This window comes from Streptomyces sp. NPDC048521, from assembly GCF_043199855.1.
Taxonomy (GTDB): domain Bacteria; phylum Actinomycetota; class Actinomycetes; order Streptomycetales; family Streptomycetaceae; genus Streptomyces.
The window spans coordinates 113,775-156,638 of the sequence record NZ_JBICWR010000001.1 but is presented as its reverse complement, the minus strand read 5'-3'; the positions used below and the strand labels follow the sequence as shown (position 1 = coordinate 156,638).

The 42,864-nt window shown below is 72.6% G+C and carries 38 protein-coding genes and 1 pseudogene (1 of these 39 cut by a window edge); 14 read left to right on the top strand and 25 right to left on the bottom strand.

Annotation, left to right across the window (positions count from 1 at the left end):
- Positions 1-147: 147 nt before the first annotated feature.
- Positions 148-1,329, bottom strand: coding sequence for a PP2C family protein-serine/threonine phosphatase (locus tag ACGFRF_RS00725; RefSeq protein ID WP_393735769.1), 1,182 nt, complete (start codon positions 1,327-1,329; stop codon positions 148-150).
- A gap of 98 nt (positions 1,330-1,427) precedes the next feature.
- The gene (locus ACGFRF_RS00720; protein WP_393735767.1) at positions 1,428-2,186 is read right to left on the bottom strand and encodes an IclR family transcriptional regulator; all 759 of its coding nucleotides are present in this window, start codon (positions 2,184-2,186) and stop codon (positions 1,428-1,430) included.
- A gap of 200 nt (positions 2,187-2,386) precedes the next feature.
- Between ACGFRF_RS00720 and ACGFRF_RS00715 the strand changes: the two are divergent.
- The 3 genes and pseudogenes from ACGFRF_RS00715 to ACGFRF_RS00705 all read left to right on the top strand — a co-directional run bounded on the left by ACGFRF_RS00715 (position 2,387) and on the right by ACGFRF_RS00705 (position 5,685).
- A pseudogene (locus ACGFRF_RS00715) lies at positions 2,387-2,768 on the top strand (hypothetical protein).
- Positions 2,765-3,232, top strand: coding sequence for a peroxiredoxin (locus ACGFRF_RS00710; protein ID WP_393735765.1), 468 nt, complete (start codon positions 2,765-2,767; stop codon positions 3,230-3,232). The pseudogene ACGFRF_RS00715 and the gene ACGFRF_RS00710 overlap by 4 nt, the downstream one beginning before the upstream one ends.
- A 113-nt stretch (positions 3,233-3,345) precedes the next feature.
- Positions 3,346-5,685, top strand: coding sequence for a SpoIIE family protein phosphatase (locus ACGFRF_RS00705; RefSeq protein WP_393735763.1), 2,340 nt, complete (start codon positions 3,346-3,348; stop codon positions 5,683-5,685).
- A gap of 304 nt (positions 5,686-5,989) precedes the next feature.
- Here the strand turns inward: ACGFRF_RS00705 and ACGFRF_RS00700 are convergent, their stop codons facing one another.
- Positions 5,990-6,601, bottom strand: coding sequence for a DNA polymerase ligase N-terminal domain-containing protein (locus tag ACGFRF_RS00700; RefSeq protein ID WP_393735761.1), 612 nt, complete (start codon positions 6,599-6,601; stop codon positions 5,990-5,992).
- 57 nt (positions 6,602-6,658) lie between these two features.
- Positions 6,659-7,522: an oxidoreductase gene (locus tag ACGFRF_RS00695; RefSeq protein ID WP_393735759.1), complete on the bottom strand. Its 864-nt coding sequence runs from the start codon at positions 7,520-7,522 to the stop codon at positions 6,659-6,661.
- 150 nt (positions 7,523-7,672) lie between these two features.
- Between ACGFRF_RS00695 and ACGFRF_RS00690 the strand changes: the two genes are divergently transcribed.
- Together ACGFRF_RS00690 and ACGFRF_RS00685 are read left to right on the top strand one after the other, a co-directional pair.
- Positions 7,673-8,533, top strand: coding sequence for a helix-turn-helix domain-containing protein (locus tag ACGFRF_RS00690; protein ID WP_393735757.1), 861 nt, complete (start codon positions 7,673-7,675; stop codon positions 8,531-8,533).
- Between the two features lie 406 nt (positions 8,534-8,939).
- Positions 8,940-10,022 (top strand): LacI family DNA-binding transcriptional regulator, encoded by a 1,083-nt coding sequence (locus ACGFRF_RS00685; protein WP_393735755.1) that lies wholly within the window; start codon positions 8,940-8,942, stop codon positions 10,020-10,022.
- Here ACGFRF_RS00685 and ACGFRF_RS00680 read toward each other — a convergent pair.
- The 4 genes from ACGFRF_RS00680 to ACGFRF_RS00665 are packed head-to-tail and all read right to left on the bottom strand — an operon-like array spanning position 9,985 to position 14,607.
- Positions 9,985-11,385, bottom strand: a complete 1,401-nt coding sequence (locus ACGFRF_RS00680; protein WP_393735753.1) for a glycoside hydrolase family 32 protein — start codon at positions 11,383-11,385, stop codon at positions 9,985-9,987. The genes ACGFRF_RS00685 and ACGFRF_RS00680 overlap by 38 nt on opposite strands.
- Positions 11,382-12,236, bottom strand: coding sequence for a carbohydrate ABC transporter permease (locus ACGFRF_RS00675; protein ID WP_393735751.1), 855 nt, complete (start codon positions 12,234-12,236; stop codon positions 11,382-11,384). The genes ACGFRF_RS00680 and ACGFRF_RS00675 overlap by 4 nt, the downstream gene beginning before the upstream one ends.
- A gap of 14 nt (positions 12,237-12,250) precedes the next feature.
- Complete coding sequence (locus ACGFRF_RS00670; RefSeq protein WP_393735749.1) at positions 12,251-13,201, bottom strand: carbohydrate ABC transporter permease; 951 nt, start codon at positions 13,199-13,201, stop codon at positions 12,251-12,253.
- The gene (locus tag ACGFRF_RS00665; protein WP_393735747.1) at positions 13,198-14,607 is read right to left on the bottom strand and encodes an extracellular solute-binding protein; all 1,410 of its coding nucleotides are present in this window, start codon (positions 14,605-14,607) and stop codon (positions 13,198-13,200) included. Before ACGFRF_RS00665 ends, ACGFRF_RS00670 begins: the two co-directional genes overlap by 4 nt.
- Before the next feature lie 149 nt (positions 14,608-14,756).
- On the opposite strand from ACGFRF_RS00665, the gene ACGFRF_RS00660 reads away from it, so the two are divergent.
- Together ACGFRF_RS00660 and ACGFRF_RS00655 are read left to right on the top strand one after the other, a co-directional pair.
- Complete coding sequence (locus ACGFRF_RS00660; protein ID WP_393735745.1) at positions 14,757-16,301, top strand: glycoside hydrolase family 32 protein; 1,545 nt, start codon at positions 14,757-14,759, stop codon at positions 16,299-16,301.
- Between the two features lie 56 nt (positions 16,302-16,357).
- Positions 16,358-17,356 carry a TauD/TfdA dioxygenase family protein gene (locus tag ACGFRF_RS00655; RefSeq protein ID WP_393735743.1) on the top strand — a complete coding sequence of 333 codons (999 nt, stop codon included), beginning with the start codon at positions 16,358-16,360 and terminating at the stop codon, positions 17,354-17,356.
- A gap of 30 nt (positions 17,357-17,386) precedes the next feature.
- On the opposite strand, the gene ACGFRF_RS00650 is transcribed toward ACGFRF_RS00655, so the two are convergent.
- The gene (locus ACGFRF_RS00650; RefSeq protein WP_393735741.1) at positions 17,387-18,442 is read right to left on the bottom strand and encodes an LLM class flavin-dependent oxidoreductase; all 1,056 of its coding nucleotides are present in this window, start codon (positions 18,440-18,442) and stop codon (positions 17,387-17,389) included.
- 92 nt (positions 18,443-18,534) lie between these two features.
- Positions 18,535-20,037 carry a metallophosphoesterase family protein gene (locus ACGFRF_RS00645; protein ID WP_393735739.1) on the bottom strand — a complete coding sequence of 501 codons (1,503 nt, stop codon included), beginning with the start codon at positions 20,035-20,037 and terminating at the stop codon, positions 18,535-18,537.
- A gap of 149 nt (positions 20,038-20,186) precedes the next feature.
- Here ACGFRF_RS00645 and ACGFRF_RS00640 point away from each other — a divergent pair, with 149 nt between their 5' ends.
- Together ACGFRF_RS00640 and ACGFRF_RS00635 are read left to right on the top strand one after the other, a co-directional pair.
- Positions 20,187-20,399: a DUF1905 domain-containing protein gene (locus ACGFRF_RS00640; protein ID WP_393735737.1), complete on the top strand. Its 213-nt coding sequence runs from the start codon at positions 20,187-20,189 to the stop codon at positions 20,397-20,399.
- A 286-nt stretch (positions 20,400-20,685) separates the two neighbouring features.
- The gene (locus ACGFRF_RS00635) at positions 20,686-23,004 is read left to right on the top strand and encodes a M4 family metallopeptidase (protein WP_393737079.1); all 2,319 of its coding nucleotides are present in this window, start codon (positions 20,686-20,688) and stop codon (positions 23,002-23,004) included.
- Positions 23,005-23,057: 53 nt separating this feature from the next.
- Here the strand turns inward: ACGFRF_RS00635 and ACGFRF_RS00630 are convergent, their stop codons facing one another.
- From ACGFRF_RS00630 to ACGFRF_RS00610, 5 genes are all read right to left on the bottom strand, one after another.
- On the bottom strand, positions 23,058-24,257 hold the full coding sequence (locus tag ACGFRF_RS00630; protein ID WP_393735735.1) for a glycoside hydrolase family 64 protein: 1,200 nt from the start codon (positions 24,255-24,257) through the stop codon (positions 23,058-23,060).
- A gap of 174 nt (positions 24,258-24,431) precedes the next feature.
- Positions 24,432-25,187, bottom strand: a complete 756-nt coding sequence (locus tag ACGFRF_RS00625; protein ID WP_393735733.1) for a dienelactone hydrolase family protein — start codon at positions 25,185-25,187, stop codon at positions 24,432-24,434.
- Between the two features lie 130 nt (positions 25,188-25,317).
- Positions 25,318-25,938 (bottom strand): L-threonylcarbamoyladenylate synthase, encoded by a 621-nt coding sequence (locus ACGFRF_RS00620; protein ID WP_393735731.1) that lies wholly within the window; start codon positions 25,936-25,938, stop codon positions 25,318-25,320.
- 619 nt (positions 25,939-26,557) lie between these two features.
- The gene (locus tag ACGFRF_RS00615; protein ID WP_393735729.1) at positions 26,558-27,799 is read right to left on the bottom strand and encodes a serine hydrolase domain-containing protein; all 1,242 of its coding nucleotides are present in this window, start codon (positions 27,797-27,799) and stop codon (positions 26,558-26,560) included.
- 401 nt (positions 27,800-28,200) lie between these two features.
- Positions 28,201-28,668, bottom strand: coding sequence for a hypothetical protein (locus tag ACGFRF_RS00610; RefSeq protein ID WP_393735727.1), 468 nt, complete (start codon positions 28,666-28,668; stop codon positions 28,201-28,203).
- A gap of 341 nt (positions 28,669-29,009) precedes the next feature.
- Between ACGFRF_RS00610 and ACGFRF_RS00605 the strand changes: the two genes are divergently transcribed.
- Together ACGFRF_RS00605 and ACGFRF_RS00600 are read left to right on the top strand one after the other, a co-directional pair.
- Positions 29,010-30,359, top strand: coding sequence for a transaminase (locus ACGFRF_RS00605; protein ID WP_393735725.1), 1,350 nt, complete (start codon positions 29,010-29,012; stop codon positions 30,357-30,359).
- A 39-nt stretch (positions 30,360-30,398) separates the two neighbouring features.
- Entirely contained in the window at positions 30,399-30,839 is a 441-nt protein-coding gene (locus ACGFRF_RS00600) for an Lrp/AsnC family transcriptional regulator (protein ID WP_393735723.1), read from the top strand.
- A gap of 61 nt (positions 30,840-30,900) precedes the next feature.
- Here ACGFRF_RS00600 and ACGFRF_RS00595 read toward each other — a convergent pair whose 3' ends face one another.
- The gene (locus ACGFRF_RS00595) at positions 30,901-32,007 is read right to left on the bottom strand and encodes a PP2C family protein-serine/threonine phosphatase (RefSeq protein WP_393735721.1); all 1,107 of its coding nucleotides are present in this window, start codon (positions 32,005-32,007) and stop codon (positions 30,901-30,903) included.
- A gap of 243 nt (positions 32,008-32,250) precedes the next feature.
- Here ACGFRF_RS00595 and ACGFRF_RS00590 point away from each other — a divergent pair, with 243 nt between their 5' ends.
- Entirely contained in the window at positions 32,251-33,168 is a 918-nt protein-coding gene (locus ACGFRF_RS00590) for a GNAT family N-acetyltransferase (RefSeq protein ID WP_393735719.1), read from the top strand.
- A gap of 131 nt (positions 33,169-33,299) precedes the next feature.
- On the opposite strand, the gene ACGFRF_RS00585 is transcribed toward ACGFRF_RS00590, so the two are convergent.
- The 7 genes from ACGFRF_RS00585 to ACGFRF_RS00555 all read right to left on the bottom strand — a co-directional run bounded on the left by ACGFRF_RS00585 (position 33,300) and on the right by ACGFRF_RS00555 (position 39,881).
- Positions 33,300-34,187 carry a Gfo/Idh/MocA family protein gene (locus ACGFRF_RS00585; protein WP_393735717.1) on the bottom strand — a complete coding sequence of 296 codons (888 nt, stop codon included), beginning with the start codon at positions 34,185-34,187 and terminating at the stop codon, positions 33,300-33,302.
- Positions 34,188-34,221: 34 nt separating this feature from the next.
- Positions 34,222-35,205 (bottom strand): ATP-grasp ribosomal peptide maturase, encoded by a 984-nt coding sequence (gene tgmB, locus ACGFRF_RS00580; protein ID WP_393735715.1) that lies wholly within the window; start codon positions 35,203-35,205, stop codon positions 34,222-34,224.
- A 17-nt stretch (positions 35,206-35,222) separates the two neighbouring features.
- Positions 35,223-35,414 carry a putative ATP-grasp-modified RiPP gene (tgmA, locus tag ACGFRF_RS00575; RefSeq protein ID WP_020938095.1) on the bottom strand — a complete coding sequence of 64 codons (192 nt, stop codon included), beginning with the start codon at positions 35,412-35,414 and terminating at the stop codon, positions 35,223-35,225.
- Positions 35,415-35,572: 158 nt separating this feature from the next.
- Positions 35,573-36,409, bottom strand: a complete 837-nt coding sequence (locus tag ACGFRF_RS00570) for a fructosamine kinase family protein (protein WP_393737078.1) — start codon at positions 36,407-36,409, stop codon at positions 35,573-35,575.
- Between the two features lie 214 nt (positions 36,410-36,623).
- Complete coding sequence (locus tag ACGFRF_RS00565) at positions 36,624-37,502, bottom strand: hypothetical protein (RefSeq protein ID WP_393735713.1); 879 nt, start codon at positions 37,500-37,502, stop codon at positions 36,624-36,626.
- A 104-nt stretch (positions 37,503-37,606) separates the two neighbouring features.
- Positions 37,607-38,605, bottom strand: a complete 999-nt coding sequence (locus ACGFRF_RS00560) for a hypothetical protein (RefSeq protein WP_393735711.1) — start codon at positions 38,603-38,605, stop codon at positions 37,607-37,609.
- A gap of 139 nt (positions 38,606-38,744) precedes the next feature.
- Positions 38,745-39,881, bottom strand: coding sequence for an MFS transporter (locus tag ACGFRF_RS00555; RefSeq protein WP_393735709.1), 1,137 nt, complete (start codon positions 39,879-39,881; stop codon positions 38,745-38,747).
- Between the two features lie 185 nt (positions 39,882-40,066).
- Between ACGFRF_RS00555 and ACGFRF_RS00550 the strand changes: the two genes are divergently transcribed.
- Both ACGFRF_RS00550 and ACGFRF_RS00545 read left to right on the top strand, forming a co-directional pair.
- Positions 40,067-40,648, top strand: coding sequence for a hypothetical protein (locus tag ACGFRF_RS00550; protein WP_393735707.1), 582 nt, complete (start codon positions 40,067-40,069; stop codon positions 40,646-40,648).
- A gap of 151 nt (positions 40,649-40,799) precedes the next feature.
- A complete protein-coding gene (locus tag ACGFRF_RS00545) occupies positions 40,800-41,471 on the top strand; it encodes a class F sortase (protein WP_393735705.1) in 672 nt (223 codons plus the stop codon).
- A gap of 186 nt (positions 41,472-41,657) precedes the next feature.
- On the opposite strand, the gene ACGFRF_RS00540 is transcribed toward ACGFRF_RS00545, so the two are convergent.
- Together ACGFRF_RS00540 and ACGFRF_RS00535 are read right to left on the bottom strand one after the other, a co-directional pair.
- Entirely contained in the window at positions 41,658-42,245 is a 588-nt protein-coding gene (locus ACGFRF_RS00540; protein WP_393735703.1) for a TetR/AcrR family transcriptional regulator, read from the bottom strand.
- A 59-nt stretch (positions 42,246-42,304) separates the two neighbouring features.
- A protein-coding gene (locus tag ACGFRF_RS00535; RefSeq protein WP_393735701.1) for a substrate-binding domain-containing protein crosses the window boundary here: on the bottom strand, positions 42,305-42,864 show its end. 1,150 nt of this gene lie beyond the right edge of the window; the window shows 560 of its 1,710 coding nt (coding positions 1,151-1,710); its start codon lies off the right edge, out of view — the gene reads right to left on this strand; its stop codon occupies positions 42,305-42,307.

The following is a 42,864-nucleotide window of genomic DNA, read 5'->3' as shown; positions in this document are numbered from 1 at the left end:
CCTGCAGTGCGGCCTTGGATCGGGAGGGCGCGCGGAATGCGTCCCGGTCCTGCAGTGCGGCCTTGGATCGGGAGGGCGCGCGGAATGCGTCCCGGTCCTGCAGTGCGGCCTTGGGCCGGGAGGGCGCGCGGAGTGGTGCGTTCCGGTCTAGCGCGCGGCCTCCGACCCGGACAGCGCGCAGAGCGGTGCGTCCGCGGTGTTCTTCCGGAGCAGGAGCAGGGCGGCGTCGTCGTGCAGCCGGCCGCCCACATGGGCGAGCAGTTCGTCGTGGAGCGCGGTGAGCGTGCGGGCCGGCTCGTCGGACACATGGCGGGCCACTCCGTCGGCCAGCGGATAGAACGCGCGCGTGTGATCGCGCGCCTCGGTGACCCCGTCGGTGTAGAGCAGCAACTGGTCCCCCACCGCGAAGGGCAGCCGCTGGAGGCGCGGGACCTGCCCCGAGAGGGCGCGCAGCCCGAGGGGTGGAGCGGGATGGGTGGGCTCCACCGCACCGACGTCTCCGGACGCGGATACCAGCAGCGGCGGCGCGTGCCCGCAGTTGACGACCTCCAGGTGTCCCGACCGGGCGTGTCCGGCGACCACTGCGGTGACGAAGTCGTCGGGGCCGAGGTTACGCGCCAGACTCCGCTCGATACGGCCGACGACGGCGAGCAGGTCGGGCTCGTCGTAGGCGGCCTCGCGGAACACCCCGAGCACGAGTGCGGCCGTCCCCACGGCGGGCAGCCCCTTGCCGCGCACGTCGCCCACGATCAGCCTGACTCCGTGCGGGGTGGGCACGAGGGCGTAGAGGTCCCCGCCGATCCGGGCCTCCGCCGCCGCGGCGCTGTAGCGGACGGCCACCTGGAACGGGCCGACGGTCTCCGGGACGGGCTGGAGCAGGGCGTGCTGTGCCGCCTCGGCGACCGAGCGGACCGCCGCGAGGACCCGTTCACGGCGGCCACGCAGCGCGCCGGCCAGGCAGCTCGCCGCGGTGACGGCCAGCAGGGCCGACAGGACGGCCGCCAGCTCGCGTACGGGAACGCCGTGGGCGGTGCCGAGGGCCGCGCCCAGCGCCGCGGCGAGGAGACCGACGCAGAGCACACCGCACGGCCGGTTGGTGGCGGCCGCCAGCGCGGGCCCGGCCGCCAGCAGCGGCAGCCAGATCATCCCCGCCCCTCCGGCGACGTCGGCGAGCGCCACGGCGACGACGAGCAGAACCGGCAGCACGGGCGTGCCCGCGGCCGGCCGCCCGGCGGCGCGCCGGTGGACCGATCGCCGGGCACGGGCCACACGGTCCCTGAGGAGCCGCGTCGGCGCATGGTCGCCACCATGGTGTCGGTCCTCGCTCATGTCTCGTCCGCACTCCTTGCCTGTAGGGGGTGCACGCCCGGAATAGCCGTTTCATCCAGCAAACCGGCCCGGCGTGGGCGACCACAAGGAGCGGATTTTCAGATAGTGAGCAACAGGCTCCTGGTCACACGGCTCGCGATCGGGAGCAGTCGTGCCCCGATCTCCTGGAGCTGGTCCCGCCGCTCCACCGGCACGGAGACGCCGAGCGAGCCGAGCGTGTCCCCGCGGTAGACGGGCACGGCGACGCACACCGTGCCCAGCGCGTACTCCTCCAGATCCGTGACGGCCGGTGCCAACGGGGGCGACTCGATCCGGCGGAGCAGCTCCGGAAGACTGGTGATCGTCCGGGGCGTGAGATCGGCGAGGTCGTGCCTGGACAGATAGTCCCGGCGGGCTTCCTCGTCCAGCTCCCGCAGCACGGACTTGCCCAGTGCCGTGGCGTGTCCGGCGTCCTCGAACCCCACCCAGAGATCCACCCGAGGCGTACGGGGGCCGTCGACGATCTCGGCCACCCTGATCTCGCCCTCCTCGTAGAACGTGAGGTACGTGGCGCTGGACAGCTCGTCCCGCAGGGCGGCCAGCGCCGGGCGCACGCGGCTGAGCTGGGTCTGCGTGCGGCCCACCGTGTGCAGGGACTCCAGTTTGTCGCCGAGGACGAAACCGCCGTCGTCCAGTTTCCGCACGTATCCGTCATGGACCAGGGTGCGCAGCAGGTGATAGGCGGTGGCCAGGGGCAGCCCCGTCTCGCGTGCCAGCTGTTTCGCCGGCGCGCCGTTCTCGTGCGCACTCACCGCTTCCAGCAGACGGAAGGCCCGCTGCACGGACGTGATGAGCGTGGGGCCGTCCTGAGTGCCCATAGGACCAGGGTGCGCCGGGCCCCCGGCACGGGCAAGGCCGCAATCACCGCGCCGGGGGCGAGGGCCGTGCGGCACTCCGGCCGGGGAGCGGGCATGTGCGGGCCCGTACCCGGCGGGGCGGCCCGAGGATCTGCGGCAGACCGCCACCTCGGTGCCTACCGTCCAGTAATATCCGGCGGCAGGTCACCAGAGGAGGAACCGTGCCCCGGTCCGAACGCTCACCCCTGCTGCTCGCCGGCCTCCTGGCCGGCGCCGGGGTCGCCCACTTCGCCGCCCCTCGGCAGTTCGACGCCACCGTCCCCCGCGGGCTGCCGGGCTCGCCCCGGGCGTGGACGTACGGCAGCGGGGTGGCAGAACTCGCTCTGGCGGCCGGGATCGCCGCGCCCCGCACCCGCGCCGTGGCGGCGCGAGCGGCGGCCGCGTTCTTCGTCGGGGTGTTCCCGGCCAACGTGCAGATGGCCGTGGACTGGCGGCACCGCCCCGCGCCGCAGCGGACGGCCGCCTTGGCGCGGCTGCCGCTGCAGGTGCCGTTGGTGCTGTGGGGCCCGCGGGGTCGCCCGGAACGGGGAGGGACGGCCGTGACGGAACGCATCGAGGTCGGGGACAAGGTCGAGGACTTCGCCCTGCCCGACGAGACGGGCACCAGCCGCCGGCTCACCGAGCTGCTGGCCGAGGGACCGGTGGTGCTCTTCTTCTATCCGGCCGCCCTCACCGTCGGCTGCACCGCCGAGGCCTGCCACTTCCGCGACCTCGCCGCCGAATTAGCCGCGGTGGGCGCCCACCCCGTGGGGATCAGCGGGGACAGCGTGGACAAGCAGCAGGAGTTCGCCGGGCGCCACACCCTCGGCATGCCGCTGCTCTCGGACGCCGACGGCGCGGTCCGCGAGCGGTTCGGCGTCAAGCGGGGCTTCTCCCTCGCCCCCACCAAGCGGGTCACCTTCGTCATCGGCGAGGACCGCACGGTGCTGGAGATCGTCCGCAGCGAACTGCGCATGAACACCCACGCCGACCGGGCCCTCGCCGCCCTGCGGGCCCACCGGGGCTGATGGGGGGCGGCCAGCTCGAAGCGAGCCGGTTCCGCGCTAGATGCGAGTCGGCGCGTCCATGCGAGCCGGTTCCGCGCTTGATGCGCCGGGACAATCGGATCATCCTTGGTCATATGGAGCATGTCCCCGCTGTGGCGGTCATCGACGCCCAGGGCAGGGTGACCGGATGGAGCGAGGGCGCGCGACTCCTCACAGGTCACCCGGCCGGGGACATCGTGGGCCGGCCGGCGACCGAACTGCTCGCCGAGGACGTCCCCGGCCGGACCCTCGGCGCGCGGTCCGGCACGGTCCGCCTGCGCCACCGCGACGGCCACCGCGTCGAGTTGGCCCTCACCGCCTGTCCGGTGCTCGGCCCGGACGGTGCGGACACCGGATACGTGGTCACCGCCCAACCGCCCGCCCCCGACGGCAGAGCCCTGGCCGCCCAGGCCTTCCAGCAGGCGTCCATGTCCATGTCGGTCTTCGACCTCCAGCAGCGCTACCTGCGCGTCAACGACGTCACGTGCCAGGTCATGGGCGTTTCCGAGGAGGCGCTGCTCGGCCGGTTCTACCCGGACACCGTCGGGGACTCCGAGCACAGCCGCGGCTTCCTCGACCATCTGCGCGAGGTCACCGAGACCGGCAGGCCGGTGCGGTACGAGAGCTTCACCGGCGCCCCCGCCCTCAACCGCGAGCACGCCTGGAGCATCGAGATGTGGCCGGTGCGCGACGGCACGGGCGAACCCACGGCCGTCGCGCTCGCCGCCTTCGACAGCAGCGAGCAGTACTGGGCCCGGCGTCGCCTCGCCCTGCTGAACGAGGCCGCGACCGGCATCGGCACCACCCTGGACGTGGTACGCACCGCCGAGGAACTGATCGAACTCCTGGTCCCGCGGTACGCCGACTTCGCCAGCGTCGACCTGCTCGACTGGGTGCTGGGCGCCGACGAACTGTCCGTCGGCCCCGACGACGCGATCGAACTGCGCCGCGTGGCCCACGGCTCACCCACCGTCGGCACCCCCGAAGCGGCCGTGCACCTGGGACAGACGGACACCTACCCCCCGGACTCGCCGCCCGCCCGGGCGCTGCGCGAGGGCCACGCGGTGATCAGCCAGGCGGGCGAGCCCGCGTTCATGCGGCTGGTCGCCGATCGCGACACCCGCTCGCCCGAGAGCCGCCGGTACCGCCGGGGCATCCACTCGATCATCGCCGTACCCCTGCGCGCCCGCGGCACCCGGCTGGGCGTCGTCGTCTGCGTGCGCGTGACCCACTCCGACGACTACGGCCCCGACGACGCCGTCTTCGCCGAGGAACTCGCCAGCCGCGCCGCCGTCTGCATCGACAACGCCCGCCGCTTCGCCCGCGAACGCTCCACCGCCCTCGCCCTGCAGCACAGCCTGCTCCCGCGCGGCCTGCCCGGGCAGGCCGCGGTCGACGTAGCCCACCGCTATCTGCCGAGCGGATCGCTCGCCGGCGTCGGCGGCGACTGGTTCGACGTCATCCCGCTCTCCGGCGGCCGGGTCGGCCTGGTCGTCGGCGACGTGGTCGGCCACGGCATCCAGTCCTCGGCCACCATGGGCCGGCTGCGGACCGCCGTACGCACTCTCGCCGACGTCGACCTGCCCCCGGACGAGCTGCTCACCCACCTCGACGACCTGGTCACGCATCTGTCCGGCGACGACAGCGGCGAGGAGGTCGCCGAACTCGGCGCCACCTGTCTCTACGCCGTCTACGACCCCGTCTCCCGCCGCCTCGCACTGGCCGCCGCCGGACACCCGGCCCCGGCCGTCCTCCGGCCCGGCGGCAGTGCCGAGTTCGTCCCCATGACCGCCGGGCCACCCCTCGGTGTCGGCGGCTCCCCCTTCGAGGCCACGGAACTCCGACTGCCCGAGGGCTCGGTCGTCGCCCTGTACACCGACGGCCTGCTGGAGGGCCGCGAACGGGACTTCGACGGCGCGTGTGAGGAGCTGCGGCGGTCCCTGGGCGCGCCCGCCGGCTCCCTCGACGCCCTGTGCGACAACGTCCTGAAGGCCGTCCTGCCCGACCAGCCCGGCGACGACGTCGCCCTGCTGCTCGCCCGCACCCGCGCCCTCGGCGCCGACCAGGTCGCCACCTGGGACGTCCCGCCCGACCCCGCCCAGGTCGCCGTCGTCCGGCAGGCGGCCGGCGAGCAGCTGACCGCCTGGGGCCTGGAGGACGCCGCCTTCGTCACCGAACTCGTCGTCAGCGAACTCGTCACCAACGCCATCCGCTACGGCGCACCGCCCATCCAGCTCCGCCTGATCCGCGACCGGGCGCTCATCTGCGAGGTGTCCGACGGCAGTTCCACCTCACCGCACCTGCGGCGGGCGCACGCCTACGACGAGGGCGGCCGCGGACTGCTGCTGGTCGCCCAGCTCACCCAGCGCTGGGGCAGCCGGCAGACGGGCAGCGGCAAGACCATCTGGGCGGAACAGCCGCTGCCCGACCCCTGATCACCGCCACGGGCAGCCCGGGTTCGGCGTGTCCGCGCAGACCGGCGAGCCGTGCGGCAGCCCGTACGGCACATCGAGGACGAGCCGCGTGTCGCCCGGATTCCGGCCGATGTCGGCCGTACCCGGTCGCCCTCCCGCCACCGCCGGCAGCCGACCCCGTCCGGCTTCCGCTCCAACAGCCGGCCCTCGCCGAACCCCGCCGGTCGCCGAGCATGGCCGGCATCGGCGACGCGGCCGACTCGGCACCCGGCGGGGCCGGCCGCGGTCGGGGGGCAGGGCGTCCGGCGGGCAGGGCGTCCGCCGGTCACCCCTCGTCGTCGGCCGCCGCGACCTGGGCGAGGGTGCGTCCGGTACGCACCGAGCGGGCCCGCCGCGGATCCGGGGAGCCGTGCCCGTCCGACCGGGCCGCGCCCTTGCGCACCAGCAGCCAGGCCTCCTCACCGTCCTCGCCGCCGCGGAACCGGGTCAGGGCGTACTCGCCGTGCAGCTTGGCGCCGTGCAGCCGGAAGGTGGCGTGCCCGCGCTGAAGTGACTCCGCGAAGTCCACCGGACACCCCCGCCGGTCGTGGCTCAGCGGCTCGTACGTCCCGCGGTCCCACACGATCACGGTGCCGCCGCCGTACTCGCCCTTCGGGATCACGCCCTCGAAGTCCTCGTAGTCCAGCGGATGGTCCTCCGTCGGCACGGCCAGCCGCTTGTCCCCGGGGTCGGTGGACGGGCCCTTGGGGATCGACCAGGACTTCAGGACGTCGTCGACCTGGAGCCGGAAGTCGAAGTGCATCCGGCGCGCGTCGTGGATCTGCACCACGAACCGTGGCTCGTCACCCCCGGCCCGGGCGGCCCGGCCCGACGGCTCGCGGGTCCGCTCGAAGTCACGCTTGCCGCGGTACGTCCGCAGCCGGTCCTCCGCTGCCACCTGCGGCTCCTTCCGTACGTCCGCATCAGGGGCCCCGAGTACCCCGCACCGCACCGCTCAGCCCGCGATGCCGTCCAGCTCGGCCACCGCCTCGTCCGGCAGCACCAGGCTCGCGGCGGCGATGTTCTCCCGCAGGTGCTCCGGCGACGAGGTGCCCGGGATGAGCGCGATGTTCGGCGAACGGCGCAGCAGCCAGGCCAGCGCGACCTGCTGCGGCGAGGCCTCCAGCCGGACGGCGACCTTCGCCAGCGTCTCGGACTGCAAGGGGGTGAAGCCGCCGAGCGGGAAGTACGGCACGAAGGCGATGTTCTCCGCCGCCGTGCGCTTCAGAAGAGCGTCGTCCTGCCGGTTGGCGAGGTTGTACAGGTTCTGCACGGTCACCACGGGCGCGATCGCCCGGGCCTCGTCGAGCTGTGCGGCGGACGCGGCGCTGAGCCCCAGGTGCCGGATCAGACCCCGCTCGCGCAGCTCGGCCAGGACGCCGAACTGCTCGGCGATGGAGTCCTCGTTCGGGGTGTCCATGTCGCCGAGCCGCAGATTGACCACGTCCAGGGTCTCCACGCCGAGGTTGCGCAGGTTGTCGTAGACCTGTGCCTTCAGGTCCTCGGGGTGCCGCGACATGATCCAGGCGCCGTCGGCTGCCCGGCGGGCGCCGACCTTGGTGACGATGTGCAGGCCGTCCGGATAGGGGTGCAGGGCCTCCTTGATGATCTCGTTGACGACCACGGGCCCGTAGAAGTCGGCCGTGTCGATGTGGGTGAGACCCGCCTCCACCACCGCGCGCAGCACCGCGACCGCCCGGTCCCGGTCCCTGGGCGGGCCGAAGACGTGCGTCCCGGCCAGTTGCATGGCGCCGTAGCCCATGCGGGTCAGGGTCAGACCGTCGGCCGGGGTGACCGTGCCGGCGAGCTGTGCAGTCATGTCGTACCTCTCGTCGTGTCCGGACCACCGATTTCCTGTGGTGGCCCCGGTCTCCACCCTGCGCCCACGGCGTCCGACGTGGCAGAGCCCCCACGATCCTGGGAGTGACAGGGCCAGTCACCGCCACCCGCACGGCCGTACGGTGGTGCCATGGACGCAACCAACGCGCTCGGTGAGTTCCTGCGCGCCCGCCGGGCACTGGTGCGACCCGAGGACGTGGGGCTGCCCGGCGGCGGACTGCGCCGGGTGCCCGGGCTGCGCCGCGAGGAGGTCGCGCTGCTGGCCGGCATCAGCTCCGACTACTACCTGCGGCTGGAGCAGGGCCGCGACCGCAACCCGTCCGTGCAGGTCCTCGAGGCCATCGCCCGGGTGCTGCGACTGGACGCCGACGCCACCGCCCATCTCGTCGGCCTCGCCCAGGAACGGCCCGCGTCCGGCGCGCGGGCCGGGCGCCGTCCCGCGCGGGTCCCGGCGAGCCTTCTCCAGCTCATCGACGGCTGGCCGCGCAACCCCGCCTACGTCCAGAACCGCTACACGGACTGCCTGGCCGCCAACGCCCTCGCCACCGCCCTCACCCCGACGTACACGCCCGGCGTCAACCTGCTGCGGGCCGTCTTCCTCGACCCCGCCGAGCGCGAGCTGCGCCGGGACTGGGAGGACCTCACCGCGGAGGGCGTGGCCGCGCTCCGGTCCGAGGCCGGTGCGGACGCGGACGACCCGCGGCTGCGCGACCTGGTCGGCGAGCTGTCCCTGAGCAGCGAACGTTTCCGCACCCTGTGGGCCCGGCACGAGGTACGGCCCCGGCGCGGCAGGGTGAGCCATCTGACCCATCCGCAGGTCGGGGACCTCGACCTGCACTCCACCAAGCTGTCCGTGGAGGGCACCGGCGGACTCACCCTGGTCGTCTTCCACGCCGAGCCCGGCAGCCGCAGCGCCGAACTGCTGGACATCCTCGGCAGCCTCAGCGCGCCGGAGGGCGTCACCCAGGAGCGCGTCGAGGAGGAGCGGTAGCTCAGCTCTCCCGACCGGGCTCCGCCGCGGGCGGCGGAGCCCGGTCGTGGAACAACGCGGCAGAGCGCTGCCGCGCCGGCCGACAGGTCCGCGACGCCCGTCAGAGCGGGGCCGGGACCCAGATGCGGGAGCGGCGCGCCGGTGACGCCGCCGACGACGACACCGAGGACGGTGGCCGGGCGTCGCGCCGGTGACAGCAGCGATCCGCGATCGACCGCTCGGCAGGGGCCCGGCCGGTGCCCGCGACGGCCCGTAGGAATCCGGCGCGCGCCGTCCCATCCTTGGGCGGCCCGCCGCGGCCCGCGTCCGGGAGTGATCCCCCCGGTCCGGTCCCGGCCTTCCCTCAGCCGTGTCGTCCTCCCGGCGTCCCGGATAGGGTGAACAGCGATCAACGGGACGGGTGGGGATGAGGACGGCGGACGGCATGGGCGGCGGTGCGGACAGGACCGGGGTGGGCGGCGGACGGCCCACCTCACGGGACGTCGCCCGGCTCGCCGGCGTCTCGCACACCGCCGTGTCCTTCGTCTTCAACGGCCGCGCCGAGGGCAACCTCTCGCCCGCCACCCAGGAGCGCATCCGGCAGGCCGCCGCCCAGCTCGGCTACCGGCCCGACCCGGTCGCCCGCGGCCTGCGCCGCCGCCGTACGGCCGTGATCGGACTGGTCACCGACGAGATCGCCTCGTCGCCGTTCGCCGGGCGGTTGCTGCGCGGCGCGATGGAGACCGCCTGGGACAGCGACCACCTCGTGATCACCGTGGACTCCGGCGGCGACCCGGCCAAGGAGGACGCGGCGGTCGCCGAACTGCTCGACCGGCGGGTGGACGGCATCATCTACGCGGCGATGTCCCTGCGCCGGGTCCGCGTCCCCGAGGGCCTGCACCGCATCCACTCCGTACTGGCCAACTGCCTGCCCGAGGACGACTCGCTGCCCGCCGTCATCCCGGCCGAGCGGGCCGGCGGGCGTACGGCCGCGCGGCTGCTGCTGGAGGCCGGGCACCGCAGGATCGCCCTGGTCGGCGGGCAGGGTGACATCGCCTCCACGGAACGGCTGCGCGGCTTCCGGGACGCCCTGCGCGCCGAGGGCGTCACGGTGCCCAAGGAGTGGATCGTGCGCACCGGCGGCGAGATCACCGGCGGCTACGAGGGCGCCGCCCGACTGCTCGAGGGCACCGGCCCGGAGCGCCGCCCCACCGGGATCTTCTGCTACAACGACCGGGTCGCGGCAGGCGTCCTGCACACCGCGACCCGCCTCGGCATCGCCGTACCCGACGCGCTGTCGGTGGTCGGCTACGACGACCAGGAGCACATGGCCGCCTTCCTCACCCCGGCCCTCACCACGGTCGCGCTGCCGCACCGGGCGATGGGCGAGGCGGCGGCCCGGCTGCTGCTCGACGCCATCGACACCGGACGCACCCCGCCCGCCACGGTACGGCGGCTCGCCTGCCCCGTGGTCAGCCGTGCCTCGGTGGGACCTGTTCCCACGCGCTGACCTCGGCGTCCCCTTCGACCACCAGCTCGGCCAGATCGTCCGGACGGCGGTAGACCCGCTCGGTGACCATCGCCCGGTCCTCGACGAAGAGTTCGAGGAGCGAGCCGTCGACGAGGACGCGCACGCCGAGACGCGGGCCGGGCGGCACGCTCACCGTGATCGGGGCCGATCCCCCGGCGCCCGCACGGGGCCAGCCGCTGCGGTCCAGGACGACCGAGCCCGTGTCCGGGTCCAGGCGGAGCGTGAGCGCCCGGTCCGCCGTCCGCAGCAGGGTGACGGCCGTAGGTCCGTGCGCGGTGACCGTGAGGTCGTACGACACCGGAAGCGGCACCCGGCCCGGAGCCGTCGCGAACGGCTCGGGCGCGCGGAGGAGTTCCAGCTCCGGGGCCGGCAGGACCCGCAGGCTGCCGTCGGGGTGGACATCGACGACCCGGGGTGCGGTGAGCGTGCCCGCCCAACCTGCCTCCAGGACCGCCGACGTGTCCCGTGCCTCCCACGACCAGCCCCACATGAGGGCCCGGCCGGGCTCCTGGAGGACGGCCGGCGCGTAAAAGTCACGGCCGTGGTCGAGCCGGCCGCCGGTGTGTGCGGTGAAGAGCAACCTCCCGTCCTCCTGCCCCGTGAGACGGCCCGTCAGGTAGCCGGTGGTGCAGGGCTTTCCGTCCCACAGGGACACCACCAGCACATGGTCGCCGCCGTGCGTCTCGTACAGCTGCGGGCACTCCCAGCCGACGGCCTTGTCGCCGAACGTGTCCGCGGCCACCGGGTCGCCGCCGTCCAGCAGGACGCCGGCGAACCGCCAGTTCGTCAGCTCGTCGCAGTCGTACAGCAGGACCGACGGGGTGCCGTCGGCGTGGCCGGCGCCGACGAGGGCCCAGCGCCGGCCGGCGTACCGGAAGACGAAGGGGTCGCGGAACATCGTCACGTCGAGTCCGGCGGGTGGTGCCGTGACCACGGGGGTGGCCTGCCGGCGCCACTCGATGAGCCGGTCGTCGTCGGGGTCCGCCGCGCGGGCCAGGCAGATGGTGCCCACGCCGGTGTGGGTGTGGTCGACGCCGGTGTACACGGCCGTGGGGACGCCGTCGTCGTCCACCACGCATCCGGACCAGCAGCCCGCCTCGTCGGGACCGCCGGGTGTCGGAGCGAGGGCGATCGGATGGTGCTCCCAGTGGACCAGGTCGAGGCTGGAGGCGTGACCCCAGTGGACGTCCGCGTGCACCGGAGCGGCCGGGTTGTGCTGGTAGAACAGGTGGTGGCGGCCGTGCCGGCGGAAGGGGCCGTTGGGGTCGTTGATCCAGTTGGCGGGCGGGCGGACCCGGAAGCGGGGGGCGGACGGGTCCGGGGCGGGAGCGGCGGGGCTCAACGGTTGACTCCTGCGGAGGTGATGCCCTCGCGAAGGGGGCGCTGGCCGACGACGAACACGGCGACGGCGGGAATCATCGACAGCACGACACCGGCGAGAACGACGGAGATGGAGCCGGTCCCGAGGTTGCCCTGCAGGGAGACCAGGCCCAGCGGAAGGGTGTAGTTCTGGCCGGAGGTCTCCAGGATCAGCGGACGGAAGAACTCGTTCCAGTGGTAGTTGAAGGCGAGGACGCCGACGATCGCCAGCCCCGGCCGGGCCAGCGGCGCGTACACGGACCGGAAGATCCGCCACGGCCCGGCGCCGTCCAGCATGGCCGCCTCGCCCAGGTCCTTCGGCATGCCCATGAAGTACTGGCGCATCAGGAAGGTGCCGAAGGCGGTCGGGAACGCCGGAACGATCAGACCGAGCAGGGTGTCGGTCAGGCCCATCGACTTGAGCACCAGGAACACCGGAACGATCGTGACCTGCAACGGGACCATCATGGTCGCCAGGACCAGACCGAACAGCGGCTTCTTGAAACGGAAGTCGAGCCGCGCGAACGCGTAACCGGCGAGCCCGGCGGTGATCATCTGGCCGACCGCGATCAGAGCGGTCACCAGCGTGGAGTTGAGCGCGAGCAGCCATACGTCGATCTGATCGAAGACACCGTGGTAGGCGGCGGTGCTCGGGCGGGCCGGAATGATCTGCGGCGGCAGGTCGAAGGAGTCCGCCGGGGTGCGCAACGAGGTCGAGACGGTCCAGACGACCGGTCCGAGGGTCAGCAGGGCGCACACGGTCAGCCCGGCGATGCGCGCCCACGGCCCGAGCGCGCGCCGGGCGCGGCCGATGGTCAGGGTTGCTTGGCTCAAGGGACTCACCCGGCTCACTGGTAGTGGACGAAACGCCGGCTGAGCCGGAACTGGGCGGCGGTCACCGCCATGATCAGCACGAACAGCAGGACACCCACCGCGGACGCCTCGCCGAAGCGGAGCTGCTCGAAGGCCTTCTCGTAGATGACCATCACCACCGTGCGGGTGGAGTCGCCGGGCCCGCCGTCGGTGAGCACGTACGGCTGCTCGAAGACCTGCAACGCGTTGATGATGCCGACCACCGACGCCACCAGCAGGGTGGGGGAGAGAAGCGGCAGGGTGACGGCCAGGTGCTTGCGCAGACCGGTCGCGCCGTCGAGGGCGGCGGCCTCGTGGATCTCCTTCGGGATGTTGTTCAGCCCGCCCACGAACAGCAGGAACGAGAAGCCGAACTGCTGCCACACGTAGACGGCGACCACCGTGGCCATCGCCCCGTGCTCCGAGGTCAGCCAGGGCACCGGAGCGATCCCGATCAGACCGATCAGCCAGTTGACCACTCCGAAGTCCTGATTGAACAGGTACTTCATCACGACCGAGATGGACGCGGCGGACAGCACGAGCGGGAAGAAGAACGCCGACCGGAAGACCGATCGCAGCCATGTCGGCATGCGGCCGTTCACTGTCAGAGCGAGTGCCAGCGCGATCAGCAGTTGCGCGGCGACCGCGAGGACCATGAAGAGGAGCGTGTTGCCGAAGGACACCAACACGGTCGAATCGGTGAACACCTCGCGGTAATTGGCCGTACCGGCGAAACCGGGCGCATCGATCACGTTCCAGTGGAAGAGGCTCAACACGACCGAGCCGATGATCGGTACGACCGTGAAGACCACGATCCCGACCACGGTCGGCGCCAGGAACAGTGCGGCCAGCAGGCGTGTCCCCCGCTCCCGTGCCGAGGGCCGCGCGGCTGTCACGGGCGGGGTCGCCGCCCGGGGCCGGACGGCGGTGATCCGGGTGTCCGTCATACGTCACGCTCCATGGCCTTCTCCAGATCGCCCTGCATCCGGCGCAGCGCGGGCCGGACCGAGCGCGGGCTCGCCAGGGCCGTCCCGGTGTGCTTGAGCAGCACCTGTGTCACCTCGGCGACCTGCGGCGGGGCCGGGATGGGCCCGGTGTCGGGGAACTTGTCGAGGGTGTCGTAGAAGACCCGCCAGTGCGCCGGTCCGGACTCCCGGTAGCGGGCGGCCGTCAGCATGGAACGGCGGGCGGGCGTCGTCTGGTTGGTGGTGAACAGCTCGGTCAGCGTGTCCAGGCGGGCCGAGTACTTGATGAACTCCCAGGCCGCGTCCTGCTGCTTCGACGTGCGCAGCAGCGCGTAACCGGCCGCGCCGAACTGGTGCCGCTGGGTGTGCCGGCGTGGGAAGTACTGCACGTCGAAGCCGTCGTCCCGCATCCCGGCCAGATGCAGACCGCCGGCCCAGAAACCGCCGGCGGGTGTGACGCCGACCCGGCCGGTGGAGAACACCCCGATGAGGTTCTGGCCGTTGCCGCCCTCCGGGCGGGTGCACAGCCCCTCCTGGATCAGGGCGGCGAGGTAGTCGTACGCCTCGGCCACCCGGTCGTCCGTGGCCTGCGGGGTCGTCCAGCGGAAGCCGCCGCCGCGCCCCTGCCGCTGCGCGGCCGGATAGAAGGCGTCCCACAGCCAGGAGCCGCCCGGTGCCTTGGACTCGGCGAGCAGATTGGTGCCGTTCGTGAACAGCCATGGCACCACCCCGCCCCACAGCCGGTTGGTCCAGAAGTACGGGGTGAAATGGGCGCCGCCGGTCTTCTTCATCCGGCGCAGCAGCGCGGTGAAGTCGTCCCGCGTCCAGTCGGCCGCCGGGAAGCCGGCGTCCGCCCGCTCCAGCACCCGTCTGTTGAGGTACATGTCGGCCGCGTTGAACTCCACCGGCAGCTGGTACAGGCTGCCCTCGTACATCATCGACTCCACCAGCGAGGGGTGGACGTCGGCGAAGTACTCCGTCAGCTCCGCCGCGTCCCGTTTCACCCAGCGGTCCAGCGGGACGCCCAGGTCCCGGGCGAACAGCTGAACGCCCTCGGTGGCCACATAGACCAGGTCGGGCGCGGTGCCCGCCGCGATCTGCGTGAGGATCTTCGCGAAGAAGTCCGACCAGTCCACGGCCTGCACCGCGTTGACGCGGACCTTGATGTCGGGGTGCAGCGTGCGGAAGCCCTCGACCAGGGCGCGGACGCCGGCCGGGGAGAACGCGGAGCCCAGGGTGGCCACGACCAGGGAGCCGTCGTCGCGGCCCGGAATGTCGGTCCCCGTGAGCCGGTCCCAGCTCGCGGCGGTACCGGCGAGCGCCGCGGCTCCCGCGCCGTAGGCGCCGTACCGCAGCAGGGCGCGGCGGGAGAGGTGCGAGTCGGTCATCACGTGCCTAACTCGTGTTAGTAGAGGTCTGATGCCCCAGATGATGAAAAGCGCGTCACAGCGCTGTCAAGGTGCGGGAACGCTTGACCTTTAACGAGTTAGGTCTACAGTCCTGGTGCCATGATTCGTCACGAGAGGGGCGATGCGTGATGCGTGGCCTGTCCAGAAGAGCCCTGTTCGCCACATCCGCCGCCGGAGCCGGCGCCGCGCTGCTGCCCGCGGCCCCCGCCGGCGCCAGGCCGAAGGCGCCACGGGTGTGCGCCGGTTACCGTGCCGGGTACCACTTCACGGTCCCCGACCAGTGGAAGAACGATCCCCAGCGCCCGGTCTGGATCGACGGCGAGTACCACTACTACTACCTCTACAACGCCGACTACCTCGCCGGAGAGGTGGGCACCGCCTGGCGCCTGGCCACCAGCGCCGACCTGGTCTCCTTCACGGACCGGGGCATCGCCGTACCCAAGGACACCACGGTCAACGGCGACGTCTGGTCGGGCTCGGCGGTGGTGGACACCCGGAACACGGCGGGCTTCGGCGCGGGCGCGGTGATCGCCCTCGTCACCATGTCACCCGGCGGCGGCACCGACCACCAGGAGCAGTTCCTGTACTACTCCACCGACGGCGGGCGCTCCTTCGCTCCCCACGGCACCGATCCCGTTCTCGCCAACCCGGGGGTGGCCGACTTCCGCGACCCCAAGGTGATCCGCGACGACGACCGCGACCGCTGGGTGATGGCGCTCGCCGAGCGCAACAAGATCGGCTTCTACCACTCGGCCGACCTCAAGTCCTGGACGTACACGGGCGGTTTCGTCAAGGACGGCATCGGCGTCCTGGAGTGCCCCGACCTGTTCCGCATCACCGCCGACGACGGCACCGCACGGTGGGTGCTGGGCGCGAGCGCGGACGGCACCGGCTCCGGACAGCCCGCCACCTACGCCTACTGGACCGGCTCCTTCGACGGCAGCGCGTTCACCGCCGACTCCGCGGACCCGCAGTGGCTCGACCATGGCTGGGACTGGTACGCGGCGGTCACCTTCGAGAAGCGTGGGCCGGACGGAGCGGTGGACCCCGCCACGCGGTACGCCCTCGGCTGGCTGAACAACTGGGCCTACGCCCACACCACACCCACCATCGACGCCGACGGGTTCAACGGCACCGACTCCGTGGTCCGCGAGATCACTCTGAAGAAGACTCCCTCCGGCGGCTACCACCTCGCCTCGCGTCCGATCACCGCACTCGACGCCTACGTCTCCCGCACGGTGCGCCTCGGCGACCTGACCGTCGACGGCACCCGCCTCCTCGACCACACCGGCATCTCCTACGAGCTGACCACGGAGATCACCTGGGACCGACTCACCGGCGCCGGAGTCCAGTTGCGCCGCTCACCCGACGGCGTACGGCACATCGACGCCGGGATCTACGGCGACTACGCCTTCCTCAACCGGCGGGGCACCGTCAACCCGGACGCCGGCGGGAGCCGCCAGGAGAGCCACAGCCCGTTCGACCGGTCCGCCGGCCGGGTGCGGCTGCGCATCCTCGTGGACCGCACGTCCGTCGAGATGTTCGTGGACGACGGCCGGTACGTGCACTCCACGTCGGTGTTCCCCTATCTGGTCGACAACCGGCTGGCGCTGTTCTCCGTCGACGGCACGGCCGTGTTCCGGAACACGGTCATACGGGAGTTCGCCGTCTGAGGCCGGGGAGTGCCACGATCTCTCCGGAGCCGGTACGGACGAGCATCGGAGCACGCATGACGACACACAGGGCCACCGCCGGTCACACGGAGCGGACCGAGGGCGCGGAGGCGAAGCCGGTCCCGGGCGTGGAGGTGAGGCCGGTCGCCGGGCACATCGGGGCCGAGATCACCGGTGTCGACCTCGCCGGGCCGCTCGACGACGCCGTGGTGGCCCTGATCCGGCAGGCCGTGCTGCGCTGGAAGGTGGTGTTCTTCCGCGGGCAGGAGCTGGACCACGCCGGGCATGTCGCCTTCGCCCGCCGGTTCGGGGAACCGGTCGTCCTCGGCCGGCGGGGCAGCGCCTCGCCGGCCGGCTTCCCGGAGGTGGAGACCACCGCCGACCGGCTGGAGCTGGGCGGCCGGTTCGGCATGGAGCACGAGGAGTGGTTGCAGCGGCGCCGGCACACCCTGCTGCGCGGCTGGCACTGCGACCACGGCGCCCGGATCGACCCGCCGGCCGCGACCGTCCTGCGCGCGGAGACCGTCCCGCCCTACGGCGGTGACACGACCTGGGCCAACCTGGCCGCCGCCTACGCCGGGCTGTCGGCGCCGGTCCGCGCCTTCGTGGACGGGCTGCGCGCCGAGCACCGGCTCGGCGTCGGCTACCAGCCGCGGCCCGGCGACGACGCGTACCTCCGTCACCTCCTGGACCACCAGGTCGCCTCCGTGCATCCGCTGGTGCGGGTGCACCCGGAGACGGGCGAGCGGGTGCTGTTCGTCAACGGCTACTACCTCGAGCAGATCGTGGACGTCTCCCGCCCGGAGAGCGCGGCGCTGCTGGAGATGCTGCTGGAGCAGGCGGTCCGCCCCGAGTACACGGTCCGCTTCCGCTGGGAGCCCGGCAGCGTCGCCTTCTGGGACAACCGGGCCACCATCCACCTCGCCCCCAGCGACAACGCCCACCTCGGCTTCCCCCGGATCATGCACCGGGTGATGCTCGCCGGGGACGTGCCCGTGGGCGTGGACGGGAGGCCGTCCGAACCGGTCACGGGGACTGAGGCGGGCCGCTGGTGATCGCACGCGGGCGGCCGTCCGGAATGGTGGTCAGCCCGCCGGCCGCCAGCCCAGCGCCGGGCCCAGCTTCGTGGCGATGTCGGTCAGGATCTGCACGTAGTCCTCGTGCGCGAAGGTGAACGGCAGCGCGAACGCCACCTCGTCGATCTCGCGGAAGGCGGCGTGCGCGTGCAGCCGTTCGGCGATCTCCTCCGAGGTGCCGACCAGGTCCGGCGCGAACAGCAGCCGCGCCGGTCCCTGCGGGGAGGCCGTACGGGGCAGGCGCTGCGCCGCGTAGTCCGCGTACTTGGCCCGCTGCTCCGGCGTCGCCGAGTCGGTGGGGATCACCACCAGGCCCTGGGAGACCCGGGCCGCCTCGCCGTCGGGGTGGTGGGCCCGGAACTTTCGGATGTGGGACAGCTGGATCTCGGCGAAGTCCGGCGGCGTCTCGTCGCCCTCGGCTTTGACGACACTGCTGGTCAGGAAGTTCATGCCGTGCTCGCCCGCCCAGCGTGCCGAGCGGAGGCTGCCGCCGCCGTACCACAGCCGCCGGCCGAGGCCGGGGGAGTGCGGTTGGACGATGTCCGAGGTGTATTCCATCTGCGGCTGCCGCCGCGTGGGTCCGACGCCCTCGACCCCGCCGAGGCCGGTGGCCGGCTTGCCGCGCACCAGGTCCAGCAGCCGCCGCACCCGCTCGTGACTGAAGTCCTCGGCGTCGGCGGTGTCCGGGTAGAGAGCGCCCTTGACGTGCTCGTAGTGCAGGGGCGGACCCACGCTGACGCCCGGGTTCAGCCGGCCGCCGGACAGGACGTCGACGGTCGCCAGATCCTCGGCGAGCCGCAGCGGGTTCTCCCAGCCCAGCGGTGTCACGGCGGTGCCCAGCTCGATACGGCGGGTGCGCTGCGAGGCGGCGGCGAGTACCGCGACCGGGGACGAGATGCCGTGCTGCAGATGCCGGTGGCGGACCCAGGCGCTGTCGAGACCGAGCCGCTCGCCCAGCTCGATGATCTCCAGCGTGGACTCGTGGCCCCGGGCCGGGTCCGCCGCGTCGAACAGGCCGATCGTGAGGAAGCCCAGCTTGCGCAGGGGGCGTGGGGTGGACGGCACGGACTCCTCCAGCGGTCGTACATCGGTTCTGCCGCGATTGTGGCAGGCGAGTGTGACAACCGTGTGATCGGTTACGTGCGGTCGGCAGCGGCCTAGTGGAGCGGGATGGTCACCTCGTCCTCGACCGGCGGGTCGAGTTCCTGCGGGCGGTTGCCGGTCGCGGCGAAGCAGCGCAGCCGGACCGTCTCCGCCGTCACGTCCAGACGCAGGAAGCACTTGAAGAACGGCGGGCTGTAGGTGGTGGAGGACGGCGAGAACAACTGGGTGTAGATCTTCCGTACCGGCAGCCGGAAGCGGGAGGCGCGCTCGGGGCGGCGTCCGGTGCCGAGGAGTCCGGCGACCAGGCGGGTGCGCCGGGTGACCCGGGCGTCGGGGCCCGGCGCGCGGCCCGGCTCGATGCCGAGACGTTCCATGACGACCGCGGTCGCCTCGGCCTCGGTCAGGGTGAAGAAGCGGCGCAGCCGCAGCCGGCGGCCGTAGAGGCGGCTGTAGAAGGCCAGCGAGTCGCCGCGCAGCGGATAGCAGCGGAACTCGCGCTCGGTGACACCGGCGACCGACACCCGCGGGATGGTGTGCGTGGCGTGCATGAACGCGCCGCCGCCGCCCGCGACCACGTACTGGATCGTGCGGCCGTCCACGTCCACCGGGTACCGCTGGTAGTTGTGGATGTCACCGCCGATCGCGGCCACGTAGTGGTGCTCCGGGGCCCGGACGATGTCGTCCACGGTGCCGCCGCCCTCGATGGGGCAGGGGTGGTGCTCGCCGTCCACGTACAGCGGTGCCCCGGTGATGAGGATCTTGGGCTTCGGCCCCCGGGACACCTCGCGCAGCCAGGCGCCCTGTTCGGCGTCGACCGTGCCCAGCAGGCCGGTGTCGATGCCGACGATCCGGACCGGCCCGGCGTCGATCGCCCAGTACGGTCCGGGCTGTTCCGCCTGTTGGGCCGGGGCTGATCGCAACGTCCGTGCCGCCGCGAGGCGTTGCTCGTCCGTGGGGCCCGGCCGGTGCCACAGCAGGCCCCGCCACCAGGCGCGGGTGAGCGGGCGGGGCCGAGGCTCGGGCTCGAGCGGCGGGGTGTCGGCGCAGAAGACGCGCATGAAGGCGCCGAGGTCCTCGTACCAGTCGTGGTTGCCCGGTATCGCGTATATCGGCGCCGGATAGTCCTGGTACGGCCGGAAGAACTTGTCACCGTAGTCGTCGGCTCTGCCCACCGGATAGATGACGTCGCTCGCGATCACCGCGAACTCGGTGTCCTGACCCACCCTCAGAAGGCCCGGCACGACGGCGTACTGGGAGGCGTCGCCCTCTCCGGTGTCCCCGATGACCATGAAGGAGAACCGGTCCGGGACCTCTCGCCGGACCACCTTGTCGGTGGGCGCCCCCGCCGCCTCCCGCCGCGCGACCCAACGGCTGCGGGTACGGCCGGTGGGATCACCGAACCAGGACGCCAGCACGCCGTTGCGGGCGGCCCACAGGATCCTCGGGTTCAGCCACGACAACTTCTCGACGTGGTCCGGCATCAGCTGCTGGTAGGCACCGCGTTCGGCGGCGCCCCAGCCGGCGCCCTGTGCGGTATCGCGTGAGGAGTCAGACACGCGGTGCACCGTAACAACGCGCGGGCCAGGGACGGGATGCGGGTCCCGCTCACGCCGACCCCGCTGCCCGCCGGGGCCGTTCGCAGCGGTCGGCCCGACCATCACCCGGTCGTCCCCGGACCGCTCTTCCCCGGGAACGGAGCGGATCCGTGGAACTCGCCTTCGCCGGCCGGGGGATCGAGTGGCGGTTCGGTGGAGGCCGGAGCGGCGGGACCGCCTTCACCGCCTCGCTCGTCCCCGGAAACGGCGGACACCTGCTGCCCCTCAGGGCCGCGGTACGCACCCCACAGGGCCCCTCGGCGGACCACGAGGTGACCGCGCAGATCCCGCACCGCCCAGGCGCAGAGGTGTCCGCGGCATAGGGAAAACCCTCGAATGAACCCAGCCGACTGACATGTTCGAGTCAAAGCTGTAATTCTTCCCCCGCACACCGCACCTCGATGGTGTGCGCACGCATCACGGTCCCGCACAGCTCAGCTCACCCGGGCAGCAGACCCGTCTGCCCGGTCTGTCACCGGCCGCGACCCGGCGGCCGCAGCAGGAGGAGTACGAGTGACACGCTCTCCCCACAGACCCCTTCCCCACAGAGGTCGCCGGGCCACGGTCGGAGCCGCCCTGGTCTCCGCCGCGGCCTTCCTCGCCGTCGGCATGCAGGCGGTCCCCGCGACCGCCACGCCGGCCGCCCCCCACCCCAGCCCGCTGCGCACCGGCGGCCTGGAGGCCAAGCTCAACCCGGCGCAGCACCAGGCGCTGATCAAGAGCGCCCAGCAGACGACCGCCGCGACCGCCCGCACGCTCGGGCTCGGCGCGAAGGAGAAGCTGGTCGTCAAGGATGTCGTCAAGGACAACGACGGCACCGTGCACACGCGGTACGAGCGCACGTACGCCGGCCTCCCCGTCCTCGGCGGCGACCTCGTCGTGCACACCCCGCCCGCCTCGTTGGCCGCGGGAACCGTGAGCACCACGTACAACAACAAGCACCGGATCAAGGTCGCCTCCACCACCGCGACCTTCACCAAGTCGGCCGCCGAGACCAAGGCCCTCGCAACCGCGCGGTCCCTGGACGCCGAGAAGCCCGCCACCGACAGCGCACGCAAGGTGATCTGGGCCGGCACCGGCACCCCGAAGCTCGCCTGGGAGACGGTGATCGGCGGCTTCCAGGACGACGGCACGCCCAGCCGGCTGCACGTCGTCACCGACGCCACCACCGGCAAGGAGCTGCACCGGTACCAGGCGATCCAGACCGGCACCGGCAACACCCAGTACAGCGGTGCCGTCACCCTGAACACCACGCTGTCGGGCTCGACGTACCAGCTCTACGACACCACCCGCGGCGGTCACAAGACCTACAGCCTCAACCGGGGCACCTCCGGCACCGGCACCCTGATGACCGACGCCGACGACGTCTGGGGTGACGGGACCGGCTCCAACACCCAGACGGCCGGCGCCGACGCGGCCTACGGCGCGCAGGAGACCTGGGACTTCTACAAGAACACCTTCGGGCGCAGCGGCATCCGCAACGACGGCGTCGCCGCCTACAGCCGCGTCCACTACAGCAGCGGGTACGTCAACGCCTTCTGGGACGACAGCTGCTTCTGCATGACCTACGGCGACGGCTCGGGCAACACCCACGCCCTGACCTCGCTGGACGTGGCCGGCCACGAGATGAGCCACGGCGTCACCTCCAACACCGCCGGTCTCGAGTACAGCGGTGAGTCGGGCGGGTTGAACGAGGCGACCTCCGACATCTTCGGCACGGGCGTGGAGTTCTACGCGAACAACTCCAAGGACGTCGGTGACTACCTCATCGGCGAGAAGATCGACATCAACGGCGACGGCTCGCCGCTGCGGTACATGGACAAGCCGAGCAAGGACGGCGGTTCCGCCGACAGCTGGTACTCCGGAGTCGGCAACCTCGACGTGCACTACTCCTCGGGCCCGGCGAACCACATGTTCTACCTGCTCTCCGAGGGCAGCGGCACCAAGGTCATCAACGGCGTGACCTACAACAGCCCCACCTCCGACGGCGTCGCCGTCACCGGCATCGGCCGGGCCGCCGCCCTGCAGATCTGGTACAAGGCGCTGACGACGTACATGACGTCCAGCACCAACTACGCCGGCGCCCGCACCGCCGCCCTCAACGCGGCCGCCGCCCTGTACGGCACCAACTCCACGCAGTACGCCGGGGTGGGCAACGCCTTCGCCGGCATCAACGTCGGCGGCCACATCAACCCGCCGAGCAACGGGGTGACGGTCACCAACCCGGGCAGCCAGTCCTCGACCGTCGGCACGGCCGTGAGCCTGCAGATCCGGGCGAGCAGCACCAACAGCGGCGCGCTGACGTACAGCGCCTCCGGTCTGCCGTCGGGCCTGTCGATCAACAGCTCCACCGGCCTGATCACCGGTACGCCCACCGCGGCGGGCACCTCCAGCACCACCGTCACGGTGACCGACTCGACCGGCGCGACCGGCACCGCGACCTTCACCTGGACGGTCAGTACCGGCGGAGGCGGCGGGTGCACCTCGGCCCAGTTGCTGAGCAACCCCGGCTTCGAGTCCGGCAGCACCGGCTGGACCGCGACCAGCGGTGTCATCACCACGGACAGCGGTGAGGCGTCCCACGGCGGTTCCTACAAGGCCTGGCTCGACGGCTACGGCAGCACGCACACCGACACGCTGTCCCAGTCGGTGACGATCCCCGCGGGCTGCAAGGCGACCCTGACCTTCTACCTGCACATCGACACCGCGGAGACCGGCACCACCCAGTACGACAAGCTGACGGTGACCGCCGGTTCGAAGACCCTCGCGACCTACTCGAACGTCAACGCGGCCTCCGGCTACAGCCAGAAGTCCTTCGACCTGTCCTCGCTGGCGGGTTCGACGGTCACGTTGAAGTTCAACGGCGTGGAGGACTCCTCGCTGCAGACCAGCTTCGTCGCGGACGACACGGCCCTGACGACGAGCTGAACCGTACGGCCGCGGTCCCGCACCCTGCTGTCCGGGTGCGGGACCGTGCCGTGTCAGCTCAGCGGATCCAGCGTCAGGTACGCCTGCTGCGGGCTGCCGTCATGGACCAGCGACTCCTGGTGGCCGACGTCGTCGAAGGCGAACGCGTACGCCTTCCCGTCGGCCATCTGCGCGTGGACCTTGCGGGCGTAGTGGTTGGTCACCGCGTCCTGGTAGAAGTTCGCCGACGTGGTGTCCGGCTGGCCGGGGTTGGTCAGCAGCGTCGAGCGGTTGAAACCGGCGCACAGCGTCCGGGAGATGGGGCCGCGGACGTTGTCGTTGGGTGCGTCCAGCAGCTTGTGACAGCCGAAGATGCTGGAGGCGTCCGGCTTCTGGAAGCTGGTGACGACCGCGCCTGAGGAGTTGGTGAAGTTCATGACGTTGCCCGACACCCGGCCGTAGTACTTGGTGTTCGGCTGGTCGGCGAACGGCGTGACGGTCAGTGTCGACGTCGAGTACTTCTGCCAGACCCGGTTGACGTAGTCGTCCATCACGTTCGCCGGCAGCGCACCGGTCTCCACGCCGTACAGCGGGGACAGGGCACGCAGCACGGTGCCGTCGGAACGCGTCTGGATCAGGTTGGCCCAGCCGCCCGGCTGCCCGCGCAGGGCGTTGAAGAAGCCGGTGTAGCCACCGGACTTGAGGTGCCCGGTACTGCTGACACTGCCGTCGGCCCGCTGCACGCCGACCGCGTACGGCGCCGAGAACATGTCCACCTGGGTGCTGTTGAGCCACAGCCCGGAGTCGTTGAGCGTGTACTCCGACCAGTTGAAGAGGATGTCCCGGTTGGGGTCGGACGGGTTCTGCACGGCCGGCTGCACCAGCCCGCCGGTGGTCAGCCTGAAGTCGAGCTTGCGGCCGTAGGAGAAGTAGATCCGGCCGGAGAACTTCGGTATGCGGATCGTCGTCGACTGTCCGGCGGCCGGTCCGGGAATCGCCGCGTCCGGAGCGGGAGTCGGGGGGTTCCCGCCGGCCGGCCAGGCGTGGAAGGTGCCGCTCGCATCGGCCCAGCCCTGCCGTCCCGAGGACAGCTGGGTGCCGAGGTCGTAGACGTAGACGGGCTCGGAACGGCCCGAATTGTTGGTGATCTTCAGTGGGATGGTGTCCGGGACGGCGGCATCGGCGCGGTCCGTCGCGCCGAGCGCGAGCAGTCCGCCGACCAGGGCCGCCGCGGCCGCCAGGGGCAGCGCGGGGCGTGTGAGCCGATGAGGCACTCTCCACCTCCGTGTGGGGTCGGGGTCGTACGGACGTTGGTCCGTACCTGTTCTGAGAGCGCTCTCAGATTCATGCCAGGATGCGTCCATGTCAATGAGTCGGACGGGATCGGTCCGGCGCCCCCGTGCGGCGGACGCCGTGAGCCGGTGTCAGTAGGGTGCGGGCAGCCGATGTCAGAAGGTGCGCTCGAGCAGGTCGAGCAGGGCCGACCAGTGCCGCTCGTCGGCTTCGCGCCGGTAGGCGGTCGTGTCCGCCTGCGTGTAGCCGTGGGGAGCACCCGCGTAGACCTCGCAGGTGTGCCGGACCCCGGCGGCGGACAGGGCCTCCTCGAAGCGCGCGACCTGCTCCGGGGGCAGCGACGGATCGTCGTCGGCGTGCCCGAAGTACAGCTCCGCGGTGATGGCCGGGGCGCCCAGGTGCGGGCTGCCCGGATCGTCGGTGGCAAGACGCCCGCCGTGGAACCCGGCCGCCGCCGCGACCCGGTCCGGGTGGGCGGCCGCCGTCCACAGGACGAGCCGGGCGCCCATGCAGTAGCCGGTGAGCGCGACCGGGCCGTCGGCCGCGAGCGGGCTGCCGGCCAGCCAGCGCAGATAGGCGCCCGCGTCCCGCTCGGCCAGTTCCGGCGTCAGCGAGGACACGACCGGGCCGAGCCGTTCCCAGAGGGACGGGTCCGCGCCCGGGTCGATGAACCCGGGCAGATCCACGACCGGGGCCCGGCCGAGGCGGTAGAACACGTTCGGCACCAGCACCGTGTAACCAGCGCCGGCCAGCCGGTCGGCCATCGACCTCAGGTGCGGGCGCAGGCCGTAGGCGTCCTGGTAGAACAGCACGGCCGGACGGGGGCGCCCGTCGGCGGGGTGGGCGAGGTAGGCATCGGCGACGCCGTCCTCGGTGGGGATGTCGACGGCGGATCCCTGGACATCGGACATGGTGGGAAGGCCCTCCCTCAAGGAACCGTTCGGGAAACGGGCGTCGGTCGGCAACGGCCGCCGCGACGCCGTGACTACCGCCCATGCTGTCACGCGAGATCCCGAACGCCGCATCCGGTGGGCCGCGTCCTCACTCGAAGCGGCTGGTGTCTCCCGCACCCCGCCGGACGATCTCCGCCTCGCCGCCGGAGAAGTCCACCACCGTCGTCGGCTCCGTCCCGCAGTCGCCGGAGTCGACCACCGCGTCCACCGCGTGGTCGAGCCGGTCCTTGATCTCCCAGCCCTGGGTCAGCGGCTCCTCCTCGTCCGGCAGGAGCAGCGTGCTGGACAGCAGCGGCTCGCCCAGCTCTGCCAGCAGTGCCTGGGTGACCACGTGGTCGGGGATGCGCACACCCACCGTCTTCTTCTTCGGGTGCAGCAGCTTGCGCGGCACCTCGCGGGTGGCCGGAAGGATGAAGGTGTAGCTGCCGGGCGTGGAGGCCTTCACGGCCCGGAACACGTCGTTGTCCACCCGCACGAACTGGCCGAGCTGTGCGAAGTCCCGGCACATCAGCGTGAAGTGGTGCCGGTCGTCGAGCCGGCGGATGGAACGGATCCGGTCCATGCCGTCCCGGCTGCCCAGGCGGCAGCCCAGCGCGTAACAGGAGTCGGTCGGGTATGCGATGAGCGCCCCCGAGCGCACCGCGTCGGCGATCTGGGCGATGCTGCGCGGCTGCGGGTTCTCAGGATGCACGTCGAAGTACTTCGCCATCCGCCGAGCTTATGCCGTCGCCGGGCGTGGTGCGCGCAGGCCCGGCGTGCGGCCGTCCGCGCCCGATCGGTGCGTCCTCGCCGCCCTTCGGTGCCTTCCGGAATCGCCGTGTGTACCGCGTCGGTTCCGGGGCATCCGAACGGTGAACCGCCCGGGGCCTTCCCCCCGCTCCGGGCGCGGCGTCTCCGCCGGCGGCCCACCCCCCCAGGCCGCCGGCGGAGCCATGTCCGTCCGACCGGGGCGCGGGCCGCGCTGCGTCGTGCTGGCCGTGGCCCGTACCGCCCCCTTCGACCGGCACACCGCCGACGTCCTCGGTCACACCGCCGCAGTGCTGGAACTGCTCCTGCGGGAAAGGGAGCTGGCCGACACCGGTCACCGGCTGCGGCGGGTCACGTCCGACCTGCGGGTGGCGATCCTGCAACTGCTCATGGTGGAGGACACCGCCTCCGCCCGCCGGGTCGCCGCAGGACTGTGGCCCGGACTGCTGGAGGAAGACACCGCCCGTGTGTACGTCGTCGGAGTGCGACACCGTCGGCCGCGACCGGCTCGCCGACGCCTGTGTGGACGCTCCGCGGGGCACGACCGGAACGGGGGACCGGTCGCGGCCCCGCGCCCTCCCTCACCTGGCCGCAGGCTCGGCCGGCAGGTCGAAGACGTGCCGTGGGGAGATGATCCGCGTGATCGCCCGGCCGAACAGGGTGCTGGGTTCCTCGCCGTCGTGGTCGATGTCGGTGTTGAGGAGCACCACGATGCTGGTTCGCGTCGACGGGAGGTAGATGGTCAGGGACTCGTACCCCGGCAGGGACCCGTTGTGGCCGAGCCACCCCTGGACGTCGAAGATGCCCAGCCCGTACCCGGCGCCCGGGATCGGCGTCGCCGGGGTGATGAGCCGCTGCCGCTGCGTGTCGGGGCTGAGCATCCGCCTTCTGTCCGGCAGTTCGCCGGTGGCGACGGTCCGCGCCCAGATGCGCAGGTCGTCCAGTGTCGAGACCATCGCTCCGGCGGCCCAGGCCCAGGAGGGGTTCCAGCCGGCCGTTTCGGTGACCTTGCCGTCGGCCGTCTGGTCGGTGTAGCCCTGCGCGTGCGGCTCGGGGAACTCGCTGCCCGTCGGGAAGAGCGTGTTCCTCATGCCGGCCGGGTCGAGGATGTGCTGTTTGATGTAGTCCCCGAGCTGCTGACCGCTCTCCTTCTCCACCACCAGGCCGAGCAGGATCAGGTTCGTGTTGGAGTAGGAGAACTTCTGCCCCGGCTCGAAGAGCACCGGGTGCTTGAAGGCGTAGCCGAGCAACTGCCGCGGGGTGAAGGGGCGTTGCGGATCGGAGGTGAGCGCCTTGAAGAAGTCCTCGTCCTCGGAGTAGTTGAACAGCCCGCTGCGCATGCCGGCCAGCTGGCGCAGCGTGATCCGGTGGCCGTTCGGGACGCCGTCGACGTACTTGCCGATCGGATCGTCCAGGCCGACCGCTCCCTGGTCCACCAGTTGCAGCAGCGCGGTCACGGTGAACGTCTTGGTCTCGCTGCCGATGCGCGTGTAGAGGTCCGGCGCCATCTTCCGGCCGCTCGCCTCGTCGGCGACACCGAACGAGCGGACGTAACCCGCCTGCCCCGGCGTCCAGATGCCGACGGTCACGCCGGGCACGTTCGCCTCGCGCACCACCCGCTGCACGGATGCGTCGAGTTGGCGTGCCACGCCGGGGGTGAGGGCGCGGACGTCCGACTCCGAGGGCGACGGGCTGGGCGTCCCGGCGGCGAACACTGCCGGTACGGAGGCCGGTACGGCACCCGCTCCGAGCGGCGCCAGCAACGTTCCCGCCGTCACGGCGACCACGGCCCCCCTGCGCAGACGTGCGAATGGATGCGGCATGGGCTGACTCCAAGCACGTGGGACGCAACCGTGCGATGAGCGGGACGCCGGCGCCCGGCCTTCCAGCATAGGAGTGCCCGCCCCACCGCGCCCGTCGTAACCCAGGGCCTCGGACGGCGGGCGAGACGGCCCGGCGGGATGCCCGTCCTACGGGCGGAACGCATGGGCCATCGCCGAAGGCGACGCGGAACGCGCCCTTTACTCGGCTCGCGGAAGCACGACACGCGCCGGGCGGATCACACGCGCCCGGTGGACCGGACCCGGGAGCCGATCCACGCCCGGCTCGTCGCGCAGTGGCGGGCGCGGGGGCGGACCGTCCCCAGCGGACCGGACCTGCTGGGGAACCCCCTTCCCCGGGCTCGCCCTGCGTGCGCGAGCCGAGCCCCAGCGCACGTGATCGGCTACCGCCCGTGCAGCGGCGCCAGGACGGCCAGGGTGCCGTTGGCCTGCCGCAGCGCTTCCTCCAGGGTGCCCGGCGAGTGCAGCGCACCGGTGCCGTCGGGCGGCACGAGCCACTCCAGGGAGCGGGCGGGCCGGTACGGCGGTGGTACGGCGACCCAGGACCCCTTGCCGGCGTACCGCAGGCCGGAGCCCACCCAGCCCCCGGACGGATCCGGCGGCAGGAAGAACCCCACCCGGCCCGCCGCGGTGTCCACCAGGGTCGGGCCCGGGACCGGCAGCGAGGGCCGCCACAGCAGGTCCAGGGTGAGCAGGCCCAGCCGCTCGGGAACGCTCAGCATGTCCCAGAAGCGACCCGCCTCCAGCAGCGCGATGCCCTCCCCACGGTCCCACTCCCGTTTGCAGGCGCGCGGATCGGCCGCCGCCGCGGCCAGCCACTCCACGCCCCGCATCCACATCGTGTTCGTCATGCACTGCTCCGGGTTTTCTCGCTCGCCTGCTCTGGGCGCAGGGAACGGCTGCGACCGGGCACTTCGTGCACCTGCACCCCAACCCGGCATATGCATGCTCGTAGATATTTCTACATGGCGGAAGGGGTGGCGCGGCCTGGCGTTTAAGGGCAGACGTTCGAACTCCGCTTGCCGGTACGTCAGTCGAGACAGGGGGATGCGTCCCCCTTCCGGTTGCCGTGCGCCGCTGTCGCGATCGATTCCATCGTGCAGGCAATCGATCCATGCGTAATCCCTTGAAGTAGTCGCTGTTCCAGTCGTAGGGTCACGATATTCGTCATCGTCCCGCAGCGAGGTACTCCATGGACCGCACGCGTCTGCACGCCCTTCTGGCCCGCGAGAGCGCCGAGGCCGAACGCCGCAACCCGCGCTCGCGGGCGGCGTACGCGCGGGCCGACCACCTCTTCGGCCGGGTGCCGATGACCTGGATGAACAAGACGGCCGGAGCCTTCCCCCGCTACCTGGCCGGGGCCCGCGGCGCCCGGGTCACGGACGTGGACGGCCACGAGTACATCGACTTCTGCCTCGGGGACACCGGTGCCATGGCCGGTCACTCGCCGGCCCCGGTCACCGAGGCGGTGCAGCGGCGGTACGCCGAACTGGGCGGGGCCACCGCCATGCTGCCCACGGAAGACGCCGAATGGGTCGGCGCCGAGCTGACCCGCCGCTTCGGCCTGGCCCGCTGGAGCTTCTCGCTCACCGCGACCGACGCCAACCGCTGGGCGATCCGGCTCGCCCGGGCCGTCACCGGCCGACCGAAGATCCTGGTGAACAGCTACTGCTACCACGGCAGCGTGGACGAGTCGCTGATCGTCGTCGGTCCGGACGGCGCGGGCACCGCACGCCCCGGCAACGTCGGCGCGCCCTGCGACGTGACGCTGACCAGCCGGGTCGCCGAGTTCAACGACCTGGCCGCACTGGAGCGCGAGCTGGCCCACGGGGACGTCGCCGCCGTCCTCATGGAGCCCGCCCTCACCAACATCGGCATCGTGCTGCCGGAGCCCGGCTACCTGGCCGGCGTCCGCGAGCTGACCCGCAGCTCCGGCACCCTGCTCATCAACGACGAGACCCACACCTTCTCCGCCGGCCCCGGCGGCTGCACGGCCGCGTGGGACCTCGAGCCCGACCTGCTGACCATCGGCAAGGCGATCGGCGGCGGCATCCCGGCCGGCGCGTACGGGCTCTCCGCCGAGCTGGCCGAGCGGCTGCTGGCCCGCACCGACCTCGACCTGGTCGACATGGGCGGCGTCGGCGGCACCCTGGCCGGCAACGCGCTGTCGGTCGCCGCCACCCGGGCCACCCTGGAGCACGTCCTCACCGACGACGCCTTCGCCCGGATGGCCACGCTCTCCGAGCGCTTCGAGGAGGGGGTCCGGGCCGGTATCCAGGCGCACGGACTGCCCTGGTCCGTCAGCAGACTCGGCGCCCGTACCGAGTACCGTTTCACCTCCCCGGCGCCGCGCACCGGCACCGAGTCCGCAGCCGCCTCCGACGAGGAGCTGGAGGACTTCCTCCACCTCTACCTCGCCAACCGGGGGATCCTGCTGACCCCGTTCCACAACATGGCGCTCATGTGCCCCGACACCACCGAGCAGGACGTCGACACCCACACCGGGGTCTTCGCCGCCGCCCTCGCCGAACTGATCGGCTGAAGGCACGCGGTCGGCCCGAGCCGGAACGAAAGGAAACCCGTGGACGAGATCGACCGGGCCATCCTGCGCGAGCTGCAGACCGACGGCCGGATCGCCTACGCCGACCTAGGGCCGAAGGTCGGCCTGTCCGCCTCGGCGGCCCGGCAGCGACTGCAGCGCCTGCTGGACTCCAGGACCGTCCAGGTGGTCGGCGTCACCGACCCGATGGCCATGGGCGGGCAGGCGATGGCCCTGCTCGGCATCGGCGTGGACGGCGATCCCCGGATCGTCGCCGACGCGCTCGCCGAACGCCCCGAGGTCGTCTACTCAGTGCTGACCTCGGGCGGATTCGATCTGTTCGCCGAGGTGGTGGCCTCCGGCCCGAAGGCCCTGCTGGACTTCGTCAACGACGTGGTCCGCCCCCTCGACGGCGTCCGCGAGATCCAGTCCTTCCCGTACTTCGGCATCCACACCCACCGCTTCCTGTGGGACGTGGGCTGACGGGGGACCGGCGCTGCGGGAGCGGGACGAGGGGCCTTGTCGGCCTGTGGATTCCGCGAGATCAGACGACCGGCGGCTCGGGCGTCAGCACCAGCATCGTGGCGTCGTCCCGGACCTCGTGGCCCAGCCGTAGCAGATCCGCCCACACCGCGCCGGGCAGCTCGGCGGAGGCCGTGCCGGTCAGGGAGGCCAGCCGCTCGGTCAGCGGATAGAAGGCGCCGACGGCGTTCCTGGCCTCCCACAGGCCGTCGGAGGCCAGGAACAGCCGATCGCCCGGACCGAGCGCCACGGTGATCTCCTTCGGCGGATCGAGGCCCACCAGTCCGAGCCCCAGCGGCGGGCCGGGCGCCACGGTCAGCTCGAGGGCCTGGCCCTCGCGCAGCAGGACGGGGGCCGGATGCCCGCAGGCCACCACCCGCACCGCACGCGTGTCGGGCGAGAACTCCAGCAGCAGCCCGGTGGCGAACAGCTCCGCGTGCCGCACGCCCGCCGAGTCGACCCCCAGTCTGCGGTCCATCCGGGCCACCACCGACTCAAGATCCGGCTGGTCAAGCGCCGCTTCCCGGAACGCCCCCAGCAGCGACACCACCGTGGCGACCGCCGACAACCCGTGCCCCTGGACGTCGCCCATCACCGCCCGTACCCCGCACGGCCCCGGCCGCACGTCGAAGAAGTCGCCGCCCACCAGCGTCCCGTCCTGCGCGGCCCGGTAGAAGCCCGTGCAGCCGACGCCTCCGACCCGCTCCGGCAGCGGCGGCATGACCGCCCGCTGCACGGCCTCGCCGATCGACCGCTCCATGTTCAGCTGGGCGTCCCGGTGGCTGCGCACGAAGGACACGAACACACTCAGCACGGCCACGAAGACGATGGTGAGCAGATCGGTGTTGCCAGGGCTGTTCAGATGGGTGGCGGGAAGATTCAGCACCACGACCACGCCCACGCCGAGGACCGCGGTCGCCAGCGGGCCGTAGGACAGGACCGCCAGCGGCGGAATCGCCCCCAGCAGGAACCCGAGATCGCGCGCGTGCGCGGTGACCAGCGTCGCCGCGGTCACCCCCGCGAGCAGCAGCACGGGCAGCACCCGGATCCACCACGGCGGCGGCGCGCCCCGCAACCAGCCCCGATCCTCCCGGCGTCCACGCGACGCCCAGCCGCGCACCGATCCCACGTGACCACGCTACGCCGCCGCCCACGACGGGGCCTCCTCCCGGCCGGGCCCCCCGCGGGGGGCCGCCGAAAAAGCGGTGGACGCCCGAGCTCGGCCCGCATACTGTCTGAACCGCACGCCCGAGACCGACGGAAGGAGGCGAGTGTCATGGCCACTGTCATCCAGCGCTCCCCTCTCCCCGTCGCCCGGGTGTGCCACGCCTGACCGGGAGCGCGCCCACGCAAGCCGCATCCCGGAGGATCCGTGACCGACCTGGTCATCCGCACGCTCGACGAGAGCAGTGCGCACCTTTTCGACACCATGCCCGACCCGCTGGGCTTCCGCGAGAAGCACCGGCAGACCCGATACCGCCCCGACTGGCAGCGCATCGCCCTGCGCGACGGCCGCACCGTGGCCCGCGCCGCCTGGTGGGGCCGGCCCGAGGACGCCGAGCCACTCGTGATCAACTGGTTCGACGTCGCCGAGGGCGAGGAGTCCGCCGGCGCCGAACTCCTGCGGACCGCGCCCTGGGATTGCGACGAACTCGAACTCGACATGCCCCCCGGCTGGCGCGACGACCCGCGGCTGCGCGCGGCCGCGGACACCCGGGCGGCCGCCGCGCGCACCGCCGGCTACGAACCGCTGGTGGAGCGCTTCCTCTACCGTTGGACCGCGGACCGCGGCCTGCCCGAGCGGCCCGGACGCCTCGTCTTCGACGCCGAACCGGACGACGCCGTCTTCCTCGACCTGCTGCGCCGCATCCACTCCGGCACCCTGGACGCCCACGCCCGCCGGGCCGTCGAACAGGGCGGAGTGGACCAGGCCGCGCAGGAGGAGCTCGACATCTTCCACTGGATGCCGTCACCGCGCGCCTGGTGGCAGATCGCCCGCACACCCGAGGGCGAACCGGTCGGCATCCACATCCCCGCCCGCAATCCCGCCGGACCGTGCATCGCCTTCATCGGCGTGGTGCCCGAGCAGCGCGGCCACGGCTACGCCTACGACCTGCTCGTCGAGTGCACCCACTTCCTGGCCGAACACGGCGCCGAGTTCATCGCCGCCGCCACCGACCGGGGCAACGTTCCGATGGCCGCGCACTTCGCCAAGGTGGGCTACCCGGTCGTACGGGAACGCGTCAACTACTGGGCCGTCCCCGCCGACGCCGCCGTCGCCGCCGGGTGACGTGCTGACGATGCGGTGACCGACGGCGGAGCGCACAGCGGTCGAGCGCCGGGGTCCGTGCCCCGACGCTCGACCGGGCGGAAGGCGCCGTCGGCTGTGCCGGAGGCGCCGTCGGCTGATCCGGGCGGTGCCTAGTCCGCGCCGCCCGCCAGCCGGGCCTCCGCCGTCGAAAGGATCTCGGTGACGCGCAGGCCGAACGCGGCGTCGCAGCCGTGCGGGCGGCCGGTGCGGGCGGCCGTCACCAGGGCATCGGTGGCGCGGGTGAGCGCGGGGACCGCTCCCTCGGAGCTTGCCGGCAGCAGCGACACCCCCGCCTCGCCCCGCAGTTCCACATCGGCCCCGGCCGCCGCGGGCGGGGCCGTCAGGCTCAGCGTGAGGGTGCTCGACGCGCCGGTGGTGTGGTCGAGGACCAGATGGACGGTGTCCGCTGGACCGTACGCGGCCGCCATGACCTGGCGTACGTCACCGAGCACCGGCAGCAGCACCGACAGGGCGTGCGGGCCGACGTCCCACAGCGCGCCCTTCTCCCGCCGCCACGGCGAGGCCGCGAACGGACTGTCGGTCGTGAACACCGCCCCCAGCCACTGCGCCCGCGCCGTGAACCAGCCCGAGACGGCCGCCTGTTCCTCGATCCATGCCTCCGGCTCCTTCTGGAAGCGGGCGGTGAAGAAGACCACCGAGGCCACCCCGGCGCGCTCCACCGCCTCCGCGACGGCCCGCCCCTCGGCGACCGACACCGCCAGCGGCTTGTCCAGCAGCAGATGGCGGCCCGCCCGTGCCGCGCGCACGGCCAACTCCGCCTGCACGGACGGCGGCAGGGCCACTGCCACGGCGTCCACGTCGGCCAGCAGCGCGTCCACGTCGGCATAGGCGGCGACGCCGTACTGCTCAGCCAGTTCGGTGGCCGCCTCCGGCCGCCGCCCCCACACACCGGCGAACTCCACGCCGGTGTGCCCGGCGAGGGCGGGAGCGTACGCCGCCCGCGCCCAAGGGCCGGTTCCCAGCAGTCCTATGCGCATGTCGCGTTCCTTTCTCCGAGCCGTTCCCCGCACCTCAAGATGGTGCGCTCCGATCGCCCTCCGCACACGTTCCGCCCGTGTCCCCCCGCCCGGCGAGCCACTTGGCGATCGTGGCGGCGATCGGCTGGCCGGTGTCCATCTCGACGAACCCGAACTGGCCGGACTGGTTGCATTCCAGGAACCACCAGATCCCGTCCGCGTCCTCCGCGAAGTCGAAGGCACCGTAAGCCAGTTCCGCGTCACTCAGGTAGCGCAGCACACCCTCGGCGATCCGCGGGGGCACCTCCGCGGGCAGCCAGGGGGAGACCGACGGGGCGAAGCGGACGTCCACGTCGTCCGGATGGGCCTGCGGGTCGGCGGGCTTGCGCGCGGCCAGCAGCGTGCCACCGACGACGGTGAGCCGGATGTCGGCCCGCTTGGCGACCCGCCGCTGCAACAGCGTCGGACCGAAGGCCACCGCCGCGAAGTCGGCGTCCGGGGCGACCCGGCTGGTCGGCACCGCACGCGGCGGCTCCTGCGGATGCGCCCCGGAGACCGGCTTGACCACCAGGTCCGGAAAGCGTTCCGCGAACTCCCGGGCCGCCTGCGGGAACGTCGTGATCAGCGTGGCCGGCACGGGCAGTCCGCTGCGCTGGGCGAGGTGCAGCTGCCAGGGCTTGTGGCGGGCGCGGCGGGCGGCGTCCGGATGGTTCATCCAGCGCGCGTCGGTGGCGCGCAGCATGCCGTACAGCGCCTGCGACGACTCCTCCGTCAGCCAGGCGGACGGCTGGGCCGCGCGGGCGGCCGCGTCCCCGGGCCTGCGGACCCAGATGGAGCGCAGGCCGTTCATGCTCACCAGGCGCCCACCGACGGACAGATGGCCGCGGCAGGCGCCTCGCACGTACTCGCCCGACAGCGCCACCCCGTTGGTGAGATCGGCGGGATCGAGCCGGACGACGGGCACGCCGGCCTCGCCCAGCCGGAGGACCACCATGTCCGCCGTCACGTCCTCTTCACTGGTCAGGATGAGCACGGTCATCTTCCAGGGCCCGTGGTTCAGTCGTCGAAGTGCGTCTTGGAGCCGGCGGTCGACGTCGTCGTTCCGAGCGCTCTCAGGGTCGCGTGGTCGGTGGCGGCGATCCGCCCGTCCGGGAGGACGTTCAACTGCAGTCCGGAGTCGTACGCGTACGGCGTGGTGACGTCCAACTGCACTGCGGGGCGCGCGTAGTTGAGCGTGAACGGTTGCATGGTCTCTCCCTGATTCGGCTTTCACGTCCTTATACGAATCGAACGGGTGATTGGTTTCCTTACTCTCCGTAACCATGGCTGGGGAGGCGATCCCGGCGGTGAGGGAGTGCCGGATGTCACAGTCGACGACACGCGGGGGAGCGGAGGGTGGCGCAGGGTCACCTCGCGAGCGCGTCCCGCGCCGCCGCCAGGGCCTGTTCCGCGTACCCGCGCCCGAACAGCACCGCGTGCACCAGCAGCGGGAAGAGCTGGTGCACCCCGACCCGGTCCCGCCAGCCGTCGGCCAGGGGCGCCGCCTCCTCGTACCCGGCGAGCACCCGGTCCAGGTGCGGGCAGCCGAACAACCGGAGCATGGCCAGGTCGGTCTCCCGGTGTCCGCCGTGCGCGGCCGGGTCGATGAGCCGGACCTCGCCGTCGGCGCCCCAGAGCACGTTTCCGTTCCACAGGTCGCCGTGCAGCCGCGCGGGCCGCTCGGCGGGCCCCGCCAGTTCGGGCAGCCGTGCGCAGACCCGCTCGAACACGGCCGCCTCGGCCGGGCGGAGCGTGCCGCGGTCGACCGCGCCGCGCACATACGGCAGCACGCGGTGCTCGGCGTACCAGCCGGGCCAGTCAATCCCCGGCGTGTTGCGCATCGGGGCGAGGCCGATGTACGCGTCCTCGGGTCCGCCGGGCGGCGGCGCCCCGAAGTGGGGCGCACCGGCGGCGTGCAGCGCGGCCAGCGCCTGGCCGAAAAGCAACGCCGCCTCGGGGTCGGGATGCCCGGTCGGCACCCGCTCGGTCACCATCCAGCGCTCGTCGTGCCCGAGCACCGCCGGCACCGCGACCGCGTCCGCCGCGGCCAGCCAGCGCAGCCCGGCCACCTCGGCGCGCACGGCCCCGGGAGCGTCACCACGCTTGACCATCACCGGCGTCCCGCCGTCCAGCGTCACTTCGGCGGGTCGGCCGGACGCCGCCCGGGCATCGGTGACCGCGCGTCCGGTGAGCCGGGACGCCACCTGTCCTGGATCCTCGTCTCGGTTGACCACGGCCCAAGAGTACGGCCCGCAACAAGGGCTCATCGTCGGCCGCTTCAACCATTCCTACGGCTGTTTCCAGTCAAACCCCGCCGCATGCGAGCCCCCGGTTCGGCCGGACCGGTTGCCCGCGGTGTGCTCGGTGGCGGCCGGGTGCGAATCCCGGTTGGGCCGGGCCGAGTTGTCCGCGGTGGTCTCAGTGGCCGGTGGGGAACGAGGCTCGGGTCAGACCCACCGGGTTGCCGGGCGGCAGGAGGTGCGCGGTCTCGACGGTGTGGGCCAGTGGTTCCAGCAACTGGGCCAGGCGGGCGGTGCGGTCGGCGCCGAGTGCGGTCCAGGGACCTTCGGCCGCCGCGTCGGTCAGCGCCTCCACCTCGCCGCGCAGCTCCGCACCGGCCGAGGTGAGCGACCCGTCCGCCGCGAGCCGGCCGCGCTCCCGCTGCCGCGCCTCGGCCGCCGTCCAGTCCGCCTGCTCCCACTTCCGCGTCTGGCGCAGAAACGGCCCGTCGCACTCGCCGGACGCCGCCTTGAGCACCATGGCGTCGACGGGCCCGAGCCCCTGGCTCACCAGCACCGCGACATGCCCGTCCCCCCGGTGCTCGCGCAGAGTGGTGAGGGCCTGCCACAGGCGCGCGGTGGGCCGCTCCGGACGCTCCAGCGCCTGGTTGGCGGCGGCCGGCACCCGGCCCGTGGTGTCCGCGGCCGCCGCGGCCTGCCAAGCCAGGTCCGCGGCCTCGGCGAACCCGGCCGAGCCGACGACGTCCGGCCCGAACAGGCGGGTCATCGCCGCGTCCATGGCCGCCAGGCGCGCCGCCAGTACCTCCTCCGGAGCCGCGTACCCCCAGGCGTCCGGCAGCGCCCGGGCCACCCGGCCAGGGTGGAAGACGTAGAAAGAGGCGGTCACCACGGACGGCGAGACCGCGCCGAGCGGCGCGGCCCGCAGCGCGAAGTACCCCATCCAGAAACCGCGCATGCCGAGCGCGTCCGCCGCCCGGCGCGCCTCCGGTGTGAAATACACGAGATCGTGCACCGGCTCGTACCGCTCCCACAGGGCCCGCGCCCTTGCGTCCGCCACCGCTTCCTCCCACCGCGTCGGCCTGCCGTGCTGCGGGCACCAGCCTGCGTTATGACGGCGGTCATAACAAGAGGGGGCGCGAGGGGACCGATGCGCGTCGAGGTCTACCGGGGGAGCGCCTGGACGCGTCCGAGAGCGTTGCCGATCAGCTCCGTGAACCACACCCCGCGGTCGGGACCCGTCGTCAGACGGAAGGGCACCTTGTCCGCGCCGCCCGGCACCGGGAAGGTGGCGACCCTGCCGTTCGCGGAGATCCTGCCGATGCGGCCGGACTGATCGGTGTACCAGATCCTGCCGTCGGGCCCACGGGTGATGCCGCTCGGGAGACTGTCCGGATCGGGTAGTGCGAACCGGGTGACCCGGCCGGTCGAGGAGATGCGGTCGACCGAGTTCGAGCCGGACGCGGTGATCCACATCCCGCCCGGCCCGGCGGCGATGTCGTCGGGGAAGTCGGAGTCCCCGGGCAGCCGGAACTCGGTGATCCGTCCGGAGGTGGTGATCCGCCCGATCTTCCCGGAGCCCAGTTCGGTGAACCACAGGGCGCCGTCCCCGCCCGCCGCGATGGAGTACGGGTAGGCGTTCGGGGTGGGCACCGGATACTCCGAGAACCGTCCCGAGGTCGTGACGCGGCCGATCTTGTTGCCGTTCGCCTCGGTGAACCACAGGGCCCTGTCGGGACCGGGCGCGATCCCGGACGGGCCGCTGTCGGCGGTCGGGATCCGGAACTCGGCGAGCCGGCCGGAGGTGGTGATGCGGCCGATCCGCCCGGCGGTGACTTCGGTGAACCACAGGGCCCGGTCCGGTCCCTGGGTGATCTCGGTCGGACCGGTGTCCGGCCCCGAGGTCGGGAAGTCGGTGACGGTGCCGTCGACCGCCATCCGTCCGATCCGCCCGGCACCGCTCTCCGCGAACCACAGCGCGTGGTCCGGCCCGGAGGTGATTCCGGCGGGGCCGCTGTCGGCCCTGGTGGTGATCGGATACTCCGTCACGTCTCCCACGTCGGCCCGGGCCGGTCCGACCGCGGCCGTCATGGCGATCAGAGCGCCGACGGACGCCGTGACCAGTCGGCGGCCACTTCGTCTGAGCAGGGTGGTTTCGAGCATGGGCCGGCCCCTTCTCGGCAGGGCGTCCGTGCGGCGCCGCCGGAAACCTGATGGATTGTCGGGTTCGGTGATGGTTGCCCGCACGGTCGTACACTCGATCCCCCCGGACGAGGTACGGCGGCTGCGCCGGACGGCAGGCTCAGACCACGGCCCCTGCCTGTTCCACGGCCGGCTCCGGTGCTCGCCGGGCGCCGCCCCGCCGCTGTGCCCGGCGCACCGCGGGCGGAGCGAGGAGCCCGGTCACGGCGAAGAGAGCGCCGACGACGTACCAGCCCGGCCGCCCCCACTCGACGCAGAGGGAGATCAGCAGCGCCGGACCGAACGCCTCGGCCAGCCCGGCACCCAGCCCGAACACCCCGAGGTACTGGCCCGTGGCGTGGTCCGGGGCGAGCGCGAACGACACCTCGAATCCGGCGGCCGCGTGCCACAACTCCCCGACGGCGTGCACCACCACGGCGACGACGAGCACCGCGGCCGCGACCCACCCGGGGACCCCCGCCGACAGCGGTACCAGCGCGCAGGCGGCGAGGAAGGCGAACCCCGCCCGTCGGTAGGCGCGTCCCCCGGCCGCGGGGGAGACGACCCCGCGCCCGGCGCGGACCTGAAGCATGATCACCATCACGGTGCCGGTCAGCATGGTGCCGGAGATCATCCAGTGCGGCGCCGACGTGGCGCCGACCAGCCACAGCGGGACGGCGACGGTGAGCACCTTGAACTGCACGGCCATCACGCCGACCAGGACGGTGAGCAGGAGGTAGGGGCGGTCGCGCAGGGCGATCCAGCGCGGGCCCCGGGGCGCGGGCGAGGGCGCCACCGGCGGCAACAGGGCGAGGGCCGCCGCGGAGGCCGCGCAGGACAGCGCCAGTCCGGCCACCAGCACCTGGTAGGCGGTGTGGGTGCCCACCTGTACGGCCCAGCCCGCCAGCAGGGCGCCGACCGAGACGCCGACGTTCGTCACCGCGCGGAGGTAGCCCCGGAACTCCTGCGGACGGGTGCCGCCGTAGTGCCGGACGAGCGGACCGCGCGCGGCCGCCCCCGCCCCCTTCGCACCCATCGCGGCCGACACCACGAGCACGAACGACCAGAAGCCGTGCGCCAGCGTGAACGCGGCCGTCGCCAGCGCCTGTGCCACCAGCGTGGCCGCGTAGACGCCCCGCGCCCCACGCCGGTCCGCCAGATGACCGACGGCGATGCCCAGGGCCAGCGCGGCGCACCCGGCGATGCCGAGCCCGAGGCCGACCTGACCGGCGGGATCTCGGAAGCCCGTCCGGTGCACGCGCCGATTCGCCCGGACGAGGGGTCGCGGGGCGGGCTCACTGGGTCAGACGGGTGGTGCGGTGCCCCGGCTGGGCGGCCCGGATGGTGGGAGCCAGGTCCCTCACTGACGGTGGTTCATGTCGAGGCCGGGTCTTTCCAGCTGATGAGGTATCCGCTGCCCGGCCACGTCGGAAGGACATCACTATGCGTTCTGCCCGCATGCTTCTGGCCACGGCGGCTGCCGGCGCTGCCCTCGCCATCGCCTCGCCGGGCGTCGCGCTCGCCTCCCACGGTGGCGACGACGGAGGCCGTGACGACTCCTCATACAGCCGGGACCACGACTCCGACAGCGACCACGACAAGGGCTCCGGCAAGGACCACGACAAGGGCTCCGGCAAGGACCACGACAAGGATTACGGCAAGGAGCACGACGACGACGGAGGGCGCGACGAGCCGCGCGGCGGAATGCACACGGGTGGCGGAGCGCTCGCCTCGGTGCTGGGCAGCGACGACTGGGGCTCGGGCTCGGGCTCGGGCTCCGGTCGCGACGACAGCCGGTTCGACCCCGACAGCTACAAGGACAAGGGGCAGGACGGCGGCCGCGGCAAGGACGAGTGGGGCGGAGGCGAGGACAAGGAGAAGGAGAAGCCGCACGGCGGCATGCACACCGGTGGCGGCGCGCTCGCCACTCCCGGTGTCACCGCGGGCGGACTGGCCGTGCTCGCCGTAGGCGCCACCGGCATGTACGCACTGCGCCGCAAGAAGGCGACGGCGCCCGCGTCCTGACGGGGCGGCACGCTTCAGGGGCTGCGGGCGCCGTCGGCGCGTCCACCGTGCCGGCGGCCCGCGCCCCCTGCGAGCCGCCCCGCACGCCGTTTCCGGCACCCTGCCCCTGCCCTGAAACCCGTGCTGCCGTGCCCGAGTGAGGTGATGCCCGATGGCAGCAGACCCGTCCTCCCCGACCCCCGCCGAACCGTCACCGGGCGAGCCCCATTCCGGCAACGGTGGGCGGCTGGCGCTGTGGGGCCTGGCGATCGCCGTTCTCGCCGTCAGCATGTTCGGCGGCCACCACGGGTCCGATGACGCGTCGGGCGTTTCCCCCACCCCGGCCGCGAGCGCCGCCGCTCAGGCCGACCCGCCCCAGGCCGACAAGGCGCTGCCCCGCTCCGCACCGACCCGCCTGCTCATTCCCAAGATCTCGGTGGACGCGCCGTTCACATCCCTGGCGCTGAGCGCCACCGGCCAGCTCGAACCGCCGCCGGCGGCCGACACCAACCTCGTCGGCTGGTACGCCGACGGCGCCTCGCCCGGTGAGCAGGGCACCTCGATCATCGCCGGCCACGTCGACACGACGACCTCCGCCGCCGTCTTCGCCGACCTGGACCAGCTCGAGCCCGGCGACAGGTTCTCCGTGGAGCGCGCCGACGGGCGGAAGGCGGAGTTCGTGGTCGACACTGCCGAGTCCTTCGCGAAGGACGACTTCCCCAGCAAGCGCGTGTACGCCGACGCCGCGCGCCCCGAGGTGCGGCTGATCACCTGCTCCGGGGACTACGACCACGCGGTGGGGGACTACACCGAGAACCTGGTCGTCTTCGCCCACCTGGTCTGATCCGCCCGGGACGGCAGTTACGCCCCGGACGACCCTGCGGGGTTCAGCGGCCCGGTACGGCTCATGCTGCCCGGTACGGCTCATGCGGCCAGGTTCGGCTCAGCTGGCCTGGTCCGCGGAGGGGCCGCCCGTGCGCGACCACCGTCGAACCGGACACCCCCGGGGTGGGGGCCCGTGTTTCGAGGATCAGGGGGAGTCGGTGGTCTCAGGGGTGGGCCAGTTGCGCAGCAGGGCGTCGAGGGCGTCCAGGATCCGCGTCCACGACTCCTGCGAGTCGGGGGCGCTGTGGCTGAACCCGCCGGCGGTCTCCAGGCTCACATAGCCGTGGAAGACACTGCCGAGGAGGCGCACCGCGTGGGTCTCGTCCGGCTCGGACAGGTCGTAGCCGCGCAGGATCGCCCGGGTCATCTGCGCGTGCCGGCCGCCCGCGCTCGCGGCCGCCGCCTCGGGGTCCAGCGGGTGGCGGGCCGCCGCGTAGCGGCCGGGGTGCTCGCGGGCGTAGCCGCGGTAGACGTTCGCGAAGGCGCGCAGGGCGTCCTTGCCGGCCCGTCCGGCGAGTGCGTCGGCGGCGCGGTCGGCCAGTTCCTCCAGGGCGAGCAGCGCGATCCGCGTCTTCAGGTCCTGGGAGTTCTTCAGGTGCGAGTACAGGCTCGCCACCTTGACGTCGAACCGCCGCGCCAGCGCCGAGACCGTCACCTGGTCGAAGCCGACCTCGTCGGCCAGCTCGGCACCCGCCCGGACCAGGCGCTCGGTGGTCAGGCCTGCGCGGACCATGAGTGTCCCCCTGTCTGACATGACGGATTACGGAGTCCGCCTAAAGGCTTTAGGCAATGCTAGCCGGGCGTCGGCTGTCGTTGCGATGCGACCAGCAGGCCGCCCGCCCGCTCGGCCACCAGGTCGTGGCCCACGTCCACTGTGCACAGCGAGGGCACCAGGAACGCGCTCTCGTCGACGTTGTCGAAACCGATCACCTTGATTTGTTCCGGCACCCGCACCCCCACGTCGTCAGTCCTTCGGCATCGCCGGCGCCTTGGCACACAGGTACGGACGCGCGAGCAGCAGGCCGGTGGCGGTCGTGACGATGCCCAGGTAGACCGGCGCGAGATGGAGGAAGTCCGTGTAGTGGATGGCGCCGTGCACCACGACGGCCGGCAGGAGCCGGCGGCCGCCGCCGCGGCCAGGGTCCAGAACACCCAGCTCTCGCCCCGCCGCCAGCCCCACGCGCTGAGCAGGACGATCGCCACCGCGGCGGCCATCAGGGCGCCGCCGAACCCGGCACGGTCGTGGGCGACGAAGGGCACGAGACGGGGGTTCACGGCTTGCAGCGTCCGCGTGCCGGTGTCCAGGAAGGCCAGATCGGTCGGTACGAAGACACCGGTCAGACCGACCACCG

Excerpts from the sequence above, each read along its gene's own strand:
- ACGFRF_RS00725 (WP_393735769.1), bottom strand. The coding sequence starts at position 1,329 with ATGAGCGAGGACCGACACCATGGTGGCGACCATGCGCCGACGCGGCTC.
- ACGFRF_RS00720 (WP_393735767.1), bottom strand. The coding sequence starts at position 2,186 with ATGGGCACTCAGGACGGCCCCACGCTCATCACGTCCGTGCAGCGGGCC.
- ACGFRF_RS00705 (WP_393735763.1), top strand. The coding sequence starts at position 3,346 with ATGGAGCATGTCCCCGCTGTGGCGGTCATCGACGCCCAGGGCAGGGTG.
- ACGFRF_RS00695 (WP_393735759.1), bottom strand. The coding sequence starts at position 7,522 with ATGACTGCACAGCTCGCCGGCACGGTCACCCCGGCCGACGGTCTGACC.
- ACGFRF_RS00690 (WP_393735757.1), top strand. The coding sequence starts at position 7,673 with ATGGACGCAACCAACGCGCTCGGTGAGTTCCTGCGCGCCCGCCGGGCA.
- ACGFRF_RS00685 (WP_393735755.1), top strand. The coding sequence starts at position 8,940 with ATGAGGACGGCGGACGGCATGGGCGGCGGTGCGGACAGGACCGGGGTG.
- ACGFRF_RS00670 (WP_393735749.1), bottom strand. The coding sequence starts at position 13,201 with ATGACGGACACCCGGATCACCGCCGTCCGGCCCCGGGCGGCGACCCCG.
- ACGFRF_RS00665 (WP_393735747.1), bottom strand. The coding sequence starts at position 14,607 with ATGACCGACTCGCACCTCTCCCGCCGCGCCCTGCTGCGGTACGGCGCC.
- ACGFRF_RS00660 (WP_393735745.1), top strand. The coding sequence starts at position 14,757 with ATGCGTGGCCTGTCCAGAAGAGCCCTGTTCGCCACATCCGCCGCCGGA.
- ACGFRF_RS00655 (WP_393735743.1), top strand. The coding sequence starts at position 16,358 with ATGACGACACACAGGGCCACCGCCGGTCACACGGAGCGGACCGAGGGC.
- ACGFRF_RS00635 (WP_393737079.1), top strand. The coding sequence starts at position 20,686 with ATGCAGGCGGTCCCCGCGACCGCCACGCCGGCCGCCCCCCACCCCAGC.
- ACGFRF_RS00625 (WP_393735733.1), bottom strand. The coding sequence starts at position 25,187 with ATGTCCGATGTCCAGGGATCCGCCGTCGACATCCCCACCGAGGACGGC.
- ACGFRF_RS00620 (WP_393735731.1), bottom strand. The coding sequence starts at position 25,938 with ATGGCGAAGTACTTCGACGTGCATCCTGAGAACCCGCAGCCGCGCAGC.
- ACGFRF_RS00615 (WP_393735729.1), bottom strand. The coding sequence starts at position 27,799 with ATGCCGCATCCATTCGCACGTCTGCGCAGGGGGGCCGTGGTCGCCGTG.
- ACGFRF_RS00610 (WP_393735727.1), bottom strand. The coding sequence starts at position 28,668 with ATGACGAACACGATGTGGATGCGGGGCGTGGAGTGGCTGGCCGCGGCG.
- ACGFRF_RS00605 (WP_393735725.1), top strand. The coding sequence starts at position 29,010 with ATGGACCGCACGCGTCTGCACGCCCTTCTGGCCCGCGAGAGCGCCGAG.
- ACGFRF_RS00585 (WP_393735717.1), bottom strand. The coding sequence starts at position 34,187 with ATGCGCATAGGACTGCTGGGAACCGGCCCTTGGGCGCGGGCGGCGTAC.
- tgmB (WP_393735715.1), bottom strand. The coding sequence starts at position 35,205 with ATGACCGTGCTCATCCTGACCAGTGAAGAGGACGTGACGGCGGACATG.
- tgmA (WP_020938095.1), bottom strand. The coding sequence starts at position 35,414 with ATGCAACCGTTCACGCTCAACTACGCGCGCCCCGCAGTGCAGTTGGAC.
- ACGFRF_RS00560 (WP_393735711.1), bottom strand. The coding sequence starts at position 38,605 with ATGCTCGAAACCACCCTGCTCAGACGAAGTGGCCGCCGACTGGTCACG.
- ACGFRF_RS00550 (WP_393735707.1), top strand. The coding sequence starts at position 40,067 with ATGCGTTCTGCCCGCATGCTTCTGGCCACGGCGGCTGCCGGCGCTGCC.
- ACGFRF_RS00545 (WP_393735705.1), top strand. The coding sequence starts at position 40,800 with ATGGCAGCAGACCCGTCCTCCCCGACCCCCGCCGAACCGTCACCGGGC.
- ACGFRF_RS00540 (WP_393735703.1), bottom strand. The coding sequence starts at position 42,245 with ATGGTCCGCGCAGGCCTGACCACCGAGCGCCTGGTCCGGGCGGGTGCC.